We start from the raw sequence: 56,104 nt of genomic DNA on the forward strand, positions 1-56,104 counted from the left end.
CGGGGTCGATGGAACGGCGGACGAAGACCCTCGCTCTCCCACGGGCTTCAAGGCCCAAAGATGCTCCGGTCTCTCGTCCGCCACCGCACCTGCTGCAATAGCAGAGTCGGCAAGGGACAAGTTACAAGGATGCCGGCAGGCAGGTGAGGGGCGGCGCCCACCTCGGATAGGCAAAGGAACGGGAGGCAGACCTGAAACGATTGCTCACCATGTCCGGCATGCCTCTTGCGATCCGCGTCGACTTTGAACAGTCTGGGCAAGGCGCAACTTTGGGGGCAAGGCCATGCGCGGCGAAATTCTGCACTATGACGAGGACCAGGGTTTTGGTTTCCTAACCGGGGCCGACGGCAACCGCTACAGCTTCGCGCGCGAGGACATGCGCCGCGAGACCTCGCTGGCCAGGGGCGCTGCGGTCGAGTTCCAGCCGGATCGCGGCCAGGCGCGCAACGTCTACTCGGTCCGTCTACAGGCCTCGGCCTCCCCAGGCGCCACCGCCCCAGCCGCCGCGCCGCCGCAGCAAGCCGCGCTTAGGCCGGCGGCCGCACAGCATTTCGGCCGCGCGGCCGACGCGGGCCCAGCTCAGTCCACCGGTCTGTGGGACTATTTCTGGCGGGCGGTGACGCGAAACTATTTCAACTTCGCCGACCGCGCCCGCCGCAAGGAATTCTGGGCCTTCTGCCTGTTCTGGACCATCAGCGTCATCGCGGTCGTCGCCATCGGCCTCGCCGCCGACGCGGCAGTCGGCGATCTCGAGCCCGGACAGGAAATGCCGGCGATGACGGTCGGCCTTTGCGGCCTGTTCATCCTGGCGTCGATCCCGCCCTGGATCGGCCTGATCGTGCGCCGCCTGCACGACATCGGCCTGACCGGCTGGCTCGCCATCCTCTGCTTCATCCCGACGATCGGCGGCCTCGCGACGCTGGTCTTCGCGCTGATCCCGACGCAAACCCGCGAGAACCAGTGGGGCCCGGTGCCGCAGGGCGTCAGGATTTAGCGACCGTCTTCAGCGCCTCGCCCGACAACCGGAGAAAAATCTTCTGGCCGTGGCGCTCGGCACCGAGCTGCGTGTAGAAGCGCCGCGCGCCGTCGTTCCAGTCCTCGGTGGTCAGGTCGATGCGGCCGATGCCGTGGCTCAGGCAATGACCGGCGAGAAACGCGATCAGCGCGCGGCCGGCGCCCTGGTTGCGGGCGCCTTCGCGCACGAAAAGATCCTTCAGGAACATCAGCCGTTCGAGATCGATGCCGGGATGCGCGATCGCCACCGAAGCCAGGCCGGCAACCTCGCCGCCGGCGAAAGCCAGCGCGAAATGCGGGTAGGCCGGGCTTTCATCGGTAAGCCAGTGCCGCGCCGCAGCCAGCGCCCGGCCGTGGTCGAGCTGCGCCTGCCGGTAGTGCGCCGCCATCTCGCAAAGGATGGTGGCGAGCGCCGCCGCGTCTTCAGTCGTCGCCCAGCGGACGTCGACCGCCATGGGATCAGCCCAGGAACTTGGCGATGATGGCGTCGCCCATTTGCACCGTGCCGACCTCGGTCATGCCTTCGGACATGACGTCCTTGGTGCGCAGGCCGTCGTCGAGCACGGCGGCAATCGCCGCTTCGAGCTTGTCGGCTTCGGCCACCATGCCGAAGGAATAGCGCAGGCACATGGCGAAGGATGCGATCATGGCGATCGGGTTGGCGATGCCCTTGCCGGCGATGTCGGGCGCCGAGCCGTGCACCGGCTCGTAGAGCGCCTTGCGCTTCTTAGTCTTGACGTCGGGCGCGCCGAGCGAGGCCGACGGCAGCATGCCGATCGAGCCGGTGAGCATGGCGGCGATGTCGGAAAGCATGTCGCCGAACAGATTGTCGGTGACGATGACGTCGAACTGCTTCGGCCAGCGCACCAGCTGCATGCCGCCGGCGTCGGCCAGCATATGGTCGAGCTTGACGTCCGAATATTTCGCCGCGTGCGTCTGGCTGACCACCTCGTTCCACAGCACGCCGGATTTCATGACGTTGCGCTTTTCCATCGAGGTGACGTGGTTCTTGCGCGTGCGGGCCAGCTCGAAGGCGACGCCGGAGATGCGCTCGATCTCGAACGTGTCGTAGACCTGCGTGTCGATGCCGCGCTTCTGGCCGTTGCCGAGATCGATGATCTGCTTCGGCTCGCCGAAATAGACGCCGCCGGTGAGCTCGCGCACGATCAGGATGTCGAGGCCCTCAACCACCTCCTGCTTCAGCGAGGAGGACGCGGCAAGCGCCGGGTAGCAGATCGCCGGACGCAGATTGGCGAACAGCTCCATGTCCTTGCGCAGGCGCAAGAGTCCGGCCTCGGGGCGCACTTCGTAAGGCACCTTGTCCCATTTCGGCCCGCCGACGGCGCCGAACAGCACGGCATCCGCCGCCATCGCCTTTGCCATGTCGGCATCCGAGATCGCCGCGCCATGCGCGTCGTAGGCGCAGCCGCCGACCAGCCCCTCGTCGGTGACGAAGCCGCTGCCGAGTTTTTCGTTCATGGCCGCGATCAGCTTCTTCACCTCGGCCATGGCCTCGGGGCCGATGCCGTCGCCGGCGAGCAGGAGGAGATTTTTCGAAGCCATGGAGAACCGTCCCGATAGTGTTTGGAGAAACCGCGGCCTTGCTAAACGCCAAGTGGTCCGTACGCAAGGGGATGCAGAAGGCGCGACGCCCCTTGCACCTGCCGGCCCTGCAGGAACTGGGTTCCTCGCCCCCGCCAGAGGCGGGGGAGAGGTGGCCGAGAAGCGGTCGGAGAGGTCTTCGTAGGGTGCTGCCCCGCTCCGTCTCGGCTTCGCCGAGCCACCTCTCCCCACGTCTAGGGAATGCACGCATCTTCTGTGAGTGGCGTGACTGATCGGCCGAGCCTTGATTGCCTCGTGGTTCCCCCGTCGCTGCTTCGCAGCGCCACCTTTCCCCCCTCCGGAGGGAAAGGAAGGGAGCATTGCTGGACGAGCGTTGACGGCAAAAGGCTTGGCGTCTTTCCTCTACCCCGTCGATCGAGGGAGAGGTGGCTCGGCGAAGCCGAGACGGAGTGGGGGTCGACCAGCGCTACATTAGATAATCCATGCGCCAAGCTGCCATGCACGCTATCGCAAAAACCAGCCGCTTGGAAATGCGTGCATGCCATAGCCCACTGTGTGGGGCGAGAAACCCAAGCTGGAATAGCGGCGCGCCTACCGGTGCGAAAGGACATTCACCAGCCGGCCGAACGGGTCGCGCACAAAGAAGCGCCGCACGCCCCAGGGCTCGTCGGCCGGGCCGTATTCGATGGCGAAGCCGGCCTTGCGCATGGCCGCAAGCGCCTCGTCGACGTCGTCGACCTCGATCGACAGATCAGGCGCGTGCCGGAGCCGCCCTCGGTCATGAAGCTGATCTGCACCGTCATCGTCTCGGCCGAGCCGCTGGTGACGATCCAGCCCTGATCCATCAGCACATCGAGCCCGAGCACGTCCTTATAGAAATGCTGCGCAGCGGCGGTGTCTTGCGTAGCGATGTTGGCGACGATGCGCTTGACCTTCACCATCGGCTGATCCTCGCTTTGTGCAAGCTGGCGCCCCGGTCTGGCGCGACCTGCATCAGGCCGTGCGCCTGAGCGCGGTCACTTCGATCTCGATCTTCATCTCCGGCTTGTTGAGCTCGCAGACGATCATCGTCGCCGCCGGCCGGATTTCGCCGAACGCCTCGCCGAGGATCGGGAACACCACGTCAACATAGGCTTGGTCGGTGATGTAGTAATGCGCCCGCACCACATCGGCCATCTCGAAGCCGCCGTCGGCCAGGGCCTTGGCAATGGTGGCGAGGCAATTGCGCGTCTGCGCCTCGACCGTGTCGGGCATGGTCATGGTGGCATAGTCGTAGCCGGTGGTACCCGAGACGAAGCACCAGTCGCCCTGCACCACCGCGCGCGAATAGCCGGCGGTTTTCTCGAAGGGCGAGCCGGTGGAGATGAGTGTGCGCATGGAGAGCCTCGCAGTTGTTGCGGTTATCCTGAAGCAGACGGGCGATCCGGTCGTGAGCCAGGGAGCATCGATTGTCGGTGCAAAACTTTGATGCTGGCGGGCCAGCGCCCCCCTCTGGCCTGCCGGCCATCTCCCCCACTTGGGGGGAGATCAGATGTCGCCTTGGCTTTCGCCAACCACCAACGTTGCAAGGCGGGCGGGGCGCCGAAACAGCCAATCTCCCCCCTCGTGGGGGAGATGTCCGGCAGGACAGAGGGGGGCGCGAAGGATCGCGGCGAAGCAGAAGGCGCTCACGCGCCGTCTGGCAAGAACCTAATTCCCCGACCCCTGCGCGTCGTCATATGCTTTCTTGATATCCGCCGGCCAATCCTTCAGCGGCGGCCGAGCATCGGGCTCGCCATTGTCGCCGCGGCGGGCGAAATAGACCATGTGCTTGACCGGGTCGACCGCCATGAAGCCGTCATTGCCGCCGCAATCGTGCGGCACGCAGCCGGTGGCGTAGAAGGCGCCGGATGCGGTCTTTTCGGTGCCGCCGCCGACCAGCAGGCTGGTCGCCATGTCGGGCATGGTGTCGCCGAGCACCGCCTGCGCCGCCTTGTAGACGGCCTCGTTGTGGAAGGCGTCGATGATGTTGTCATATTTCGACGGGTCGACATCCTTCCAGTCGGTGCCGGATTCCGGCGTGTAGGTGAGGTTGCCGGAGGTGGTCAGCCCTTCGGTCGGCGACCATTGCAGCGCCGCTCTCGTCTCTCCCGGTAGCAGGAAGGGCACATAGTAGATGGCGCTGTCGGAGACCGCGGCCGGCGGCGCGCCGCATTCGTCCTGTTCGACGGTGGTGGTCTGGATCTCGCCGCCTTCCGGCTTCCAGGCGATGACGCTCGCCGGCCCGCATTGATTGCCGCCATCGCCGACATCGAACAGTGCGATCTTGACGCCGCCGACCTCGACAATCTTGTCGAAGAAGACGTCGTAATTGTCAGCGAGCTGCTTGCCGTCATAGGCCAGCACCTTCTCGCCATACTCCTCCTGCTGGGTGATGGTGAACTGGCCGCCCTCGAACGGGATCGGCGCCTGCTTGTCGTCGTCGGCCGGCGCCGCATCGGTGGTGCTCGACGCGCCCTGGTCGGCGGCGCCGCCGGACGCATCGTCGGCCGGCACCAGCACCGGGTCGGTCTGGGCATGCGCGCCCGCCATCGGCAGCAGGATCAGCGCCAGCGCGCAGGCGCCGGCCAGAAGCGAGCGTGTCATGACTGTCCCTCCGTTCAGCCGCAGCACGAACCCGGCCTGTCGTGGCCGGGCTTAAGCATTCAGATATTGACGATCAGGCCCAGGGGCGCTGCGCGGCGTTCTTCTGTTCGAACGAGGCGATGGCGCCGGCCTTCTCCATGGTCAGGCCGATGTCGTCCAGCCCATTGAGCAGGCAGTGACGCTTGAAGTCGTCGAGGTCGAACGTGACCACGCCGCCATCCGGCCCGCGGATTTCCTTGGCCTCGAGATCGACCGACAGCGTGGCGTTGGAGCCGCGCGAGGCGTCGTCCATCAGCTTGTCCAGGTCTTCCGGGCTGACGGTGATCGGCAGGATGCCGTTCTTGAAGCAGTTGTTGTAGAAGATGTCGGCGAACGAGGTCGAAATGACGCAGCGAATGCCGAAATCGAGCAGCGCCCACGGCGCGTGCTCGCGGCTCGAGCCGCAGCCGAAATTGTCGCCGGCGACCAGGATCTGCGCCTTGCGATAGGCCGGCTTGTTGAGCACGAAGTCGGGGTTCTCCGAGCCGTCTTCCTTGTAGCGCATCTCGGCGAACAGGCCGGTGCCGAGCCCGGTGCGCTTGATCGTCTTCAGATAATCCTTGGGGATGATCATGTCGGTGTCGATGTTGACGATCGGCATCGGCGCCGCGACGCCGGTCAGCTTGGTGAATTTGTCCATTGGCTTTTGCCCGTTTTTCGTTGCGGGGGATTTGCTGGCGCACGGTTTACACAAAGCCGGCGGCAAATGAAAGGCAACTGTTCGTGCGCGGATCGGCGGTCAAAAAAGACTTCGAAATCCTGGCCCCTTGGTGCAGTCTGGCGTCGATGACCGAACCATCCCGCGTCCTCTATGCCAGCGAGCCGGCGCTCGACGTCGCCGAGTTCCGCCGCGTGCTGGCGGAATCCGGCCTCGGCGAGACGCGCCCCGTCGACGACGAGGCCCGGCTGACGACCATGCTCGGCAACGCCAACCTGGTGCTGACGGCGCGCCTCGACACAGAGGGCAAGCCGCTGATCGGCGTCGCGCGCGGCGTCACCGACTTCGCCTGGGTCTGCTACATTTCCGAGCTTGCCGTTTCCCGATCCGCGCAAGGGCTCGGCGTCGGCAAGGGCCTGATGGACGAGGCGCGCCGCCAGCTCGGGCCATCGGTGGCGATCAGCCTGATCTCGATGCCGGACGCTGTCGGCTTCTACGAGCGCATCGGCATGACGCGCATGCCGGACGCCTTCTGGTTCTCCCGCAAGGGCTGATCCGGCTGGCGACCCTGAAGTCCTGCTTGAGACCGGCAAGGGTTCTGCCCACCCGCCGTCAAAGGGTTGAGCCCAAGCAAACGTCGTGATCCTTCGCGCCCCCCTCTGCCCTACCGGGCATCTCCCCCACATGGGGGGAGATCAGATGTCGCGCCGGCTTTCGCCAATCACCAACGTTGCAGGAATGGCACTCCCCCTCGTGGGGGAGATGTCCGGCAGGACAGAGGGGGGCGCTGTCCCGCCAGCGTCGAAGAGAAACTTCAACACTAAATCACATTCAACTCCCGGAACGCCCGCCCTTCGGCCACCCGGCTGTACCCGAACGCAGAGCAATCCACCGTTCGGTAGCCGCCATGCACGATCAGCTCGGAGAGCGCCTTGCCGACGGCCGGCGCCTGCTGCAGGCCGTGGCCGGAAAAACCGTTGGCGAAGAGGAAGTTCCCGACCTCCGGATGCGGCCCGATCACCGCGTTCTGGTCGAGCGTGTTGTAGTCGTAGTGGCCGACCCAGGCGCGCGTCGACTTGATCGCCTCGAAGGCGGGGATGCGGGTCGCCAGCGTCGGCCAGATCACCTCCTCGAACAGCGGCCAGTTGACGTCGAAATCCGCGGGATCGGGAGCATGATCGCCTTCCTCCGGTTCGGCGCCGCCGGTGAGGTAGACCGAGCCTTCCGGCCGCACATAGATGCCGCTGGGATCGACCAGCAGCGGCATGTCGACATATTTCTCGCGCGCCTCGAAGACGAAGACATTGCGCTTGCGCGGCTCGACCGGCAGCTCGAGCCCGGCAAAAGCCGCGACCTTGCCGGCATTCGGGCCGGCGGCATTGACGACGATACCGGCTGCAAGCGTCTCGCCATTGTCGAGGCTAACGCTGGTGGTGCGATTGCCCTGCCGCGCGATGCCGGTGACATCGGCGGTGATGAAATCGATCTTCTTGTCGCGCAGCGCCTTGCGGAACAGCATCAGCAACGCATGCGCGTCGAACCAGCCCTCGCCGGTCCGCCCATAGGCGCCGGCGGAAATGCCTTCGGCCGACAGCCAGGGGAAGCGGCGCGTCAGCTGCTCGGCGTCCTCCAGCAGAATGTCGGCGCCCTCGGCGATCTGCGCCGCATGATTGGCCTTCAGGATCGGCAGCCCGGCCTCGCCGGCCAGGATGAGATAGCCGCCCTCGCGGAAGCCGATATCGGCATCGGCGCCGAAAGTCTCCTTCAGCCGCCGGAACAGTTTCAGCGTGAATTGCGACAGGCGGATGTTTTCGGGAATGGAGAACTGCTGGCGGATCGAGGCCATGGAAAGCGTCGTCGCCGCATGGGAAAATTGCGGGTCGCGCTCGACCAGCGCGATCGAGCCGGAAAACCCTTCCTCGCGCAGATAGTAGGCGACCGAGGACCCGACGATGGCCCCGCCGATGATGACGATGTCGTAGCGCACTTTTTTCTCCGATCCGCCCAGTGGCATCCTTCACGCCACCGGCAGGCTGATCTCGAAGCGCGTGCCGCGCTCGCTGTCAACCAGCCTGATCGTGCCATCATGCGCTTTCAGGAGGGCCAGCACGATGCCCAGGCCCATGCCGGTGCCGCCGGTCTCGCGCCGCGTCGTGAAGAACGGCTCGAACACCTTGCCGCGGTTGCTCGGCGAAATGCCGGCGCCGTCATCGCTGACCACGATGGTTGCCCGTTCCGCCGCGCTCGCGGCGGAAATCGAGACCAGGCTGGCGCCATGCCGCCCCGAATTGTCGATCAGATTGGCCAGCACGATCGCCGCGTTCTCGGCCGAGATGCGCAGGCCGGTCCCGCCGCCGGCCTCGACGCGGACCGTCAGCCGGGTGTCCGCGGGCAGCAGCGCCAGCGCCGCATCGAGCGACGTGCTTTCGCCGCTGGGCGCGAGGTTTTCGACGCGCGCCAGCTCGAGCAGGCGGCGGACCAGCAGATTGAGCCGCCCGGCGTCGGTGACGATATTGTTGGAAAACCGCTTCCGCTCGGCCTCGTCCATCGCCTCGCCGGAATCGCGCAGCAGTTCCGCCGCGCCCTGGATCGCCGTCAGCGGCGATTTGAGCTCATGCGAGACATAGGTGGCGAAAGTCTGGATGCTGTCGGACCGCGCCTGCAGTTTTTGCGCCATGTCGAGGAAGGCGGCGGACAGCTCGGCCATCTCGCGCGTGCCGTGATGGTCGAGCGGTTTCATCGCTTCGCGGTCGCCGGCGGCGATGCGCTTGGTGCGCTCGATCAGCCCGTAGATCGGCCGGCTGACCGTGCGCAGGAAGACCAGCCCGATCAGCAGCGTGCCGCCGACAATCGCGATCGCCGCGAGCGTCACCTTGCCGCGCTCGCCATAGAGATGCTTGACTATGTTGTTCGGCGTCCGCGACAGGTAGACCACGCCGGCGATCCGGCCTTCGACCGCGACCGGCAAGGCGACGAAGACCCGCACCCTGGTGCCGCGGCTGACCGAATAGAGCGGCGGCGCCGGCTGGTTGGGGATCCTCAGCCTGAGCGCGCTGGCGTAGCGGCCGGCAAGTGCTGCGCGCACCTCCGCGACATCGGCCAGCGACTGCCCGATCTCCTCGCGCCCGGCGATGACCACGCCTCTTGGATCGAGCAGCCGGAAGCCGGCCAGCGTCGTCTTCTGCGTTTCCGCGAGGATGCCGGAAAGCCCCGCGCCGATTGCCGCGAAGGCCGGATCGGCGATTGCCGCGACCGGGGCGGGCCGCGTCGGCAGCACAGTGTCGGAGGCAAGGTCGAGGCGCGGCTCGAGCGGCTGGTACGGCTCGTTCGTGCTGGCGCTCCGCTCGGCGTCGACTGCCACCGGCGCGCCAAGCTTGTCCGGCGCGATCCCCGCCGCGCGAACATCCTCGGCATAGATGGCGGCCAGCACCGCACCTTGCGCGATCAGTTCCGCCTCGGTCTGGCGGATCAGCTGGTTCTCGTAGAGGCGGAAGAAGAACAGGCCGACCAGCGGCAGCGCCATCACCACGATCAGGATGGCGACCACCACCGTGGCCAGGCGCGGCCGCCATTTCTTGCCTGTCCACTCCCGGGAATTCAGCCGCCGCATCGGCCGAGCCGGAAGCCGACGCCGTGCACGGTCTCGATCGCGTCGGTGCAGCCGGCCGCCGCCAGCTTGGCGCGGATGTTGCGGATATGGCTGTCGACGGTGCGTTCCGAGACATGGATGTTGGCGGCATAGGCATTGGCCATCACCGCCTCGCGGGCAAGCACATGCGCGGGGCGCGCGAGGAACCCTTTCAGGATCGAGAATTCGATCGAGGTGAGCGCCAGCGGCTGGCCGTCGAAGCTGGCGCCGTGGCTGGACGGCGTCAGCACCAGCCGGCCATGCGCGAACTGCCGCTCGTCGGCCTCGGCCGCAACCGGGCGGGCGCGCCGCAGGATGACGTTGACGCGCGCGACCAGCTCGCGCGGGCTGAACGGCTTTGTCACGTAGTCGTCGCCGCCCATTTCGAGCCCGAGGATGCGGTCGATCTCTTCATCACGCGCCGACAGAAACAGCACCGGCACATCGGATGTCTGCCTGAGCCGCCGGCACACTTCCAGCCCATCCATCTCCGGCATGCCGATGTCGAGCACGACGAGGTCGGGCGCGCGGCGCTCGACCGCCTGCAGGGCGGCCGCGCCGTCGGCGACGCCTTGCGTCTTCATGCCCGCCTTTTCCAGCGCGAAGCAGATGATCTCGCGGATATGCGGATCGTCGTCGGCGACGAGGATTTGATGCGGCATCGATCAGCGGCCCGGCACGGAAGGTTGCGAAGGCTGAGGAACCACGAGCGGGCCTCTTTTGTCGAGAGTGCGGATGAGCCGCCAGTCGCGAAAGCTCCAGGCGCGCCAGTTTTTCTGTTCGGCGCGGTAAGCGGCCTCGTCCCCGGCGTGCGCGATGGCGAGGTCGCGCCGGCAGGGCTCATCGGTAGCGGGCGCGTTCGCCTGGTGCGCGAGGAACCGGTCGAGCGCTGGCAACGCGCCCGGGCCGAGCGAGCGCAGATACTGCGTGTCCAGCGGAACGCCTTGCCCGGTCATCTCGTAGGAATGGTCGACATTGTAGTTGGCGATCAGCGCGGCGAAGTTGACGTAGCAGCATGCATAGAGCGTCGCCGATAACGTCAGAAGATTGGCGGAGAGCAGCCATTCGCTGGATTTTCCGAGCGCGATGCGGGCGATGATCAGCGCCAGGCCCGCCGCCACCAGCCCCATCCAGACGAAGGCGGCAATGCGCAGATAGGTCAGCGCATAGATGCCGATATAGAGATCAAGCCTCATCATCGAGGAGATGACCAGTATGATGTTCTGCGCCACCCAGGCGTAGACCAGCCGGCGGATCAGCGGATCCCCGGAGGTTTCGCTGCCCGGCCTCAGCGCCGCCAGCACGAAGCCGGCGGCAAGCAGCGCGGTGACGATCAGCGGATAGGCGCCGCGATGCGCGTAAGCGGCATAGGTCAGCCCGTCCGGCAGCGCCGCCCTGCCCCACAGATAGGTGGCGTCGAGCCCGGTCTGCATCGCGAACAGGAGGTTGAACACCACCAGCGCGCGCAGGATCGCCGCCTTGCCGAAGAGGACGTCCTCGATTGCCGTCCTTGCCGGCACCGCCGGTTCCGCTCGGACAGGCCGCGCCGGCCGAGGCAGGCGGCGGAGGAAGCGCGGCAGGCGCGGGCGCAGGAAGGCCCAGACGCCGGCGAGCACGGCGAGCCAGAAGATCAGCCGCGGCAGCTGGATCAGGTTGAGGAGTGCAAAAAGGTCGATCAGCGAGAACCAGTATTCGATGACCGGATTGGCGGCGCCGAACAAGGCGAGGAAGACGAGGCCGAGGCCGAGCGGCATCGCCCATACGGCGATCGCCGCCAGCCGGATGCGCCGCCGGCCATGGCGCCGCGCCGCCTTGCGCCAGCGCAGGAAGTCGCCCACGAAGCGGAACGGCGCGGCGATGACGAAGGCCAAGAGCTGCCTGGCGATGCGGGCAACGCTGGAGCGCAGCCGCCCGGCGAGCGAAAGCGCGAACACCGCCATTGCCGCCAGCGCGACCGAGACCGAGAGCGGACTGACATTCTCGACCAGCGGCAGCAGCGCGCAGAGCAGGGCGGCCGGCCTGATCCAGAGCCAGCGGTCGTTGGAGGCGAGGGACAGGGGATTGAGGGCCGCAACCGCGGCGGCGAGCGCGATGCCGAACAGGAACCACGTGATGCCGGCCGGCTGGCCATAGAAGAAAAAGTCCGCCAGCGCGACCAGCAGGACGGCGACGCCGAAGCGCCGGCAGTAGCTCGGCGCCGGCGCGAGGAGATGTGTCATGAGCGGGTTTTCCTCGCTTTGGCCGGGGCGTGGCGCGGCGGCGATCTAGGGACGAATGGCAACAGCGTCGCGGTCGGCCGCGACTTCGGGGCGAGCCACCAGCCATCGCTGCGCAGCCGGTAAGGCAGGGACCAACGGGGATTTTCGCGTGTCTGCATGCGGCCTGTCTCGCAAGCAGGCGAGGAGAGAGCGGGGCGGATTGGAGGAGGTTTTCCGCAATTGCGTGCAGGTTTCGTGCAGGCCAATCACTTCAAATTGCGCTGGCCCCGCGCCCTTTCAGAACGTTGGCGCCGCCCCTCACCTGCCTGCCGCCATCTTCTCCCCGTTCACGGGGAGAAGGACGTCGTCACGCGGATCTTCGCCAATCACCCGCGTCGCAGGAAGCGTGCTGGGGCCGCGGCCAGCCCCTTCTCCCCGTCACTATACGGGGAGAAGTGCCCGGCAGGGCGATGAGGGGCGGCGCCGACTTCCGACGATTGGCTGCGCTGCACGGCTTGCCTCCATTGTCCACAGGCGGCATAGATCCCGGATGCAAACCTACCGCCCGCGCCGTTCGGTGCTCTACATCCCGGCCTCCAATGACAGGGCGCTGGCCAAGCTCGCGACGCTTGCCTGCGATGCCGTGATCATCGACCTGGAAGACGCCGTGCCGCCCGCCGATAAGGTCGCGGTCCGCGAAAAACTGGCGGGCATCCTGACCGAACGTCCAAACCGGCGCTGCGAGATGATCGTGCGCGTCAACGCGCTGGGAACCGAATGGGGCATCGACGACGTGCTGGCGGCGGCGAAAGGCGAGGCCGACGGCATCCTTTTGTCCAAGGTCGTCACGCCGCGCGAGGTGCTGGAGGCCGGCGACCTGCTCGACGATAATTTCGCGCCGGACACGGTGAAACTATGGGCGATGGTGGAGACGCCGAAGGCCCTGCTCAACATCGGCGCGCTTGCCGAACTCGGCCGCGACCCGGCCTCGCGGTTTACTTGTTTCGTTGCCGGAACGAACGATCTGGTCAAGGAGACCGGCGTCCTGGCAACGCCGGACCGGCGCTATCTCATGCCCTGGCTGATGCAGCTGGTGCTGGCCGCGCGTGCCGGCGGTCTCGATGTGCTCGACGGCGTCTTCAATGATTTTCGCGATGCCGATGGCTTTGCCCGTGAATGCGTGGAAGCAGCCGCCATGGGCTTCGACGGCAAGTCGCTGATCCATCCGGCGCAGATCGAGGCGGCGAACCGCGCCTTCGCGCCGGCGCCCGAGGCTCTTGCGCAGGCGCGCGCGGTGAAGGCGGCCTTCGGGCTTCCCGAAAATGCCGGCAAGGGCGTCATCGCGCTCGATGGCAAGATGGTCGAGCGGCTGCATCTCGCCCAGGCCGAGAAACTGCTGGCGAAGGCCGCCGCCATCGGCGCATGATGGTCCTAAACGAAATCACCCACCACAGAGACGAACCATGAAACTCTACCGCTTCCTGTCCGCTCCCGACGATTCCAGCTTCTGCCACAAGGTGACGGCGGCGCTGAACAAGGGCTGGCACCTGTTCGGCTCGCCGACCTACGCCTATGACAAGAAGACCAAGTCGATGCGCTGCGGTCAGGCCGTGGTGAAGGATGTCGAGGGCCACGACTACACGCCCGACACCAAGCTGAGCGATTGGTAGACGCGGAATTTCAGCTGGCACCCTTCCTCTCCCTCCGGAGGGGGGAGAGGTGGCGCTGCGAAGCAGCGACGGAGTGGGGGAAGCCGGTCCTCAAAATGCGGCGGCGCCGCCAATTCACCACAGCGCCTCAGTCGAGGCGAGACACCGCCCTGGCTTGAATAACAACGCCCGAGCCATGTCGACCCCCACTCCGTCGAGCTTCGCTCGACACCTCCTCCCCCGATCGACGGGGGAGAGGAAAGGCGCGATGCGATTTCGCGAAAAGGCTCTAGGCCGTCTGCTCCGCCGCTTCCTCGATCCGCTCCATGTCGTCGTCCGACAGGCCGAAATGGTGGCCGATCTCGTGGATCAGCACATGGGTGACGATGTCTCCCAGCGTCTCCTCGTTCTCGGCCCAGTAGTCGAGGATGGCGCGGCGGTAGAGCGTGATGCGGTTCGGGCCCTCGCCGGTCTGCGGGTTCCAGCGCTCGGCGATGCCGCGCCCCTCGAACAGGCCGAGCAGGTCGAACGGCGTTTCCAGCGACAGATCGTCCATGATCTCGTCGGTCGGGAAGTCGGCGATCTGGATGACGATCTCGCCGGTCAGCTTGCGGAAATCCTCCGGCAAATGAGCGTAAGTCTCCAGCGCCAGGAACTCCATTTCCTCCATCGACGGCGAAAGCTGGTCGTGCCAGGTGCGGGTCTTGTAGATGCGGGCCATTCTTTGTCCTTTGATCCCGGCATATAGGCTTTCGCGCCGGTCGAGGCAAATGATGCGGCAATTCCGTTGCATATCCTTTGCCGCTGCCGGGGAATCGGCTATCCGTCGGTTCCGGCCATGTATCAGGAGCTCCTCATGCCGGACCTTTCCACCCTTGGACTTTTCGCCATTGCCTGCCTCGCTTTGACCGCGACGCCGGGGCCGGACATGCTGTTGATCGCTTCCCGCAGCGCCAGCCAGGGGCGCGCGGCTGGCCTGGCGACCTATGTCGGCATCGCCGCCGGCACCTATTGCCATGCGCTGGCCGCTGCCTTCGGCCTGTCGCAACTGTTTCTTGCCGCGCCCATCGCTTACGACATCGTGCGTTACGCCGGCGCTGCCTATCTGGCCTATCTCGCCTGGAAAGCGTTCCGCTCCGACGGGGCAGCGCTTGCGCCGGTCGCCGGCCTTGCACGCCACTCGCAAGGACGCATCGTCCGGCAGGGGCTGTTGACCAATCTCCTCAACCCGAAGATGGCGCTGTTCGTGCTGGCGCTGTTCCCGCAGTTCGTGCAGCCGCAGGCCGGGTCCGTGGCGGGGCAGATACTGGTGCTGGCGACCGTGCTCAACCTGATCGGGCTGGTCGTCAACGGCCTGGTCATCCTGACCGCCAGCCGGATCGGCGCGGCATTGTCGAGACGGACGCGGTTTCAGCGGGCCCCGCAGCTGTTGCTGGGAACCGTCTTTGCCGGGCTTGCGGCCCGGCTGGCCTTCGGTGGCCAGCGCTAAAGCAATTCCAGGAAAACTGTGAAGCGGTTTTCCATCCGGATTGCGTCAAACGAAAGCGCACAATGACAGAGGAATAAATTCACAATGACTCTGCTTGACTCTTCCGGCACCCTCTGGAATCTATAGGAACATAACAGGAACAATGCTGCTGAAAGTTGACCGTCATGGCGATGACCGCCGTGGCGCGGGAGACTGTTTTTGCCCTGCGCCGCCAGATCGCGAAGATCGAGGGAACGCTGCCCGAGCGCCTGGCGGCGCCGGCCGGCGCGTCGCCTGATGACCGCGACATCGCCGATGTCACGGTGGTTCGGCGGGGCCTTGCCGTTGCCGCGCCGGATGCCTTCCTGCGCACCGGCGTCGAGCCGCTCGACGCCGCCCTCGGCGGCGGCCTGCCGAAGGCGGCGCTGAGCGAGATCCATGGCCTCGAGACCCGCGACGCCGGAGCCGTCGCCGGCTTTGCGCTGTCGCTTGCCGGCCTGATCCTGACGCGGCAGCCGGGACTGCCGGTGCTGTGGGTCGGCACCTCGGAAATCTTCCGCGAGGCCGGCTTCCCCTATGCCGGCGGACTTCGGAGCCTGTTCGGCATCGCGCCCGAGCAATTGCTGTTTTCCGAGACGCCGAGGCTGCTCGACGCGCTGTGGATCGCCGAGGAAGCCGCCCGCATGACGGCGCTCGCCGCCGTCATCCTCGAAATCCGCGGCAGCCCGCGGCCTCTCGACCTCACCGCGACGCGGCGTTTGCACGCCCGCGCCCAGGACGCCGGCCGGCCGGTGTTGCTGCTGCGCCAGGCTGGCGAGGCCGAGCCGACCGCCGCGCCCGTGCGCCTCATCGTGTCGGCCGCGCCCTCGGCAAGCCGCGCGACGATCGCCGGGCCGCTGGCCGGCTCGATCGGCCGTCCCGCCTTCACCGTCAACATCGGCAAGAGCCGCACCGCGCTCCCCGAACAATTCACACTGGAGTGGAACCCCGATGAACATGTTTTCGAGGAAAGAAGGACCCAGGAAGAACGGGCAACGAATCCTGTCGCTGTGGTTTCCGCATCTCGCCGCCGACCGCATCCTGCGCCAGCGTCTGGGGCGGTCCTGGCGTTCCCGGCCGTCGCAGCACCTGCCTCTGGTGATCAGCCACCGCGACATGAACGCCCAGCGCATCGCCGCCCTCGACGAGCGGGCTGAGGCGCTCAGGCTGAAGCGCGGCATGGGCATCGCCGACGCGCGCGCCATGCACCCGACGATCGACATCGTCGAGGCCGATCCAGAGGCCGACCGCCGCCTGCTCGAAGGCCTCGCCGACTGGTGCGACCGCTACACGCCTTTGGTGGCGATCGACGGCGCCGACGGCCTGTTCCTCGACGTCACTGGGTGCACCCATCTGTTCGGCGGCGAACGCGCCATGCAGGACGAGATCCTGTCGCGCTTCCTTGAGCAGGGGTTCGATGTCCGCGCCGGGCTCGCTGCGACCCCGGGCGCCGCCTGGGCGGCGGCGCATTTTCACGGCGACCGCATCGTCGCCGGCGGCGAGGAGGAGACGCTGCTGGCGCCCTTGCCGCTCTCGGCACTGCGCATCGAGCCGGAAACGCGCGCCAGCCTCGAAAGCGTCGGCCTGCGCACGGCGGGCGCGGTGATGGCGGCGCCCCGCGCCCCGCTTGCCCGCCGCTTCGGCGCCTCTTTGCTGCTGCGCCTCGACCAGGCGCTCGGCCGCCTCGACGAGGCGGTGTCGCCGCGCCTGCCGGTGGCGCCGCTTTCGGTCGAGCGCCACCTGGCCGAGCCGGTCGTGCTGACCGACGACATCGAGCGGCTAGTGAGCCGGCTGGCCACGGCGCTGAAGGGCGACCTCGAGCGGCGTGGCGAGGGCGCGAGGGCGCTCGCTCTGCTGCTCTTCCGCGTCGACGGCGCCGTCAGCCGCATCGCCGTCGGCACCTCGCGCCCGCTGCGCGAGCCATCGCTGATCCGCAGGCTGTTCCACGAGCGGCTTGCGGCACTCGAGCAGGACATCGACGCCGGCTACGGCTTCGACCTCGTACGCCTCTCGGTACTGTCGGCGGCGGCCTTCGACATGCAGCAGGCCGATCTCACCGGCGAGGCCAACGACGATGACGCCGATATCGCTTTATTCGCCGACCGCGTCCGCGCGCGGCTCGGCGAGGCCGCGGTGCTGCGGCCGGTTGCCGTCGAGAGCCATTTGCCGGAGCGCGCCGTCACTATTGTCCCCTTCTCCGAGGCGCCGCAAAGGCGCGCGCCGCTCAAGCGGCCGGAGCGCGCCGTTCCGCCGGTGACCATCTATCCGCCGGAACGGCCAATCCGCCTGTTCCGTTCGCCCGAGCCGATCGAGGTGCCGGCCACCGAGATGCCCGAGGGCCCGCCGATGAATTTCCGCTGGCGGCGCGCGCTCTACCGCGTCACCCGCGCCGAAGGGCCGGAACGCATCGCCGCGGAATGGTGGCGAAGGCTTCCCGGGGAGGAGGAAGCGCCGACCCGCGACTATTTCCGCATCGAGGACAGCGACGGCCGCCGCTACTGGCTCTACCGCCAGGGCCTCTACGATGCGTCGGAGGCGCCGCCGCGCTGGTTCATGCACGGGGTCTTCGCATGAACGGGCTCGCCGCCACCGCCTATGCCGAATTCGGCATCCAGTCGAACTTCTCCTTCCTGCGCGGCGCCTCCAAGCCGGAGGAACTGGTGGTCGCGGCGAAATACCTCGGCTTCGCCGCGATCGGGCTTGCCGACCGCAACACGGTGGCCGGCGTCGTGCGCGCCTGGCAGCAGGCCAGGGTGGAGACGCTTGCCTATCATCCCGGCTGCCGCCTGGTGTTCGGCGACGGCACGCCCGACATCCTCGCCTATCCGCGCGACCGCGCCGGCTGGGGGCATCTGTGCCGCATGCTGACGCAGGCCAATCTGCGCGACGAGAACGAGAAGGGGGCGACGCTGCTGAAGCTGAGCGACCTTCTCGAATGGGGGGATCTGATGTCGCTGGCGGTGCTGCCCGAACTGTCGTCGGATCCGGATGGCAATCTCGCAATGATTAGCCGGCTTAAGGATCGCTTTGGCGCGGCGCTGCGGCTCGCCGTGGCGCCGGACTATCGCGGCCATGACCGTTTCCGCGTCGAGCAGGCGGCGGCGATGGCAGACCGGCTGGGCGTGCCGCTGATGGCGACCAACGACGTCCTCTATCACAGCCCCGGTCGCCGCTCGCTGCAGGACGTGCTGACGGCGATCCGCCTCAACACGCCCGTTTCCCAGGTCGGGCTGGAGCTGGCGGCCAATGCCGAGCGCCATCTGAAGCCGCCGCAGGAAATGGCCAGGCTTTTCCGGCGCCACCCGCAAGCGCTGGCGGAGACGCTGCGCTTCGCCGGCGAGCTGACCTTCTCGCTCAGCGACCTCGAATACAATTATCCGGACGAGCCGACCGAATCCGGCCTGGGGCCGCAGGCCGAGCTCGAGCGCCTGGCCAAGGAAGGGGCCGCGACGCGCTATCCAGCCGGCGTCCCCGCCGCCGTGATGAAACGCATCGGGGAAGAGCTCGCCCTGATCGAGCGGCTGAACTATGCGCGCTACTTCCTCACCGTTTACGACATCGTCAAATATGCCCGCAGCCAGCATATCCTGTGCCAGGGGCGCGGCTCCGCCGCCAATTCCATCGTCTGCTTCTGCATCGGCATCACCGAGGTCGGCCCCGACCGGATCGACACGCTATTCGAGCGCTTCATCTCCGAGGAGCGTAACGAGCCGCCCGACATCGACGTCGACTTCGAGCATGAAAGGCGTGACGAAGTCATCGCCTATATCTACCAAAAATACAGCGCCAAGCGCACCGCGCTCGCCGCCGCCGTCATCAGCTATCGCGGCCGTTCGGCGCTGCGCGAGGTGGCCAAGGCCATGGGCCTGTCCGAGGATGTCCGCACCGCCTTGACCAGCTCGATCTGGGGCTGGTCGACCTCCGAGCTCGGCGAGAAGGAGGCAGCCGCCGGCGGTATCGACCGCACCGATCCGCTGGCCAGGCAGGTGATCGAGCACGCCAACGAGATCATGGGCTTTCCCCGGCATCTGTCCCAGCATGTCGGCGGCTTCGTCATCACCAGGGACCGGCTCGACGAGGTCGTCCCCATCGTCAAGACGGCGATGGACGAGCGCAAGATGGTCGAATGGGACAAGGACGACCTCGACGCGGTGAAGATCCTCAAGGTCGACGTGCTGGCACTCGGCATGCTGACCTGCCTGAAGCGCGCCTTCACACTTCTCACGCAGCATTATCCGGACGCCCGGGACGCCTATGGCCGGCCCTATGTGCTGGCTTCGCTTCCGGAGGAGGATCACCGTGTCTATGACATGATCTGCCGCGCCGACACGCTCGGCGTCTTCCAGATCGAGTCGCGTGCCCAGATGTCGATGCTGCCGCGCCTCAGGCCGCGCGCGTTCTATGACCTGGTCATCGAGGTGGCGATCGTGCGGCCGGGTCCGATCCAGGGCGACATGGTGCACCCCTATCTGCGCCGCCGGCAGGGCAAGGAACAGGCCGAATATCCCAAGCCGGAGCTGGAGCAGATCCTCGGCAAGACGCTGGGCGTGCCGTTGTTCCAGGAACAGGCGATGAAGATCGCCATCGTCGCCGGCGGCTTCCGGCCGGGCGAGGCCGACGAATTGCGCCGCGCCATGGCCACTTTCAAGCGCACCGGCACGATCGGCAACTACCGCCAGCGCATGATCGACGGCATGGTCGGCAAGGGCTACGAGCAGGCCTTCGCCGAGCGCTGCTTCAAGCAGATCGAAGGCTTTGGCGAATACGGCTTTCCCGAAAGCCATGCCGCCTCCTTCGCGCTGCTGGTCTACGCCTCCTGCTGGTTCAAGACCTTCTACCCGGATGTCTTCTGCGCCGCGATCCTGAATTCGCAGCCGATGGGTTTCTATCAGCCGGCGCAGCTCGTGCGCGACGCTCGCGACCATGGCGTCGAGGTGCGCGAGGTCGACATCAACTTCTCCGTCTGGGACTGCACGCTGGAGCAGACCGCCTTCGATGCCGGCCGCGTGCTTGCCCGCCATGCCGAGATGCGCGGCGTGATCGAAACCGGCCATGCCGTCCGCCTCGGCTTCCGCCAGATCAAGGGCCTGTCGGAGGAGCGCATGACGCTGTTCGTCGAGCGGCGCGGCGCCGGCTACGAGACCGTGCGCGACGTCTGGCTGCGCTCCGGCCTCGATGTCGGCGAGATCGAACGATTGGCCGAGGCCGACGCCTTCCGCTCGATCGGCCTCGACCGCCGCGCCGCGCTTTGGGCGGTGCGCGCGCTCGACGGCAAGAGCGCCGCCGAGAGATTGCCGCTGTTCGACCAGCCGACGGTCCGCCTGCGCGAGCTGGAGCCGGAGACCAGGCTGCCGACAATGCCGCTCGGCGAGCATGTCATCCACGACTACCGCTCGCTCGGCCTGTCCTTGAAGGCGCATCCGGTGGCCTTCCTGCGCGAGCGGCTCGACCGCGCCGGCGTCACCCCCAATGCGCGTCTCCCGTCCGTCAAGGACGGCAGGCGCGTCTCCGTCGCCGGCCTCGTGCTGGTGCGCCAGCGCCCCGGCAAGGGCAACGCGATCTTCCTGACGCTGGAGGACGAGAACTCCGTCGCCAATGTCATTTTCTGGGAAAGGACCTTCACCCGCTTCCGCCCGATCGTCATGGGCGCCCGCTTCGTGCGCGTCACCGGCAAGCTGCAGCAGGAATCAGGCGTCATCCACATCGTCGCCGAGAAGATCGAGGACCTGACGCCGTGGCTGACCATGCTTTTGGAGGAGATGACCCCGGCTCTGCCCGCCCCGCCGGACATCGCCGTGCTATCGGACAAGGCGGAAAGCGTCATGCCCAGGGGGCGGAATTTTCAGTAGGCGGCCTACGCCTTCGCTCGTTGCCACGGTGCAGGCCTTCAATGCCGGCGGGACAGCGCCCCCCTCTGTCCTGCCGGACATCTCCCCCACTTGGGGGGAGATCAGACGTCACCCTGGCTTTCGCCAATCGCCAGCGTTGCAGAATGAGCGGAGCGCCGATGCTGCCAATCTCCCCCCTCGAGGGGGAGATGGCCGGCAGGCCAGAGGGGGTCGGTTCGACCGGATGCGACCCTCTTTTCTAATCGCCGTACCCACTCACGCCGGCCCGCTCAGCCGCGGCGGCGACAGCAGGTCCTCGGCCGAAATCGTCCGCGCCTCCGAGGGCAGCATGATCGGGATGCCGTCGCGCACCGGATAGGCAAGTTTGGCCACGCGCGAGATCAGCTCGCCGCGCTCCGCATCCCAGGTCAGCGGACCCTTGGTCAGCGGGCACGCCAGCAGCTCCAGCAGCTTCGGATCGACACTGGCCTTCTGTCCGTCACGTGCTTCCGCAGCCATTGCACTTTTCCCTGTCCGACTGGGGCCTAAGGTGTGTTGAGATACTGGTCAGGCCGAGTCGAGAATGGTGGCTTCCGAGAACCGGGGCGGAGCGTACTTGAAGTACATGAGCACCGGAAGCGCAGGAAGCCGCCGTTTGCAGGCCGGCCTCACCTGAATATCGATACACCTACTGGAGGCTCGAGCCAAAATCCTCACCCTCGCGCGCCAGCGCCATCTCGGTGATGGCGATCAGCGTTTCGGCGCGCGTTTTCAGGTCCGCCGCCTCGAGCAGCGCCTGTTTCTCGGCCGGCCCATAGGGCGCCATCATCGACAGCGCGTTGACCAGCATGGCGTTCTCGGCGCGGCTGACGCTCTCCCAGTCGGCTTCGAGATCGTTGGCCTGCAGATAGGCGCGAAACGCCTTCAGCAGCGACGGCCGGTCGACCTCGGCGCCGGCGCGGTCTTCGTCGAGATCGGCGAGGAAGGGCGCGATCCGGCATTGCCGGAACGGCGTCTTGGTGGCAGCCTCATGCGTGATGCGGAAGCGGCAGACGCCTTGCAGCGAGATCAGGTAGCGGCCGTCGCCGCTCTCGGCCAGCGAGATGATGCGCCCGGCGCAGCCGACGCTGCACAGTTCCGGCTCGCCGTCGTCGCGCAGGGCGCCGTCGAGGCTGGGCTGGATGATGCCGATCAGCCGCGCGCCGCCGACCGCCTCGTCGACCATCTGCAGATAGCGCGGCTCGAAAATGTTGAGCGGCATGCGCCCGCCCGGCAACAGCAGCGCGCCGGCAAGCGGAAACACCGGGATCGTCGCCGGCAGATCGGCGCCACGCCGGTAATGCGCGTTTCCCGCCTGCAATCAGCCCTCCGATCGCCTGAAGCGTGTCAAAGCCGCGATCTCCTCCTCGCCGCCAAAGGCTACTCGTGCCTCCAAGCTGTGTCGAGATTCAGGTCAGGCCGGCCTCACCTGAAAAAATCAACGCAGCTTAATCTGGCGCATTCGCATCCGGCCGCAAGCCCATGCGGCAAAAACAGCCGGCGAACCGCCTCAGGAAAACAGCAGCGACGACAGTTTGCGCCGTGCGCCAAGCGTCGCCTCGTCGGTCATGCCCCAGGCTTCGAAGAATTTTAACAGCTGCGCCTTGGCGCCGTCGTCGTTCCAGCTCCGGTCGGCCTTGATGATCGCCAGCAGATTGTCGGCGGCTTGCGTCCGCTCGCCGCGGGCATTCTGGATCATCGCCAGGTCGAAGCGCGCCTGGTGGTCGCCGGGATTGGCGGCAAGGCGGCGCTCGAACTCGGCCGGATTGCCGAGCGAGGCGGCCTGCGCGGCGAGCGCGATCCTGGCGCGCAGCGCGGCAAGTGGCGGCGCGTCCTTCTTGTCTTCCGGCGCCCGCGCCAGAATGGCCTCGGCGCCTTCCGTGTCGCCGGCCTCGAACAGCAGTTCGCCGAGCCCGGCGATCGCCTCGATCGTTTCCGGCGCCTGCTCGAGAATGGCGTCGTAGATGTCGGCCGCGGTCTGCGCGTCACCGGCGCCGCGCGCTTCCGCCGCCGCCGCCAGCGCCTCCGCCACCTGGTTGCCGGCGCCGTTCTTGCCGCCGACCTTCTTGATGAACTCGGCGATCTGGCTTTCGGGAATGGCGCCCATGAAGCCGTCCACCGGCTGGCCGTTCTTGAAGGCGATGACCGCCGGGATCGACTGGATGCCGAGCTGGCCGGCGATCGAGGGGTGGTCGTCGATGTTCATCTTGACCAGCTTGACCGAGCCGCCGGCGGCCTTGACCGCCTTTTCGAGCTGCGGCGTCAATTGCTTGCAGGGCCCGCACCACGGCGCCCAGAAATCGACCAGCACCGGCTGGCGGCGCGATTCCTGGACGACGTCGGCGGCAAAGCTGGCCGTCGTCGTGTCCTTGATCAGGTCGGCCGGCGCCTCGCCGAGCGAGAGCTTGGGCTCGCCGCCGCCATATTGCACCGTCGTGGCATACTGGCCGCTACTGTTGCCGAATGGATTGTTGTCGCTCATGTCATTGCCCTTCCGGTCGCGCCGCCGGCCAGCGGGAGGCGCGACAATTCTTGCTGGAGGTCAGTTTTCGCCATCCATGTGGCGATCATGACGTGACTTTCAAGATAACAGCATCGTGTCCGGTTGCCTCGACGAATCTGACGAGATCGGCCGATGCGATCGAAGTTGTCGCCTCGTTGGTCAGCGGATGCGCGTTGATGACGGCATGGCTCATCAACTCCTGGTCGAGAAAGACCTTGACCCGCCGCTCGCCGTCGTTGATCAGCCCGAAGACGGTGACCGCGCCCGGAATGACGCCGAGCAGTTCCATCAGCATTTCCGGCTTGCCGAACGAGACGCGGCCGGCGGCGCCGATCAGATGATGGATCTGCTTGAGATCGACCTCCGCCTCCTCATCCACGGTGACGAGAAAGAAATTGTCCTTCTTGTCCTTGAGGAACAGGTTCTTGGTGTGGCCGCCGGCGATCTCGCCGCGCAGCGCCTGCGAATCGGCGACCGTGTAGAGCGGCGGATGGCGGATCGTCGACACGCCGATGCCGAGGTCGGCAAGAAAGGCATTGAGCTCGGCTTCGGTCTTCGGCATCGGTCCTCACTTCTGTCGCGCTTGGTCTCGGCTCCGGCTACGCCGTTTACGGCCAATCACCGCACCGAGACAAGACCGTCGCCGGGGCAAGCCGACGAATCCCCGCATCTGCCGCAACGGAGCTTCTAGCCCTGTCGAGCTAGGTGAAAAAGCCCGTCATTTCCCTGTTGCAATCGCCGCGCTCTTCAGCCATATAGGCCCGGCTTGCGGCCCAAAGCCGCGTGAGCGGGTGTAGCTCAGGGGTAGAGCACAACCTTGCCAAGGTTGGGGTCGAGCGTTCGAATCGCTTCACCCGCTCCAGTTTCCCTTAGGGGATCAAGCAAACGAAAAGCCGCGGTCCGCCGCGGCTTTTTCGCATTTTGGGCCCTTCAGAACAAGATTCCGTTGCGCGCCATTCCCCATACCGCGGCGACGCCATGAAGGATCCCGATGGGCAGCACAAGCAGCGGCCTGAAGCGGATCAGCGCAACATAGATCGTGAATTGGGCGCAGGCGCTGAGCAACCCGGGCAAGGCGCCAGCGTTTGCCATCATCAGCAGCATCACCCAGGGGACCACGATGAAACCCGGGACATTCGTCCCGTGCCCGGCGCCCATGGTGAAAATCGCGACGAGGAACCCGACAAGGCCGAGGCCGACCCCGGCCGCGATTATCTTCAGCATCGCGCTGGTTCCCACGATTTATGGCTCGGCTCATACCCCGGAGAATAGGGGAAAGTCGCGACGCAAAGGAAGCGCGTCGCCGTCCACTCCTGACGTCTGCCGCCTCTACCATGCCAACCGCGCCCGCGCCGTCCGCCAACACAGCGTGGAATCGCGGCGTCGAGCGGATGTCCGGCAGCACAGCGCCCTCGGGGCAGGCCGGCCACGCGCCGGTTTGGTCATCCATGGTCGGGGCAAAGCTGTCAGGACTGTTTATCTGATGCTATCAAGAATAAATGACCGTTACCTCCGACGAAACAACACCATCGCTGCAGTCAATTGATTGGGATGCGACTTTCTGCGAGGTCAATTCCTGGCGTGGCGCCTGTATGCACCATTTCTCGATGGTCGAAACGGCGGTGACCGAGACACTGCTTGCGTTGAGCGCCACGGCACAGGGCGGGATCGCAGTGCGCTTGCGTCACCTCATCGGGCAAAGGTTCGAAGACTTGGCGGCAGCGATCAGCCCCGGCGGCCCGTTTGAGGAGGCCGGCCGGCACGCCCTTGGTGAACTTTCACAGTATCGCGAAAAGCATGAGGCGTTCCGGACCTTGCTGTATCACGGGACAGTCAAGGTGACGGTCGAGCATAACGGCCGATGGATTCTACTCATTCGTTCGCTGTCGATCCGCTCGCGTCAGCCTGACCTCACCACACTGGCGTTAGAGCGGTCCGAAGCCGAAGCCAAACTGGCGGTCCTAAAACGAGACGGGCAGAAACTCGCGTCGAGCCTTGGCCAGCTTCGCAAAGTGGCGGCCACGACCAGCCGTTGACCAATACCCTGCCGGGCTAAGCCAGCCTCGCCCGCGTCGTCCTCGGCGTCGCCAGCAGCAGACTGGTCTCGCTCCCCGTTATCCCCGGGATCAGCCGGATCCGCCGCAGCACCGCGTCGAAATCGGTCAGCGACGCGGTGCCAAGCTCGACCACCAGGTCCCAACGGCCGTTGGTGGTGTGGATGGTCGACACCTCGGGAAAGCCTCCGAGCGCCCGGATCACCCGGTCGGCGGCATGGCCCTCGATCTCGATCATCATCACGCCGCGCGTGCGCTGGTCGACCGCGTCGGCACGCAGCACCACCGTGTAGCCGATGATCTCGCCCGACTTTTCCAGCCGCGCCATGCGCGATCGAACCGTCGCGCGCGACACGCCGAGGTCGACCGCGAGATCGGAGACGCTGCGCCGTGCATCGTGCCTCAGCAGCGTCACCAGCCTTTCGTCAAGCGCATCCATGATTGCCCATTTCGCTCAAATCATTTGCCCAATATGATAGATCGGCCTTCTCGAAATGCCAATTTCGCCTGTTCAAACCGCCACCGGATGATGGTTCATTCCTGCGATCAATCGCAAGGACGGATAAAATCATGCGCTGCAGGATCGTTGGCGCGCCGGTGCAGGACGGTGCGGGCAGGATGGGATGCGAAATGGGGCCGAGCGCGCTGCGCACGGCCGGGCTGGTCTCGGTGCTGTCGGAACTCGGCCACCAGGTCGAGGACTGGGGCGCGGTCGAGAAGGCCGAGGCGCGCGCGGTTGTCCACGGCAATCTTGCGCTGAAAGCGCTGCCGGAGATTTCCGCCTGGACGGCGGCGATCGCCGACACCGCCTACGCGGCGTCCCGCGAAGCGATGCCGATCTTCCTCGGCGGCGACCATTCGATCTCCGCCGGCACGGTATCCGGGGTCGCGCGCCGGGCGGCGGAACTCGGCCGGCCGCTCTTCGTGCTGTGGCTCGACGCGCATCCGGATTTCCATACGCTCGACACCACCACCAGCGGCAATCTGCACGGTGTGCCGCTCGCCTATGCGAGCGGGCAGGCCGGCTTCAAGGGCTATTTCCCGGATCTACCTGTGACCGTCGATCCTGCCCGCATCTGCGCGATGGGCCTGCGCAGCGTCGATCCGGCCGAGCGCCGCGCGCTGAACGAGGCGGGCGTCACCGTGCATGACATGCGCACCATCGACGAGCATGGCATTGCGCCCTTGCTGCGCGCCTTCCTGGCCAAGGTCGAGCAGGAAAACGGCCTGCTGCATGTCAGCCTCGATGTCGATTTCCTCGACCCGTCGATCGCCCCGGCCGTCGGCACCACCGTGCCCGGCGGCGCCACCTTCCGCGAGGCGCATCTGGTGATGGAGATGCTGTCCGACAGCGGCCTGGTCACCAGCCTCGACCTCGTCGAGCTCAACCCGTTCCTCGACGAGCGCGGCCGCACCGCCACGCTGATGGTCGACCTCACCGCCAGCCTGATGGGCCGCCGCATCATGGACCGCCCGACCCGCAGCCATTCCGGAAGCCTCTGATCATGACCCAGCCGTCCCGCCTTGCCATCGTCCCTTTCGTCAGCGTCGACCGCATGATGAAGCTGGTGCTCGCCATCGGCGTCGAGCGCTTCCTCACCGAGCTTGCCGCCTATGTCGAGGAGGATTTCCGCCGCTGGGAGCTGTTCGACAAGACGCCGCGCATCGCCTCGCACAGCCATGACGGCGTTATCGAGCTGATGCCGACCAGCGACGGCAAGATGTACGGCTTCAAATATGTCAACGGCCATCCGAAGAACATGCGCGAGGGCCGCCAGACGGTCACCGCCTTCGGCGTGCTCGCCGATGTCGGCTCCGGCTATCCGATGCTGCTGACCGAGATGACCATCCTGACGGCGCTGCGCACCGCCGCCACTTCCGCCGTCGCGGCCAAATACCTTGCGCCGAAAGGTTCGCGCGCCATGGCCATCATCGGTAACGGCGCCCAGTCCGAGTTCCAGGCCATCGCCTTCAAGGCGCTGCTCGGCATCGACAGGCTGCGCCTCTACGACATCGACCGTTCGGCTTCTGAAAAATGCGCCCGCAACCTCGCCGGCAAGGGTTTCGACATCACCATCTGCGCGACCGGCCAGGACGCGGTCGAAGGCGTCGACATCATCACCACGGTGACGGCGGACAAGCAGTACGCCACCATCCTCACCGACAACATGGTCGGCTCCGGCGTCCATATCAACGCCGTCGGCGGCGACTGCCCCGGCAAGACGGAGCTGCACCGCGACATCCTGCTGCGCTCCGACATCTTCGTCGAGTTCCCGCCGCAGACGCGCATCGAGGGCGAAATCCAGCAGCTCGACGCCGACCATCCGGTGACCGAGCTGTGGCAGGTGATGACCGGCAAGGCCAAAGGGCGCAAGGCGCCGGAGCAGATCACGCTGTTCGATTCCGTCGGCTTCGCCACGGAAGACTTTTCCGCGCTACGCTATGTCCGCGACCAGCTCCAGGCCACCGGCCTCTATGAGGAGCTCGACCTGCTCGCCGACCCCGACGAGCCGCGCGACCTGTTCGGCATGCTGCTCAGAGCAGGTTTGCAGCCGGCGGCTTGAGGGAATGAGCACGTATCTCCCCCCTTGAGGGGGAGATGGCCGGCAGGCCAGAGGGGGTCGGTTCGACTGGGCTCGGCCTGCTTGTGCAGATGGAGGTTGGCGCTTCATGCGCAGCGACCCCCTCTGTCGCCTTCGGCGACATCTCCCCCTCAAGGGGGGAGATTACGCACTACCCACGCAATGGCGCGCAGCTTTCCCTCTCGACCAGGACGGGCATCAGGATTTCGCGGCGCGAATGCGCGGCCGGCTCGGCGACGCGCTCCAGCAGCAGGCTGACCGCCCGCGTTCCGATCTTCTCCACCGGCTGCGCGATCGTCGTCAGCGGCGGCCAGGTGGTGACCGCATAGGGGATGTCGTCGAAGCCGATCATCGACATGTCGTCGGGAACCCGCAATCCGCACGAGCGCAGCGCCGTGACCGCGCCCATCGCCATCAGATCGTTGCAGGCGAACACCGCCGTGATGTCGGGCGCCTGCGTCAGCAGCCGCTCCATCGCCAGGCGGCCGCCGGCGAAATGGTAGTCGGAATCGACCACTGCTGAAGCCGGCAGGTCGACGCCTGCTTCCTGCAGCGCCCGGGTAAAGCCGCGCAGGCGCGCGGGGCTGGAGCTCGAATCGCGCGGGCCGCCGATGACGCCGATCCGCTTGTGCCCGAGGCCGACCAGATACTGGCCGGCGAGATAGCCGCCGTGATCGTGGTCGACCAGCACGGAATCGACATGGACGGAATGGATCTCGCGGTCGAGCAGCACCGCCGGCACGTCGGGCGCGAGGCGCGAAAACACCCCCGCATGGTCGGACGAGCCGGCGAAGATCAGCCCGTCGATCTGCTTGGCCATCAGCACCGACAGATAGCGCTCCTCCTTCTCGGCGCTGCCGTCGGAGTTGCACAGGATCACCGTATAGCCGGCGACGAAGCCGGCATCCTCGATCTGGCGCGCGACGCTGGCGAAGAACGGGTTGGAATTGTCGGGGAGCAGCAGGCCGATGGTCTTGGTCTCGCCGCGCCTGAGACTCCGCGCCAGCGAATTCGGGCTGTAGCGCAGGGCGGCGATCGCCGCGCGCACGCGCTCGGCCGTCTCCGGCTCGACATGGCGCGTGCGGTTCATCACATGCGAGACCGTTGCGACGGACACCCCCGCGTAACGCGCGACATCGGCGATCGTTGTCATGGCCCCTGGTCCCAGCGCTCCTACATTTCCCACGCAAGTCCGGACGGAAAACCTAGCGTATCTTGCGCAACAGCCTCTCCCTATATGCGTCTAGGATGACGGCGAGCACGATGACAAGCCCAATCACGATCGGCTTGAAATTGTCGCCGACGCCCAGAAGCTGCAGGCCGGTGCTCAGCACCTGCAAAATGCAGGCGCCGACCAGCGTGCCGATGATCGAGCCCTTGCCGCCGCTGAGGCTGGTGCCGCCGATGATGACCGCGGCGATCGCGTTGAGCTCGTAGCCGACGCCGGCGATCGGGCTGCCGATGTTGAGGCGCAACAGATAGACCATCGCCGCGATGCCGGCGGTCAGGCCGCTGATGGTGAAGGCCGCGACCTTGTAGAAATCCGGATTGTGGCCCGAGAGCCGCACCGCCTCGTCATTGGTGCCGACGGCGAAGATCATGCGGCCGAAGACGGTGAAGCGCAGCACGAACCAGCCGACCGCGATCACCAGCACCGCGACCAGGAAGATCGAGGGCAGGAAGCCGCCGATGATCAGATTGCCGAAATCGACGAAGCTCTGCGGCAGGCCGGTGATGGTCGAATTGTCGCTGACCACGCGCGCCGCGCCCGCGGCCATGTTGAGCATGCCGAGCGTGACGATGAAGGAGGGGATCTTCCAGCGCGTCGAGATCCAGCCGTTTAGCAGTCCGCAGGCGGCACCCGTCGCCATGCAGGCCAGCAGCGCCAGTGTGATCGCCACCGCCGGCGACAGGCTCTCGTTGATCATGATGGTGGCGCCCACCACCGTGCACAGCGCCAGCACCGAGCCGACCGACAGGTCGATGCCGCCGGTGAGGATGACGAAGGTCATGCCGGCCGCCAGCACCGTGTTGATGGCGATCTGCACGAAGATCTTCAGCGCGTTGCCAGGCGTCGCGAAATAGGGCGCGCTGGCCGAGAAGAACACGGTGATCAGCACCAGCGCCAGGAGCACGCCGGCATCGCGGATGAGGAAGCGCAGGAATTTCGCCCGGCCGGGGGAAACTGGCGCCGACACGGTTGCTTCGGACGTCTCGCTCATGGTCGCACATACTCCTGATAGGCGAGCGACAGGATGCGCTCCTGGTCGAATTCGGCGCGCGGCACCTCGCCGACAATTCTGTTTTTGGAAAAGACGACGATGCGGTGGCACATGCCCATCAGCTCGGGCAGGTCGGACGACACCATGATGATGCCCTTCTTAGCCGCCGCCAGCATCCACAAGAGCTGGTAGATCTCGCGCCGCGCGCCGATGTCGACGCCGCGTGTCGGCTCGTCGAGGATCAGCGTCGAGGTGCCGCGGAACAGCCATTTGGCCAACACCACCTTCTGCTGGTTGCCGCCGGACAGGTTGCGCACCGCCTGCTCGATCGAGCTTGCCTTGACGCGCAGCTGGCCGACCAGGTCGGTCGCCGCCACCGCCTCCGCCTTGCGGTTGACCAGCCCGTGGCGCGACACCTTGCCGAGATCGGTGATGGTGATGTTCTTGTCCACCGGCAGGTCGAGCAGCAGGCCCTGCCCCTTGCGGTCCTCGGTCAGCAGGCTCAAGCCATGCCGGACCGCGTCCTTGGGTGCCGTGATCGCCACCGGCTTGCCGTCGATGGCAACGACGCCGTCGAGTTTCGGATCGGCCCCGAACAGGGCGCGCATGGCTTCCGTCCGGCCGCTGCCGACCAGCCCCGCGACGCCGAGGATCTCGCCATGCCGCACATCGAAGGAAATCGCCGGTGTCGTGGCGTCGCGCTTCAGGTTCGCCACGCTGAGCGCGACCTCGCCCGGCACGATCGAAGTGTCGAAACCGTATTCGTCGGCGATGTCGCGGCCGATCATCATGCGCACCAGGTCGGGCACGGTGAGGCCGTGCAGGTCGCGGGTGGCGACCAGCCTGCCGTTGCGCAGGACCGTCACCCGGTCGCCGATCTCGAACACCTCGTGCAGGCGGTGCGAGATGTAGATGATGGTGACGCCTTTGGCCTTCAGCCGCTTGATGATGGCGAACAGGCGCTCGATCTCGGGCGGCGTCAGCGTCGCCGTCGGCTCGTCGAGCACCAGAAGCTTGCTGTCGTAGCTCAGCGCCTTGGCGATCTCGACCAGCTGCATCTGGGCAACGCCGAGCGCCTCGACGCGCGTCCGCGGATCGATGTCGAGCCCGACCTCCTTCAGCAGCGCCAGGGCGCGCCGGTTGAGCGCCTTGCCGTCGACGATGCCGAAACGGCGGCGCGGCAGGCTTTCCAGCATCAGATTCTCGGCGATGCTGAGATAGGGGAGCAGGTTTAGCTCCTGATGCACGATGCGGATGCCGGTCTGATGCGCGTCATGCGGCGTCTTGGGCTGGTAGGGCTGGCCGTTGAAGGCGATCGCGCCGCTGTCCGGCTGGTGGATGCCGGCGAGCAGCTTGATCAGCGTCGACTTGCCGGCGCCGTTCTCGCCGAGCACGATATGGGTTTCGCCGCGCGCGATCGACAGCGAGACGTCGCTCAGCGCGACGGCGCCGGGAAAGATCTTCCCGACCCCTTGAAGGGAAAGAATCGCGTCATCCATGCAGCAAAATCCTGGATTGCGCCGTTCGGCCGCCAAGGCGGCGTCGGCGCGCCGTCACCGCCGCCGGAATTGCCGGCGGCGGTGACGAGGTAAGCGCAGCGATGGCACCAGCCATTAAATGCCCGGTGCCTCTTCGCCTGCCTCAGCCGGTGACCAGCTTGATGTCGGTCTTGACCCAGCCGGTGAACTTCTCGCCGGCGAGCTCGCGCAGGCCGTAGTCGATGCCGAGCGCGGCCATCTGCGCGCCATACTGCTCGACGGTGGCCAGCATCTTGCCTTCCTTCAGCAGCGGCCCGACCGCCGGGATGTTGTCGAAGCCGACCACCTTGATCTGGCCGGACTTGCCGGCCGCGTCGATCGCCTTGACGACGCCGAGCGCCATCGAATCATTGGCCGCCATCACGCCCTGGATGTCGGGGTGCTGGGTCATGAAGTTGGTCATCAGCGTATTGGCTTCCTCGGTCTCCCAATGCGCGGTCTTCGAATCGAGCAGGTCGAGGCCGTGTTCCTTCACCGCATCGTCGAAGCCGAGCTTGCGTTTCTTGGCGTTGTCGGCCTCGGGATTGCCCTCGAGGATGACGACCTTGCCGCCTTTGCCCAGCGCCTTGCCGAGCGCATCGCCGGCGAGCTTGGCGCCGGCGCGGTTGTCCGGACCGAAGAAGGCGAGGTCGATGCCGGCCTTCTTCTTGGCCTCGGTATCGAGCGAGACGTCGATGTTGATGACCTTGATGCCAGCCTTCAGCGCCTTGGCGATCGGCGTCACCATGGCCTTCGAATCGGCCGGCGCGACGACGATGACGTTGAAGTTCTGGGTGATGAAGTTCTCGATGGCGTCGACCTGCGCGGCAAAGTCGCGCTCGTCCTTCATGCCGACGGCGGCGAAATCGAACTTGTCCTTGTTCTTGGCCGCGTACTCTTCGGCGCCGGCCTGCATCTGCTTGAAGAACTCGTTAGCGAGCGACTTCATGACCAGGCCGACCTTCGGCTTGTCGGCGGCGAACGCCGGCCCGACCGGCAGCGCCAGGGCGCCGGCCGCCAATGCGCTGGTCTTGAGGAACTGACGGCGCGAGAACTGGCCTAGATCGAGACCCGACGCGTTTTGATCCTTGCTCATGCTTTCCTCCACTTGATTGATCCGTAATCGGTTACGTAACCGATTACGCAGCAAGGTTTAGTGTGCAACTTTGACCGATGTCAATATCAGCATGGAGGCTTGAGGCATCTCTTGCCAGCCGCCCCCGTAGCTAGGGGCGGCATCTAGGGCGCGCCTATGCGGCGGCAAGCGGTCGGGCGACAGGCGGCTCGCTCAGCGAACCCACATCGCGTCCGGCACCACCACGAGCTTGCCGACGAAATCCTTGGCGATGAAATCGGCCTGGGCGCGGTGGAAGTCCGACAGCCTGTAGACGCCGCCGACCAGCGGCTTGATCTTCCTGTCCTCGATGTAGCGCACGATGCGGCGGAAGTCGGCTCGCGTGCCCTGGCTGGAGCCGTTGAGTTGCAACTGCTTCAGATACATCGTCCTGAGGTCGAGCTGCACCACCGGCCCTGCGATGGCGCCCGCCGTCGTGTAGCGCCCCTCCGGCCGAAGAATGCGCAGCAAATCGTTGAAGATCGCGCCACCGACCAGGTCGGCGACGACATCGATGGGTTGCCCGCCTGTCGCCTCGGTGACGGCGGCCGGCAGATCCGCGACGCCGCGCGTGATCACCTTCTCGGCGCCGATATCGAGCACCGCCTGCTCCTTGCCCTTGCCGACAATGGCATAGGGGATGGCGCCGCGCGCCCGCGCCAGCTGCACGATGCCGGAGCCGACGCCGCCCGAAGCGCCGGTGACCAGCACCCGCTCCCCGGCCTTCAAAGCCGCGCGCTCCAGCATCTGCTCGCCGGTGAGATAGGCGCAGCAGAAGGTGGCGAGCTCGACGTCGCTCATATCGGTGTCGACGACATGCGCGTTCTCGGCCGGCAGGGTCTGATACTCGGCGTACCCGCCATCGCGGCCGTGGCCCATATAGTCGATGTCGGCCAGCGAATCGTCGTCGCGGTTGTAGATGGAAAAGTCGACCATCACCCGCTCGCCGATGCGGTCGGCAGACACGCCGTCGCCGACGGCGGCGATCGTTCCCACCGTGTCGGTGCCCTGGATGCGCGGGAAGACAAGCGTGTTGCCTTGCCGGCGCCAGGTCGACACCGCCGCCGCGTCCTCTTCCGTGCCATAGGCGCCCTGGCGCACCCAGACATCGGTGTTGTTCATGCCGCAGGCGCTGACCTTGACCAGCACTTCGCCGGCGGCCGGCGCGGGCACCTTCACATCGGTGCGGTAGACGAGCTTTTCCGGACCGCCATGGCCGGTGAGCTGCACGGCGGCCATGGTGGCTGGAATGGGGGGATGGGATGTCATGAATGTTGGCTCCAACTCAATATAGGTTGGCGCTGCCCCTCACCCTACCCTCTCCCCGTGAAGGATGGGGAGAGGGGGGCTCCAGCGTCGAAGCTTCTCCCTTCTCCCCGTCACTATACGGGGAGAAGGTGCCGGCAGGCGGATGAGGGGCGGCGCCGACGGTCAAATTAGAGTCCGGCGAACACGCTGTTCACCGCGTCCGCCGTCTTCGCCACCACCGTGTCGGCTTCCTCGCGCGTCAGGCAGAGCGGCGGTGCGAAGCCGAGGATGTCGCCCTGCGGCATGGCGCGGCCGAGGACGCCGCTGGCCGCGAGCGCCGCGGCGATCTGCGGCCCCACCTTCAGCGCCGGATCGAAGAACACGCGGTCGTCGCGATCCTTGACGAACTCGACCGCCGCCAGCATGCCGTCGCCGCGCACCTCGCCGACATGTCTGTGGCCGCCGACGGCCCTGGCCAGCTCGGCGCGGAAATAGGCGCCGGTCTCGCCGGCGTTCGTGACCAGGTCCATCTCGTCGATCAGTTCAAGGTTGGCCACACCCGCGGCAACGCAGATCGGATGCGCCGAATAGGTCCAGCCATGGCCGAGCGAGCCGAGCTTGTCGGCGCCGTTGACCAGCACCTGCCAGACCTTGTCGGAGACGATGACGCCGGAAAGCGGCGCATAGGCCGAGGTCAGCCCCTTGGCGATGGTGATCAGGTCCGGCTTGATGCCGTAATGGTCGGAGCCGAACATGGTGCCGAGACGGCCGAAGCCGGTCACCACCTCGTCGGCGACGAGCAGCACATCGTACTTCCTCAGCACGCCTTGGATCTTTTCCCAATAGCCGGCCGGCGGCGGCACGATGCCGCCGGTGCCCAGGATCGGCTCGCCGATGAAGGCGGCGACCGTGTCCGGCCCTTCGGCGAGGATCATCTCTTCCAGCCTGTCGGCGCAATATTGCGAGAACTGCTCCTCGCTCTGCGAGCGGTCGGCGCGGCGGAAATAGTACGGCGCCTCGGTGTGCAGGATCGGCGCGCGCGGCAGGTCGAAGGCGTTGTGGAACAGGTCGAGCCCGGTCAGCGAGCCCGTCATCACGCCGGAGCCGTGATAGCCGCGCCAGCGCGAGATGATCTTCTTCTTCTCCGGCCGGCCGAGCACGTTGTTGTAGTACCAGATCAGCTTGATGTTGGTCTCGTTGGCGTCCGAGCCGGAGAGCCCGAAATAGACCCTCGACATGCCCTCGGGCGCACGGTCGACGATCATCTTGGCGAGCGTGATCGAGGCCTCGGTGCCGTGCCCGACATAGGCGTGGTAGTAGGCGAGGTTCTTCGCCTGCTCGGCGATCGCATCCGATATCTTCTGGCGGCCGTAACCGACATTGACGCAATAGAGGCCGGCGAAGGCGTCGATGCTCTTCCTGCCGGTATTGTCCCAGACGGTGACGCCCTCACCGCCGGCCATGACGCGCGCCGGCGACTCGCCCCGCGCATGGGTGCCCATATGCGTCGAGGGATGGAAGAAGTGGTCGCGATCCCAGGCGGCAAGTTCGTTGGACTGTTCAAGCATTTTTTGACTCCTTGAGAAAGATCGCCTTGCGCGGCCCAAGGTGCGTCGAGATTCAGGTCAGGCCGAGTCGAAAATGGTGGATTCCGAGAACCGGAGCGGAGCGTACTTTTGGTACGTGAGCACCGGAAGCGCAGGAAGCCGCCATTTGCAGGCCGGCATCACCTGAATATCGACGCGCCTTAAGCCACGTCCAGGCAAAGATATTTGAGGTCTGTAAAAGCTTCGAGCCCGTGGCGCGAACCTTCGCGGCCGATCCCGGATTGCTTGACGCCGCCGAACGGGATCGGCGCGCCGGTGATCTTCACCCGGTTGATGGCGACCATGCCGTAGTCCAGCGCGCGGCCCATGCGCGCCTGCCGGGCGCCATTTTCGGTCACGACATAGGCGACCAGGCCGTATTCGGTGGCGTTGGCGCGGGCGACAACCTCCGCCTCGTCGTCGAACGGCGTCACCGCCGCGACCGGGCCGAACGTCTCCTCGCGCATGATCAGCGCTTCGTCGGGCACATCGACGAGCAGCGTCGGCTGATAGAACAGCGGCCCGGCGGCATGGCGCCCGCCGCCGGCCAGGCAGCGCGCACCGCGGGCGAGCGCGTCGGCGACCTGCTCCTCCACCTTCTGCACGGCGCGCTCGTGCATCAGCGGCCCGATATCGGCATCGCCGGAAAGCCCATTGCCGGTTTTCAGCCCATCGATGCGGCGGGCAAAGGCGGCGCAGAACCGCTCGTAGACCGGCCGCTGCACATAGATTCGGTTGGCGGCGAGGCAATCCTGGCCTGAGGTGGCGAATTTGGCGTCGAGCGCAATCGTCACGGCCCTGTCGATGTCGGCATCGTCGAACACGATCAGCGGCGCATGGCCGCCGAGCTCCATCACCAGCCGCTTCATCGTCGGCGCGCTGTGCGCCGCGATCAGCCGGCCGACTTCGGTCGAGCCGGTGAAGCTCATGGCGCGGACGCGGGCATCCGCGCACATCCGTCCGACGATCGTGCGCGCATCGCCGGTGACGACGTTGAACACGCCGGCGGGCAGCCCGGCGCGCTCGCCGAGCTCGGCCAGCGCCAGCGCCGAGAGCGGCGTTTCCGAGGATGGATGCGCGACGATGGTGCAGCCGGCGGCAAGCGCCGCCGCCGCCTTGCGGGTCAGCATCGCCGAGGGAAAATTCCACGGCGTGACGACGCCGACGACCCCGAGCGGCTCGCGCCGCACGGTCATCTCGGCATTCGGCAGATGGCTGCTGACGCTCTCGGCGTTGAGGCGTTTGGCTTCCTCGGCGTACCATTCGATGAACGACGCGGCGTAGTCGATCTCGCCGAGCGATTCCTTGAGCGGCTTGCCCTGCTCCAGCGTCATCAACAGCGCCAGATCCTCTTTGGCGGCGACGATCAGCTCGAACCATTTTCGCAAAATCTTCGAGCGCTCCTGCGGCAGCAGCGCCCGCCACGCCGGAAAGGCGCGGGACGCGGCATCGATCGCCTTCGTGGTCTGCCCTGCATCGAGCGCGGCAACGAAGGCGATCGCTGAGCCGGTCGCCGGATCGGTGACCGCGAAACTTTCCGCCGCCTCGCTCGCCGTCCAGTGGCTGTCGACATAGGCGAGCGCCCGCAGCAGCCGGCGGTCGGAAAGGCCGTCGAGGGCTTCATGGCGGTTCGTGCGGGCAAGATGCGCGGACATCGATCAGGTCTCCCGGTGCCGAGGCGATACGGAGAGACTAGCCGCGCGGTCGAGACAGAGAGGCTGTTTCGGCAGCCGCAGGTAGAGAGATTGTCTCTAATGACCCTTGGGCGCAGATGATCTCTCTAGCGCGACGGCCGGCGGTCAGCCCGAACCGTGAAAACTGGCCGAGCCTCCTCCGCTTCGTCACCCTGGGGCGAAGCAGCGGACGTTCGGCCAATCTCCAAGCTGATCGCGAGACCGACTCAACCTTGCCCCGGCAGCAGATCCGCCACCGGCAGCACCGTCTCCTCCTTCACCGTCTTGGTGACGATGTAGGTGAAGTAGCGGTCGATGCCGATCTCGCGCTCGAGCAGGCTGTCGACCAGCCGCTGATAGGCGTCGATGTCGCGCGCCATCACCTTCAGCACATAGTCGACGCCGCCGCCGACCGACCAGCAGGCGACGATCTCGCGGATGTCGCGGATGACGCGCTCGAAACGGTCGAAATCGGCCTGGCGGTGGCTGGCCAGCGTCACCTCCACCAGCACGGTCGCCACCGGCGCCACCGCTCGCATGGCGACCGAGGCATGATAGCCCGAGACGATGCCCGCCTTCTCCAGCTTGCGCAGCCGCATCCAGCACGGCGTCGGCGACAGGCCGACCTTGTCGGCCAGCGCCAGCTTGGTGATGCGCCCGTCGCGCTGGATCGCGTCGAGGATCTTCAGGTCGATCGGGTCGAGTTTCACCGCGGTCATGGGCGTCCACTTTTTGCTTGCCGCCACCATGGGGGCGCATGATTTCGATTGTCAATTGCACTGATTTCGATCTCTAATAAGTCATGACATTGTGGCAGCCAGATCCCAGCCTCATCCGCCGCCCGGCCTACCAGTCGCTGGCCGACCAGTTCGCCCGCGCCATCCATGACGGGCGGCTCGCCAATGGCGCCCGGCTGCCGACGCACCGCAGGCTCGCCGAGGACTTGAATTTGTCGGTGCAGACGGTGAGCCGCGCCTATGAGGAACTGATCCGCCGCTGCCTGATTTCCGGCGAGATCGGCCGCGGCAGCTTCGTCCAGACGCAGCGCCGCGAGGAGGATCCGCCTTACATTCCCGAGCGCCTGGGCGAGGTCATCGACCTCTCGATCCTGAAGCCGGTCTGCGAACCGATGCATCTGGAGCGGCTGAAGCAGGCGCTGGGCTGGCTGGCCGAAAACCTCCCGTCGAGCTCGGCGCTGTCCTTCCGCCCGAACATGGTGTTTCCGCGCCACCGCGCCGTGGCGGTCGAATGGCTGCGGCTTTGCGGCCTCGACGCCTCGCCGCAGAACATCAGCCTGACCAACGGTGCCACCGCCGGCATGACGGTGGCGCTGATGAGCGTGGCGCCGCCCGGCTCGACGGTCGCTACCGAGGCCATCGGCCACCACACGCTGGTGCCGCTCGCCCGCTATCTCGGCTTCAACCTCGAAGGCCTGCCGATCGACGAGAACGGCCTGATCCCACAGTCGCTCGACGAGGCCTGCCGGGACTCCGACATCCGCGCCGTCTTCGTGCAGCCCTCGGTGATCAACCCGACGGCGACGCTGATGGATGCCAGGCGGCGCGAGGAGATCGCGGCCGTGGCGCGCAAGCACGACATCGCCATCATCGAGAACGACGTGCTCGGCCCGCTGGTCGAGGACCGGCCGCCGCCGGTCGCCGCCTTCGCGCCGGAGCGCACGCTCTACGTCACCTCCTTCACCAAGATCACCGTGCCCGGCCTGCGCATCGGCTACCTCGCCGCGCCCGACCGCTATGTCGCGGCGGTGGCCAACCGCCACCTCGTCTCGAACTGGATGGCGACGCCGATGGTGGCCGAGATCGCCACGCGCTGGGTCACCGACGGCACGGCGATGGAGCTGGTCCGCTGGCAGCGCGCCGCGCTGAGGCGGCGCCAGGACATCGCCGCGGAGGTGCTGACCGGCATCGACTACCGCGTCCACCGCGACGGCTTGCACCTGTGGCTCGAGCTTCCCGGCGACCGCGCCGAGGAGAGTTTCGTGTCGCAGGCCCGCCTGCGCGGCGTGGCGATCGCGCCCGGCAGCTCCTTCCGCATCGCCGAGGCACCCTGGCATCCCGCGGTGCGCATTTCGCTGGGTTCGACCGCCGAGGCGGAACTGCGCGCCGGCTTGAGCGTTGTCGCCAAGCTCCTGCTTGGCGATCCGGAGCATCTCCTGCTCGCCATCTGATGCACAAGCGGAGTTCAGATTGCCCTGAAATTGTGCCGCGTCGGAAATATTGTCATGATATTATTTTCCTAATTGACATGATTTAGCGCGTTCCGCATCGTTAAGGGCATAGGCTTCTCCAGAACGGGGAAATTGATTGCCCACGCCCATCATCAAGGTCGACGCCATTTCCAAAAGCTTCGGCGCCTTCAAGGTGCTGGACGGCCTGTCGATGCAGGTCATGCCCGGCGAGAAGCTGGCGCTGATCGGCCCGTCCGGCTCCGGCAAGACGACGATCCTGCGCATCCTGATGACGCTGGAGAAGATCGACGGCGGCCACATCCAGGTCGATGGCGAGCATCTCTACCACATGGAGCGCAACGGCCAGCTCCTGCCCGCCGACGAGCGCCATCTGGCGAAAATGCGCCAGAAGATCGGCATGGTCTTCCAGCTGTTCAATCTGTTTCCGCACAAATGCGTCATGGACAACGTCACGCTGGCGCCGATGCTGACCAAGGGCGTGGCGCGCGCCGCGGCCGAAAAGCGGGCGATGGAACTGCTCGACATGGTCGGCATGGCCGACAAGGCCAAGGCGATGCCGGCCCAGCTTTCCGGCGGCCAGAAGCAGCGTGTCGCGATCGCCCGGGCACTCGCTTTGTCGCCGAAGATCATGCTGTTCGACGAGGTCACCTCGGCGCTCGACCCGGAGCTGGTCGAGGAGGTGCTCAACGTCATGCGCAAGCTCGCCGCCGAGACCGACATGACGATGCTGCTCGTCACCCACGAGATGGGCTTCGCCCACGATTTCGCCGATCGCGTGCTGTTCTTCGACCGCGGCCGCATCGTCGAGGAAGGCAAGCCCGACGAGATTTTCCGCCACCCCAAACAGGAGCGCACGCAAGGCTTCCTGAAGAAGATCATCGCGGCCGGACACCGCGTCTAAGGAGCGACGAAGTCGTCCCGCGGGCGACGAAATCGTCCCGCGGGCGACGAAGCCCGAAGCGGCGAGACCATCCTAGACGGGCGACGCAGTCGTCCGAAACAACGCAAACCAGGACAACAACAAGGAGTTGGGAACAATGAAGAAACTTGCCATTCTGGCCGGCGTCGCCGGCCTCGCGGTGACCACGATGCTGCTTGCCTCCGGCGCGCGCTCGGCCGACGACGCCAAGCTCGAGCAATTGAAGGGGCAGGGCTTCGCCCGCGTCGCCATCGCCAACGAGCCGCCCTACACGGCGGTCGCCGCCGACGGCAAGGTCTCGGGCGCCGCGCCCGACGTGGCGCGCGAGATCTTCAAGCGCCTGGGTGTCAATGACATCGTCGCCTCGATCTCCGAATACGGCGCCATGATCCCCGGCCTGCAGGCCGGCCGCTTCGACGTCGTCACCGCCGGCCTGTTCATGAAGCCGGAGCGCTGCGCCGCGGTCGCCTATTCCGAGCCGGTGCTGTGCGACGCCGAGGCGATGCTGGTCAAGAAGGGCAATCCGAAGGGTTTCAAGAGCTATGAGGACGTCGCCAAGGATAGCTCCGCCACCATCGGCGCGCCGGGCGGCGGCACCGAGGAGAAGCTGGCGCTCAATGCCGGCGTGCCGCGCGATCGCGTCATCGTCGTGCCGGACGGTCAGAGCGGCCTGAAGATGCTGCAGGATGGCCGCATCGACGCCTATTCGCTGCCCGTTCTGTCGATCAACGACCTGGTCAAGAAGGCCAACGATCCGAATCTCGAAGTCATCGCCCCGGTGATGGGCGCGCCGGTCTATTGCGACGGCGCCGCCTTCAAGAAGGGCGACGAGGCGCTGCGCGATGCCTACGATGTCGAGCTCGCCAAGCTGAAGAAGTCCGGCGAGTTCGCCAAGATCATCGAGCCCTACGGCTTCTCGGCGGCCGCCGCGATGTCGACGACGCGCGAAAAGCTCTGCGCAGCGAAGTAGGGCGCTTTCTTCCTTCTCCCCGTTCACGGGGAGAAGGTGTCACGAAGTGACGGATGAGGGGCAGCGGCAAGATATCAGAAGGCGGCTCCGCCCCTCATCTGCCTGCCGGCATCTTCTCCCCGTAGAACGGGGAGAAGAAAGCTAACCGCCAACGTTGGAACCCAGATGACCCAGTGGTCCGGCTATCTCGGCCTGATATTGCAGGGAGCGCTTGTCACCATCGAGCTGACGCTGATGGGGTCGGTGCTGGCGCTGATCATGGCCTTCCTGGCCGGCATGGGGCGGCTGTCGCGCTTCTTCATCGTGCGCGCGCTGGCCACCGCCTATATCGAGTTCTTCCGCGGCACCTCGATCTTCGTGCAGCTGTTCTGGGCCTACTTCGTGCTGCCCCTTGCCGGCATTTCGCTGACGCCGCTGCAGGCCGGCGTGCTGGCGCTGGGCCTGAATGTCGGCGCCTATGCGGCGGAAGTTGTGCGCGGCGCCATCCAGTCGATCGGCCGCGAGCAGTACGAGGCCTGCATCGCGCTCAATCTCGGCCGCTGGCAAGGCATGCGCCATGTCATCCTGCCGCAGGCGCTGCTGGTCATGCTGCCGACCTTCGGCAACAACGCCATCGAGCTGCTCAAGGCGACCTCGGTGGTCTCGCTGATCTCGCTCGCCGATCTCACCTTCCAGGCGCAGGTGGTGCGCTCGCAGACCGGCAACACGCTGATGCCATTCACCACCATCCTGGTCATCTATTTCGTGCTTGCGCTGGTCATCTCCTGGGGCGTGCGCTCGCTGGAACGCCGCATGGCTCGCGGCATCGACGGAGTGCGCGTCTGATGGACTGGGATTGGAATTTCGTCAGGGAGATCCTGCCGACGCTGATCCAGGGGGTGAAGATCACCATCCTGGCGACGCTGCTCGGCTCGGTGCTGGCGGCGATCGTCGGCCTGGCCATCGCGCTGGCGCGGCGCTCGGAGAACCGGGCCGTGTCGCGCACCGTCGGCTTCCTCGCCGAATTCATCCGCGGCACGCCGCTGCTGGTGCAGCTCTATTTCATCTTCTACGTGCTGCCCGACTTCGGCATCCTGTTGCCGCCGCTGGTGGCCGGCGTCATCGGGCTCGGCCTGCACTACGGCACCTACACGGCGGAGGTCTACCGCGCCGGCATCGACAACGTGCCGCGTGGCCAGTGGGAAGCCGCCAAGGCCTGCAATCTCGGCGCCGGCCAGACCTGGACGCACATCATCCTGCCGCAGGCGATCCCGCCGATGATCCCGGCCTTGGCCAATTACTTCATCGCCATGTTCAAGGAGACGCCGCTGCTCTCGGCGATCACCGTTCTGGAGCTGATGAACCAGGCCAAGAGCGTCGCCAACACCTATTACCGCTACGTCGAGCCGATGACGCTGGTCGGCGCCTTCTTCCTGATCATCAGCCTTTTCTCGGTCGTGCTGCTGCGCTGGCTGGAACACCGCTACGGCAAGATCGAAAGGTAGTATTGATGCAACCGCTGCCCGAAATCAGGCTGTTGCCGACAAGGCCGGCCCTCGATGCGCGCCCGATGGAAAAGCGCGTCGGCCTGATCATCCTTGCCACCGACCACACCAGCGAGCCCGATTTCCGCCGAATGGTGGCGAGCGAGCGGATCGGCGTCTATGTCGCCCGCATCCCCTACAAGAACCCGACCACGCCGGAGAATCTGCGCAGGATGCAGCCTGAGCTTGAGGCCGCCGCCGCGCTCATCCTGCCGGACGAGCCGCTCGACGCCATCTGCTATTCCTGCACCTCGGCCTCGGTGGTGATCGGCGACGCCGAGATCGAGGCGGCGATCCAGGCCGCCAGGCCCGGCGTTGCCGTGGTGACGCCGCCCATGGCCGGTGTGCGCGGGTTGAAGTCGCTGGGCGCGAGACGGATCAGCATCCTCACCCCCTACACGGTCGAGACCAGCCGGCCGATGGCGGCCTATTTCGCCGAGCGCGGCTTCGAGATCGTGAGCTTCACTTGCCTCGGCTTCGAGGACGACCGCGAGATGGCGCGCATCCCGCCGGCCGCGCTTGTCGAACTGGCCGGCAAGGCAACCGATGCCGAGGCTGATGCGCTATTCGTGTCCTGCACCGCGCTGCGCTCGGCGCTCGCGGTCGCCGGCATGGAACAGGCGATCGGCCGCCCGGTCGTCACCAGCAACCAGGCCACCGCCTGGAATTGCCTCAGGCTGTGCGGCGACGACACGGCGCGGCCTCAGTTCGGCCGGCTGATGACGAAGTCGCTGAGCCAATCATGACGAGCGCCACCACCCTCGCCGACATCCGCGCCGCCCGCGAGCGAATCGCCGACAAGGTCGAGCGCACGCCGACCGTGCAGTCGCCAAGCCTTACGGATCGCGTCGGCCAACCCATCCACCTCAAGCTCGAGCACCATCAGACCACTGGCGCCTTCAAATTACGTGGCGCCTCGAACGCGATCGCTTCGCTAAGCCCTGAGGATAAGACGCGCGGCGTGGTCGCCGCCTCCACCGGCAATCACGGCCGCGCGCTGGCGCACGCGGCGCGGCTCGACGGCATCCGCGCCGTGATCTGCATGTCGCGGCTGGTGCCCGAGAACAAGCTCGACGCGATCCGTCGGCTCGGCGCCGAGATCCGCATCGTCGGCAACAGCCAGGACGATGCGCAGAAGGAGGTCGAGAAACTGGTCGGCGAACAGGGCCTGGTCATGCTGCCGCCCTTCGACCACCCCGACATCATTGCCGGCCAGGGCACGCTCGGTCTGGAGATCATCGAGCAGGTGCCGGACGCAGCAAGCGTGCTGGTGCCGCTGTCCGGCGGCGGGCTGGCTGCCGGCGTCGCCGCCGCCGTCAAGGGTGTCCGCCCGAACACCAAGGTCATCGGCATCTCCATGGCGCGGGGCGCCGCGATGAAGGCGAGCCTCGATGCCGGCCGGCCAGTCGAGGTGGAGGAACTGCCGACGCTGGCGGATTCGCTCGGCGGTGGCATCGGCCTCGACAACCGGCTGACCTTTGGCATGTGCCGCGACCTGCTCGACGATGTTATCCTGCTTTCCGAGGGCGAGATCGCCGCCGGCATCCGTCATGCCTATGAAGAGGAGCGCGAGATCGTCGAGGGCGCCGGCGCGGTCGGCATCGCCGCGCTGCTTGCCGGCAAGGTCAAGACGGCCGGGCCTGCCGTGCTCATCCTGTCCGGCCGCAACATCGACATGGCGCTGCACAGAAGAATCGTCTGCGGCGAGGCGCCATCAACCGTGGAGCGTGCCGCATGAGCCGGATGATGATCCTCACCGAGGCCGAGCTGCGCCAGATCGTTGCGCTGGACCTCGATGCCGTGGCCTGCGTCGAGAACGCCTTTCGCGCGCTGGCCACGCTGCCGGTGGCGATGCCGCCGATCCTGCGCCTCGACATTCCCGAGCATCACGGCGAGGTCGACGTAAAATCCGCCTATGTGCCTGGCATCGACGGCTTCGCCGTCAAGATCAGCTCCGGCTTCTTCGACAATCCGAAGCTCGGCCTGCCCAGCGGCGGCGGCATGATGGTGCTGCTCTCGGCCAAGACCGGACAGGTCGAGGCGCTGTTGCTCGACAATGGCTATCTGACCGACATCCGCACCGCCGCTGCCGGCGCGGTCGCCGCCAGGCACCTGTCGCGGCCGGACTCCGCCGTCGCCGCGATCTTCGGCGCCGGCCTCCAGGCCGGACTGCAGCTCGAGGCGCTGCGCCTGGTGCGGCCGATCGGGGAAGCCCGCATCTGGGCGCGCGATGCCGCCAAGGCAGACGCCACCGCCGCCCGCTTGCGCGAGAAGCTCGGCATCATGGTGCGCGCCGAGCCGGACGCGGCGAAGGCGGCCGCCGGCGCCGACGTCATCGTCACCACGACGCCGTCGACCGAACCGCTGATCAAGGCCGGCTTCGTCGTGGCCGGCCAGCACATCACCGCCATGGGCTCGGATGCCGAGCACAAGAACGAGATCGCGCCGGCGATCCTGCGCATGGCCGATCTCTATGTCGCCGACAGCGCCCGGCAAACCAGGCGGCTCGGCGAACTGCATCATGCCATCGCGACCGGGGTGATGACGGCCGACGCCGACGTTGCCGAACTCGGCCAGATCATCGCCGGCGACAAGCACGGCCGGCGCTCGGACAGCGACATCACCATCGCCGACCTCACCGGCACCGGCGTGCAGGACACGGCCATCGCCACGCTTGCCCGCGATCGCGCGCGGGCGGCAGGTGCCGGCACCATTTTCGAAACCTGAATACCGGCCAGAGCGTGATCCGGAAAAGTGGCAACCGGTTTTCCGAAAAGATCACGCTCAAACAAGAACAAACGACGAGCCGGATTCAACGAAGTTGAAACAGGCTCAAGGCCCAACAAACGAGGACCAAGAACAATGCAGCCGAATTTGAAATTCACGCGCGGCGAATATGCGGAGCGCCTCGCCAAGACCCGGAGGGCAATGGCGGCCAAGGGGGTCGATCTGCTGATCGTCAGCGACCCCTCCAACATGGCCTGGCTGACCGGCTATGACGGCTGGTCGTTCTATGTCCATCAGGCGGTCATCGTGCCGCCTTCAGGCGAGCCGGTCTGGTACGGCCGCGGCCAGGACGCCAACGGCGCCAAGCGCACCGCCTATCTCGCCCATGACAACATCATCGGCTACGCCGACCACTACGTGCAGTCGACCGAGCGCCACCCGATGGACTTCTTGTCCAGCGTGCTTTCCGATCGCGGCTGGGGCAAGCTCGCCATCGGCGTCGAAATGGACAATTACTGGTTCTCGGCCGCCGCCTTCGCCGCGCTGCAGAAGCACCTGCCCAACGCCCGGTTCGTCGACGCCACCGCGCTGGTCAACTGGCAGCGGGCGGTGAAGAGCCCGACCGAGATCGACTACATGCGCAAGGCCGCCCGCATCGTCGAGGCCATGCACCAGCGCATCGTCGACAAAATAGAGGTCGGCATGCGCAAATGCGATCTGGTCGCCGAGATCTACGATGCCGGCACGCGCGGCGTCGATGGGATCGGCGGCGACTATCCGGCGATCGTGCCGCTGCTGCCGTCGGGCGCCGACGCCTCGGCGCCGCATCTGACCTGGGACGACCGGCCGATGAAGGCGGGCGAGGGCACCTTCTTCGAGATCGCCGGCTGCTACAACCGCTACCATTGTCCGCTGTCGCGCACCGTCTTCCTCGGCAAGCCGACGCAGGCCTTCCTCGACGCCGAGAAGGCGACGCTGGAAGGCATGGAGGCAGGCCTTGCCGCCGCCAGACCCGGCAACACATGCGAGGACATCGCCAACGCCTTCTTCGCCGTCTTGAAGAAATACGGCATCGTCAAGGACAACCGCACCGGCTATCCGATCGGCATCTCCTATCCGCCGGACTGGGGCGAGCGCACCATGAGCCTGCGCCCCGGCGACCGCACCGAGCTGAAACCCGGCATGACCTTCCACTTCATGACCGGCCTCTGGCTGGAGACGATGGGGCTGGAGATCACCGAATCCATTCTCATCACCGAGACCGGCGTAGAGTGCCTGGCCAATGTGCCGCGCAAGCTGGTCGCGAAGGATTGATCGCGATGGCGGCCTTGCGTCCTTCACCGATCGTCCCGACCGTCGATTTCGACAAGGACGGCGTCCAGCACGGTTTCCTGCGCCTGCCCTACAGCCGCGACGATTCGGCCTGGGGCTCGGTGATGATCCCGATCTGCGTCATCCGCAACGGCAACGGCCCGACGGCGCTGCTCACCGGCGGCAACCATGGCGACGAGTACGAGGGGCCGCTGGCGCTCTACGACCTTGCCCGCACGCTCGATCCCAAGGAGGTCACCGGCACGGTCATCATCGTGCCGGCGATGAACTACCCGGCCTTCCGCGCCGGCACCCGCACCTCGCCGATCGACAAGGGCAATCTCAACCGCAGCTTCCCCGGTCGTCCGGACGGCACGGTGACGGAAAAGATAGCCGACTATTTCCAGCGTGAGCTCCTGCCGCGCACCGACATCGCGCTCGACTTCCACTCCGGCGGCAGGACGCTCGACTTCGTGCCGTTCTGCGCCGCCCACATAAGGCCGGACAAGGACCTGGAAGCGAAGGGCTTCGACGCGGTCGAGGCGTTCTCGGCGCCGTGGTCGATGAAAATGCTGGAGATCGACGCCGTCGGCATGTTCGACACCGCCGCCGAGGAGATGGGCAAGCTGTTCATCACCACCGAGCTCGGCGGCGGCGGCACCTCCCGCGCCGAGACGGTGCGCATCGCTCGCCGCGGCGTGCGCAACGTGCTCAAGCATGCCGGCATCGTCGCCGGTGCGGTCGAGTTGGCAAAGACCCGCTGGCTCGACATGCCTTCCGGCGACTGCTTCGCCTTCGCCGAGGACGACGGCATGATCGAGACGATGGTCGATCTCGGCGAGCCCGTCGAGGAGGGACAGGTCGTCGCCCGTATTCATGGCATCGGCCGCACCGGCGTCGCGCCGCAGGAGATCGGGGCGAAAATGTCGGGCCTGCTCGCGGCGCGGCATTTTCCAGGCCTGGTCAAGGCCGGCGACTGCGTTTCGGTGGTGGCGGTCGAGGTGGGGTGACGCGACGCGCGCACCCATGAAGTGATCCTCGGCTATTTGACGCCGGCCCGGCGGAAGTCGGAGGGCGACATGCCGGCAAGCTTGCGGAACGACTTGTTGAAGGCGCTGAGCGAGCCGAAGCCCGAATCCATGGCGACGCGCAGCACGTTGGCGTCCTCATGCATCAAGAGCGCCTGCGCATAGCTCAGCCGCAGCAGGTTGACATACTCGTTGAGCGTCATCCCGGTCGACTTCTTGAAGATGCTCATGGCGTATTTCGGGTGGATGTCGACGACAGCCGCTATGTCGATGCAGTCGATCTCATAGAGGAAATTCTCGGCGATGAAGTCGCACATGCGCCCGACATTGCGCGAGGACTGCTGGTCGAAGGGGCTGCCCGCCGAATGTGCGGCGGGAACCCTCGAAACAAGCCGGTAGGGTTCGAACCGCACCCGCTCCAGCCGAAGCAGCAGCTCGTTCACCGCGTGCTCGGCTTTGGCCGCGTCGCCCGAGCGGGCGTAGCTGTTCCAGCGCTCGAAATTGTGGTTGTCGGCCTGGTCGGTGGCCGACGTCACCAGCGTGGCGCCCGTCATCAGCCGGTGCCGGACATCGGTGGGCAGATGCAGCCGGAAGAAATGCACCAGCGGCAAATGCGCCCCGGCATAGACGGCATCGTCACTGAGATCGTCCATCTGGTGCGGCAGGCCGCCCCAGAACAGGCACATCTCGCCGGCCGACAGCGAGATCTCGTGATCGTTCATCAAATAGTGCACGGTGCCGCGCACGATGAAATTGACTTCCACCTGCGCGTGCCAATGCGGCTTGAGCATAACCAGCGGCTGTGTGTGGAACATCTGCAGCATTAGCGGCATGCCTTCCACGCTGCTGGCGCCAGGCTGGTAGAACGGCCGTTCCGGCATCTTACTTTCCGCCAATTTTCTTTTCCCTTTGTCCGGGACAAGCCTTCCGCGCTGCATAATCTAGCCACGCTCACTGTGAGAGAGCAAATGAAATGGGAGGAGTTCAATGCGCACCACACTGACCTGCGCCGCGCTCGCGCTTGCCCTGGGCTCCGGCCCGGCCATGGCGCAATCCGGCGAAATCACGATCTGGAGCTGGAACATCGCGGCTTCGTCGCTGAAGGCCACCGTCGCCGGCTTCAACAAGAAATACCCCGACATCAAGGTGACCGTCGAGGATCTCGGCAACCAGCCGACCTATGACAAGTCGATTGCCGGCTGCGCCGCCGGCGGCGTTGGTCTGCCGGACATCGTCTCGATCGAGAATGGCGAGGCCGAGAACTACTGGAGCCAGTTCCCCGACTGCTTCGTCGACCTGCATACGCTGGGCTACACCGCCGAGGACCAGAAGAAATTCCCCGATTTCAAGCGCACCGAGCTCGAGGTCGGCGAGAAGGCCTATGCGATGCCTTGGGATTCCGGCCCGGTCGCCTCCTTCTACCGCCGCGACTTCTACGAGAAGGCCGGTGTCGACCCCGCCTCGATCAAGACCTGGGACGATTTCATCGCCGCCGGCAAGAAGATCCAGGCCGCCAATCCCGGCGTCACCATGACCAACGCCGATTTCAACGGCGACACCGAATTCTTCCGCATGATCGCCAACGAGCAGGGCTGCGGCTATTTCGCCGAGGACGGCCAGTCGATCACGGTCAACCAGCCCAAATGCGTCGACACGCTGACCAAGATCAAGGAGATGAAGGACGCCGGCATCATGGCCTCGGCCGACTGGGGCACCAAGATCACCAACAACACCGCCGGCGCCGTCGCCACCCAGGTCTATGGCGGCTGGTATGAGGGCACCATCCGAACCGAATCGGCCGGCGAAAACGGCAAGTGGGGCGTCTATCCGATGCCGAGCCTGACCGCCGACGGCCCGCGCGCCGCCAATCTCGGCGGCTCGTCGCTGGCCATCACCTCGGCCTCGAAGAACAAGGAAGCGGCCTACGCCTATCTGAAATACACGCTGGAGACCAATGAAGGCCAGATCACCATGCTGAAGGATTTCGGCCTGGTGCCGTCGCTGATCTCGGCGCTCGACGACCCCTATGTCTCGCAGGGCCTGCCTTACTGGGGCGGCCAGGCGGTGTGGAAGGATATCCTGGCCACCCTGCCCAAGGTCGTGCCGAGCCGCGGCACGCAGTTCCAGAGCGATGCCGAGCTCATCATGCGCGCCGTGCAGACCAAATATCTGGGCGGCGGCTATCCGGACGCCAAGGCGGCGCTCGACGACGCCGCCAACCAGATCGCCTCGGCGACTGGGTTGCCGGTGAAGTGAAGGCAGAGATGCTGGTGGGCCAGATATAGGGCACCTTGCCGGACTGTTGGCGCTGCCCCTCGCCTGCCTGCCGGCATCCTCTCCCCGTATAGTGACGGGGAGAGGGACGCTGCCGCCAGCGATTTCGCCAATCGCCAGCGTTGCAAAGCAGGATGCCAAGGCCGCGGCTAGCCCCTTCTCCCCGTCAATATACGGGGAGAAGGTCCCGGCAGGGGGATGAGGGGCGGCGCTGACCTGGCCAAATCATGCTGCCCCCACCGGCCGCATCCATATCAACACTGCCCGCCACAACAGGCGGCAACCGATTGAAGGAGGAAACGATGCGCCATCAGAACGCCACGGCCTATCGTTTCCTCACGCCCTATCTGCTGATCTTTTCCATCTTCTGGGTCTGGCCGATCATCAGCTCGTTCCTGATCTCCTTCCAGGCGACGCGCACCGTGCCCTGGCGCTTCGCGCCGACCTTCAACTGGGGCCGGCTGATCGGCGACCCGGCCTTCTACAACGCGCTGAAGAACACGCTGCTCATCCTCGTCATCCAGGTGCCGGTGATGATCTCGCTGGCCATCGTCATGGCGGTGCTGTTGAACTCGCCGCTGCTGAAAGTCCGCGGCCTCTACCGCTTTGCTTTCTTCGCCCCGGTGGTGGTCGGCGAGGTTGCCTATTCGGCGGTGTTCCGGCTGATGTTCAATCTGAACTTCGGCATCATCAACAAGCTCTTGAACAGCGTCGGCCTGCCCAGCGTCGACTGGTTCTCCAACGTCACGCCGGCCATGGCGCTGATCATGATCGCGGTGACCTGGCGCTGGGCCGGCTACAACGCCATCATCCTGCTCGCCGGCCTGCAGTCCATCCCGGACGATGTCTATGAGGCGGCCACGCTCGACCGCGTCAGCAAGGTCAAGCAGTTCTTCTACATCACCCTGCCGCTGTTGAAGCCGATCATCGTCTTCTGCGCCGTGCTGTCGATCATCGGCACCATGCAGCTGTTCACCGAGCCGTTCCTGATCACCGAACGCGGCGGCCCCGGCGGTGGCACCGAGACGCTCGGCCTGCTGCTCTACCGCCAGGGCTTCCGCTCGCTCAATTTCGGCTACGCCTCGGCCGTCGCCTACACCATGGCGGGGCTGGCGATAGCCATCACCCTGGTGCAGCTCTGGCTGACGAGGGACCCGAAATGACCTCGCGCTCGCAAAGCCGGCTCGGCCGCGCAATCGCGCTGCATCTCTTCCTGACGCCGCTGGCGGTGATCTGGCTGTTTCCGCTGTGGATGATGGTGGTGTTCTCGACCATGCCCGACAACGGCATCTTCAGCCCCGGCATCGAGCTTCTGCCGCACGACAATTTCGTCGACAATTTCAACAATCTGCAGCGCGACACCAATTTCGTCGGCGCCATCGGCATCTCGGTTTCGGTGGCGGTGACCTACACCTTCCTGTCGGTGCTGCTCACCTCGATGGCCGGCTGGGCGCTGGCGCGCTATCAGTTCGTCGGCAAGGGCGCGGTGGTGGCGATCATTCTCGGCACCATCACGCTGCCCTATTCGGTGGTGCTGATCCCGCAGTTCATCATGGTGGCGCGCGACTTCCAGCTCGCCAACACCTGGATCGCGCTGATCGTGCCGCCGCTGTTCAATTCGCTCGGCGTGCTTTTCATGCGGCAGGCCTTCTCGATGATGCCGGCCGATCTGTTCGACGCCGCCCGCGTCGAGGGCGTCAAGGAGTGGCGCATCTTCCTGTTCGTCGCGCTGCCTTTGGCACGGCCGATGCTGGCCGCGCTGGCCATCATCCTCTTCCTCGCCTCGTGGAACAATTATCTCTGGCCGCTGCTGATCAACAGCCAGCCCGGTTCGATGACCGCGCCGGTGGCGCTCGGCACGCTGATCGGCCTGACCAAGGTCTCCTGGGGCGGCATCATGGCCGGCGCCGTCATGCTGACCGTGCCGATGCTCGTCGTCTTCGTGCTCCTGCAGCGTCATTTCATTGCCGGCATCGCCGCCGGCGCGGTCAAGTAGGAAAGGCGATATGGCAGCGGTCACACTCACCAATGTCGTGAAGCGCTTCGGCGGCTTCGGCGTCGTCCATGGCGCCAACATCGACATCGCCGATGGCGAGTTCGTCGTCTTCGTCGGCCCGTCCGGCTGCGGCAAGTCCACGCTGCTGCGCATGATCGCCGGGCTGGAGGACATCAGCGCCGGCGAGATCGCCATCGGCGGCAAGGTGGTGAACGATGTCGAGGCGGCCGAACGCGGCATCGCCATGGTGTTCCAGTCCTACGCGCTCTACCCGCACATGACGGTGGAGCAGAACCTGAGCTTCGGCCTGCGCATGAACGGCAACCCGAAGGCCGACACCGAGCGGCGGGTGAGGCGCGCCGCCGAGATTCTCCGCATCGACGAGCTGATGCACCGGCGACCGAAGCAATTGTCGGGCGGCCAGCGCCAGCGCGTCGCCATCGGCCGCGCCATCGTGCGCGAGCCGCAAGTGTTCCTGTTCGACGAGCCGCTCAGCAATCTCGATGCCGAGCTGCGCGTCCAGATGCGGGTCGAGATCTCCAGGCTGCACAAGGAGCTCGGCGTCACCATGATCTATGTGACGCACGACCAGACCGAGGCGATGACGCTGGCCGACCGGATCGTCGTGCTCAAGGCCGGCAATGTCGAACAGATCGGCGCGCCGCTCGATCTCTATGACGACCCGGCCAACCGCTTCGTTGCCGGCTTCATCGGCTCGCCGAAGATGAATTTCATGCCGGCGAAGGTGGTCGAGACCGGGCAGGGCGCGGCGACGGTCGAGCTCGTCAACCACGCCGGCGCGCGGCTGAGCAAGCCGCTCCAGAGCGCGCCTCCGGCTGTCGGCGCCGAGGTCGTGCTAGGGGTCAGGCCGGAACACTTCTTCGATGCCGGCAAAGGCGATTGCGACATCGCCGTCAAGGCCGATGTCGCCGAGCATCTCGGATCGGTGAGCTACGTCTACGCCGGTGCCGGAGACGACGAACTGATTATCGAGCGCGAGGCATCCAGGCAGCGGGCGAGCGGCGACCATCTGACGGTGGCGATCAAAGCCGACAAGGCGCTGCTCTTCGACACCAAGGGCGCGCGGATACGCTAGAGCAATTCCAATGGTCCATTCTTGCCCGATCGCGGATGCGTGGCGGCGACCCCAGGAGATTTGACATGACATCCAGACCGCAAAAGATTCGTTGGGGCATTCTCGGGCCCGGCAGCATCGCCAAATCCTTTGCCGGCGGCGTGGCGCAGTCGCACACCGGCGAACTGGTAGCGCTCGGCGCCCGCAACTCCGGCAAGCCGGGCCTCGCCGAGACCTTCCCCGGCGCGCGCATCCTCGACGGCTATGAGGCGCTGCTCGCCGACGACGGCGTCGACGCCGTCTATATCTCGATCCCGCATCCCGGCCATGCCGAATGGGCGATCAAGGCCGCTGAAGCCGGCAAGCACGTGCTGTGCGAAAAGCCGCTGGCGCTCACCGCTTTCGAGGCCGACGCCATGATCCATGCCGCGCGCAAGGCCGGCACTTTCCTCGGCGAAGCCTTCATGTACCGGCTGCACCCGCAGACGTTGAAGCTGGTCGAATTGATCAAGTCGGGCGTCATCGGCGAAGTCCGCATGATCAAATCGAGCTTCGGCTTCGCCATGCCGGGCTTCATGCCGGAGCACCGGCTCTATGCTAACGACCTCGCCGGCGGCGGCATCCTCGATGTCGGCGGCTATCCTGTGTCGATGGCGCGGCTGCTTGCAGGCGCTGCGATCGGGCAACCCTTCGCCGAGCCCGACAAGGTTGTGGGCGCTGCCCATCTCGGCCAGTCCGGCGTCGACGAATGGGCCTCGGCGCTGCTGCAGTTTGCCGACGGCATCGTCGCCGAGGTTTCCTGCAGCATCTCGCTCAACCAGGACAATGTGCTGCGCATTCTTGGCACCAAGGGCCAGATCGAGGTGCCTGACTTCTGGTTCGCCGGTGGCAACCGCGACGTCGGGCCGGGCAGGATCGACCTGATCCGGCCCGACGGGAGCCGCGAGACCATCAGCGTCAACGAGACCCGCCATGTTTATTCCTTCGAGGTCGACGGCGCCGGCGAGGCGATCCTGGCCGGTCGGCAGGAATTCGCCTGGCCGGGCATGTCCTGGGCCGACAGCCTCGGCACGCTGCGCGCGCTCGACAAATGGCGCGCCGCGGTCGGGCTGGAGTACGAGATCGAAAAGCCGGCTAAGCGCGCCAACACCCTCTCCGGCCGGCCGCTGCGCAAGGATGGCAAGGCGATTGCCAAGCGCGCCATTCCCGGCCTGCCGAAGCCGGCGTCCGTGGTGGCGCTCGGCTTCGAGGACTTCCGGACGTTCTCCTCGGGCTCGATCCTGCTCGACGCCTTCTTCGAGGCCGGCGGCAATCTGTTCGACACCGGCTATGTCTATGGCGCCGGCTACACCGAGACGCTGCTCGGACAATGGCTGCGGAGCCGCGGCGTGCGCGAACAGTCGGTTGTCATCGGCAAGGGTGCGCATTCGCCGCTCTGCTATCCCGACGTCATCGGCAAGCAGCTCGCCCAGTCGCTCGACCGGCTGCAGACCGACCATGTCGACATCTATTTCATGCACCGCGACAACCCGGATGTGCCGGTCGGCGAGTTCGTCGACGCCATGGACGCCGAGGCCAAGGCCGGCCGCATCCGCGGCCCGTTCGGCGGCTCGAACTGGACCATGGAGCGCATGGACGAGGCGATCGCCTATGCCGAGCGCACCGGCAAGCAGAGGCCCGGCGCGCTTTCCAACAATTTCTCGCTGGCCGAGATGCTGGAGCCGATCTGGGCCGGCTGCGTCACCTCGTCCACCGACGACTGGAAGGCCTGGCTGACCGCCAGGCAGATGCCGAATTTCGCCTGGTCGAGCCAGGGCCGCGGCTTCTTCACCGACCGCGCCGGGAGAGACAAGCAGGACAATGAGGAGCTGGTCAGGGTCTGGTACTCCGAAAAGAATTTCGGCCGCCGCGACCGCGCCATCGAGCTCGCCAACCGCCTCGGCAAGAGCCCGATCCATGTCGCGCTCGCCTATGTGCTGGCGCAGCCCTTCCCGTCGGTGCCGCTGATCGGCCCGCGCACGCTTGACGAGCTGGAGGACAGTCTCAGGGCGCTGGATATCAAGCTGTCGGCGGAAGATGTCGCCTGGCTGGACAACGGGCCGGAGCGGCGCAGGGCTTAGGCTGCTTGGGGCGTTGAAAAGGAAGCGCAGCGTTCCTTCGCCCCCCTCTCTGCCCTGCCGGGCATCTCCCCTCAAGGGGGGAGATTGGCAGCTTCGATCCCGGCGCCTTTTCTGCCACATCGGCGATTGGCGAAAGCCGGCGTGACATCTGATCTCCCCCCTTGAGGGGGAGATGTCGCCGAAGGCGACAGAGGGGGTCGGTCCGACCGGGCGCGGCCTGTTCCTTTCCTCTCCCTCCGGAGGGGGGAGAGGTGGCGCTGCGAAGCAGCGACGGAGTGGGGGAAGCCGGTCCTCGAATGCGCTGCCGCTGACAATTCACCGCAGGCTTGAAATAGCAACGGCCGTGCAGGTCGACCCCCACTCCGTCGAGCTTCGCTCGACACCTCTCCCCCGATCGACGGGGGAGAGGAAAGGTGCCGTTCACTCGCCTGCCGGCAGTTTCACCGATCGATCCGCGTCGACAGAATGATCGACGACGACGTCCGCTCGACCCCGTCCATAGCGCCGATCTGGTCGAGCAGCGCGTCGAGATCGCGGATCGACGGCGCGTCGACGATGACGATCATGTCGAAATTGCCGCTGACCGAATGCAGCGTCCTGACCGGCGGCAGCGCCGCCAAGGCGCGCACCACCTTGTCGGCGAGCTTGGGCGTGACGGTAAGCAGCACATGCGCCCTGACCAGCCCTTGCTCATAGTCGGGCGAC

52 protein-coding genes, 1 tRNA gene and 1 pseudogene (1 of these 54 cut by a window edge) are annotated in these 56,104 nt (G+C 66.2%); 27 read left to right on the forward strand and 27 right to left on the reverse strand.

What is annotated here, in order from left to right; genetic code table 11:
• Positions 1–283: 283 nt before the first annotated feature.
• A complete protein-coding gene (locus EN857_RS29225) occupies positions 284–994 on the forward strand; it encodes a DUF805 domain-containing protein (RefSeq protein ID WP_135859449.1) in 711 nt (236 codons plus the stop codon).
• On the opposite strand, the gene EN857_RS29230 is transcribed toward EN857_RS29225, so the two are convergent.
• The 6 genes and pseudogenes from EN857_RS29230 to leuD all read right to left on the reverse strand — a co-directional run bounded on the left by EN857_RS29230 (position 984) and on the right by leuD (position 5,881).
• The gene (locus EN857_RS29230; RefSeq protein ID WP_135859450.1) at positions 984–1,469 is read right to left on the reverse strand and encodes a GNAT family N-acetyltransferase; all 486 of its coding nucleotides are present in this window, start codon (positions 1,467–1,469) and stop codon (positions 984–986) included. The two genes, EN857_RS29225 and EN857_RS29230, sit on opposite strands and share 11 nt — an antisense overlap.
• Before the next feature lie 4 nt (positions 1,470–1,473).
• Positions 1,474–2,577: a 3-isopropylmalate dehydrogenase gene (gene leuB / locus EN857_RS29235; protein WP_127285509.1), complete on the reverse strand. Its 1,104-nt coding sequence runs from the start codon at positions 2,575–2,577 to the stop codon at positions 1,474–1,476.
• 591 nt (positions 2,578–3,168) lie between these two features.
• Positions 3,169–3,515, reverse strand: a pseudogene (locus EN857_RS29240) (VOC family protein).
• A gap of 55 nt (positions 3,516–3,570) precedes the next feature.
• Positions 3,571–3,954 (reverse strand): RidA family protein, encoded by a 384-nt coding sequence (locus EN857_RS29245; protein WP_127285508.1) that lies wholly within the window; start codon positions 3,952–3,954, stop codon positions 3,571–3,573.
• Between the two features lie 312 nt (positions 3,955–4,266).
• On the reverse strand, positions 4,267–5,202 hold the full coding sequence (locus EN857_RS29255; protein ID WP_127308908.1) for a hypothetical protein: 936 nt from the start codon (positions 5,200–5,202) through the stop codon (positions 4,267–4,269).
• A 73-nt stretch (positions 5,203–5,275) separates the two neighbouring features.
• On the reverse strand, positions 5,276–5,881 hold the full coding sequence (gene leuD, locus EN857_RS29260; RefSeq protein ID WP_127285506.1) for a 3-isopropylmalate dehydratase small subunit: 606 nt from the start codon (positions 5,879–5,881) through the stop codon (positions 5,276–5,278).
• Between the two features lie 146 nt (positions 5,882–6,027).
• Here leuD and EN857_RS29265 point away from each other — a divergent pair, with 146 nt between their 5' ends.
• Positions 6,028–6,453, forward strand: coding sequence for a GNAT family N-acetyltransferase (locus EN857_RS29265; protein WP_135859451.1), 426 nt, complete (start codon positions 6,028–6,030; stop codon positions 6,451–6,453).
• Between the two features lie 266 nt (positions 6,454–6,719).
• Here EN857_RS29265 and EN857_RS29270 read toward each other — a convergent pair whose 3' ends face one another.
• From EN857_RS29270 to EN857_RS29285, 4 genes are read right to left on the reverse strand one after another with little or no spacing between them, the layout of a single operon-like run.
• A complete protein-coding gene (locus tag EN857_RS29270; protein ID WP_135859452.1) occupies positions 6,720–7,886 on the reverse strand; it encodes an FAD-binding oxidoreductase in 1,167 nt (388 codons plus the stop codon).
• Between the two features lie 30 nt (positions 7,887–7,916).
• On the reverse strand, positions 7,917–9,509 hold the full coding sequence (locus tag EN857_RS29275) for an ATP-binding protein (RefSeq protein WP_135859453.1): 1,593 nt from the start codon (positions 9,507–9,509) through the stop codon (positions 7,917–7,919).
• Positions 9,497–10,189: a response regulator transcription factor gene (locus EN857_RS29280; protein ID WP_135859454.1), complete on the reverse strand. Its 693-nt coding sequence runs from the start codon at positions 10,187–10,189 to the stop codon at positions 9,497–9,499. The genes EN857_RS29275 and EN857_RS29280 overlap by 13 nt, the downstream gene beginning before the upstream one ends.
• A gap of 3 nt (positions 10,190–10,192) precedes the next feature.
• Positions 10,193–11,746 (reverse strand): DUF4173 domain-containing protein, encoded by a 1,554-nt coding sequence (locus EN857_RS29285; RefSeq protein ID WP_135859455.1) that lies wholly within the window; start codon positions 11,744–11,746, stop codon positions 10,193–10,195.
• 529 nt (positions 11,747–12,275) lie between these two features.
• On the opposite strand from EN857_RS29285, the gene EN857_RS29295 reads away from it, so the two are divergent.
• On the forward strand, positions 12,276–13,151 hold the full coding sequence (locus EN857_RS29295) for a CoA ester lyase (protein ID WP_127394169.1): 876 nt from the start codon (positions 12,276–12,278) through the stop codon (positions 13,149–13,151).
• Between the two features lie 37 nt (positions 13,152–13,188).
• The gene (locus EN857_RS29300; protein ID WP_127286464.1) at positions 13,189–13,395 is read left to right on the forward strand and encodes a DUF1737 domain-containing protein; all 207 of its coding nucleotides are present in this window, start codon (positions 13,189–13,191) and stop codon (positions 13,393–13,395) included.
• Between the two features lie 268 nt (positions 13,396–13,663).
• On the opposite strand, the gene EN857_RS29305 is transcribed toward EN857_RS29300, so the two are convergent.
• Complete coding sequence (locus EN857_RS29305) at positions 13,664–14,095, reverse strand: metallopeptidase family protein (RefSeq protein ID WP_127286465.1); 432 nt, start codon at positions 14,093–14,095, stop codon at positions 13,664–13,666.
• A 135-nt stretch (positions 14,096–14,230) separates the two neighbouring features.
• Between EN857_RS29305 and EN857_RS29310 the strand changes: the two genes are divergently transcribed.
• From EN857_RS29310 to EN857_RS29325, 4 genes are all read left to right on the forward strand, one after another.
• Entirely contained in the window at positions 14,231–14,863 is a 633-nt protein-coding gene (locus tag EN857_RS29310) for a LysE family translocator (RefSeq protein WP_135859456.1), read from the forward strand.
• A gap of 164 nt (positions 14,864–15,027) precedes the next feature.
• Positions 15,028–16,038, forward strand: coding sequence for a hypothetical protein (locus EN857_RS35890; RefSeq protein WP_135859457.1), 1,011 nt, complete (start codon positions 15,028–15,030; stop codon positions 16,036–16,038).
• Positions 15,980–17,455 (forward strand): DUF6504 family protein, encoded by a 1,476-nt coding sequence (locus EN857_RS29320; RefSeq protein WP_135859458.1) that lies wholly within the window; start codon positions 15,980–15,982, stop codon positions 17,453–17,455. Before EN857_RS35890 ends, EN857_RS29320 begins: the two co-directional genes overlap by 59 nt.
• On the forward strand, positions 17,452–20,730 hold the full coding sequence (locus EN857_RS29325) for an error-prone DNA polymerase (protein ID WP_135859459.1): 3,279 nt from the start codon (positions 17,452–17,454) through the stop codon (positions 20,728–20,730). Before EN857_RS29320 ends, EN857_RS29325 begins: the two co-directional genes overlap by 4 nt.
• 255 nt (positions 20,731–20,985) lie before the next feature.
• Here the strand turns inward: EN857_RS29325 and EN857_RS29335 are convergent, their stop codons facing one another.
• The 4 genes from EN857_RS29335 to EN857_RS29350 all read right to left on the reverse strand — a co-directional run bounded on the left by EN857_RS29335 (position 20,986) and on the right by EN857_RS29350 (position 23,813).
• Positions 20,986–21,228: a Trm112 family protein gene (locus EN857_RS29335; RefSeq protein ID WP_135859461.1), complete on the reverse strand. Its 243-nt coding sequence runs from the start codon at positions 21,226–21,228 to the stop codon at positions 20,986–20,988.
• Between the two features lie 169 nt (positions 21,229–21,397).
• Positions 21,398–22,069, reverse strand: a complete 672-nt coding sequence (locus tag EN857_RS29340; RefSeq protein WP_127309153.1) for an LON peptidase substrate-binding domain-containing protein — start codon at positions 22,067–22,069, stop codon at positions 21,398–21,400.
• Positions 22,070–22,258: 189 nt separating this feature from the next.
• Positions 22,259–23,230 (reverse strand): thioredoxin, encoded by a 972-nt coding sequence (gene trxA, locus EN857_RS29345; RefSeq protein WP_135859462.1) that lies wholly within the window; start codon positions 23,228–23,230, stop codon positions 22,259–22,261.
• 85 nt (positions 23,231–23,315) lie between these two features.
• On the reverse strand, positions 23,316–23,813 hold the full coding sequence (locus EN857_RS29350) for a prolyl-tRNA synthetase associated domain-containing protein (RefSeq protein ID WP_135859463.1): 498 nt from the start codon (positions 23,811–23,813) through the stop codon (positions 23,316–23,318).
• A 225-nt stretch (positions 23,814–24,038) separates the two neighbouring features.
• Between EN857_RS29350 and EN857_RS29355 the strand changes: the two genes are divergently transcribed.
• Positions 24,039–24,113 (forward strand) — tRNA-Gly (locus EN857_RS29355).
• A gap of 68 nt (positions 24,114–24,181) precedes the next feature.
• On the opposite strand, the gene EN857_RS29360 is transcribed toward EN857_RS29355, so the two are convergent.
• Positions 24,182–24,490 (reverse strand): hypothetical protein, encoded by a 309-nt coding sequence (locus EN857_RS29360; protein WP_135859464.1) that lies wholly within the window; start codon positions 24,488–24,490, stop codon positions 24,182–24,184.
• 260 nt (positions 24,491–24,750) lie between these two features.
• Between EN857_RS29360 and EN857_RS29365 the strand changes: the two genes are divergently transcribed.
• The gene (locus EN857_RS29365) at positions 24,751–25,287 is read left to right on the forward strand and encodes a hypothetical protein (RefSeq protein WP_135859465.1); all 537 of its coding nucleotides are present in this window, start codon (positions 24,751–24,753) and stop codon (positions 25,285–25,287) included.
• A gap of 16 nt (positions 25,288–25,303) precedes the next feature.
• Here the strand turns inward: EN857_RS29365 and EN857_RS29370 are convergent, their stop codons facing one another.
• Positions 25,304–25,744 (reverse strand): Lrp/AsnC family transcriptional regulator, encoded by a 441-nt coding sequence (locus EN857_RS29370; RefSeq protein WP_135859466.1) that lies wholly within the window; start codon positions 25,742–25,744, stop codon positions 25,304–25,306.
• A gap of 131 nt (positions 25,745–25,875) precedes the next feature.
• Here EN857_RS29370 and rocF point away from each other — a divergent pair, with 131 nt between their 5' ends.
• The gene (gene rocF / locus EN857_RS29375; RefSeq protein ID WP_127284789.1) at positions 25,876–26,808 is read left to right on the forward strand and encodes an arginase; all 933 of its coding nucleotides are present in this window, start codon (positions 25,876–25,878) and stop codon (positions 26,806–26,808) included.
• A gap of 2 nt (positions 26,809–26,810) precedes the next feature.
• Entirely contained in the window at positions 26,811–27,869 is a 1,059-nt protein-coding gene (locus EN857_RS29380) for an ornithine cyclodeaminase (RefSeq protein WP_127284790.1), read from the forward strand.
• A 169-nt stretch (positions 27,870–28,038) separates the two neighbouring features.
• Here EN857_RS29380 and EN857_RS29385 read toward each other — a convergent pair whose 3' ends face one another.
• The 8 genes from EN857_RS29385 to EN857_RS29420 form a co-directional block, all read right to left on the reverse strand.
• A complete protein-coding gene (locus EN857_RS29385) occupies positions 28,039–29,040 on the reverse strand; it encodes a substrate-binding domain-containing protein (RefSeq protein ID WP_135859467.1) in 1,002 nt (333 codons plus the stop codon).
• A 52-nt stretch (positions 29,041–29,092) separates the two neighbouring features.
• On the reverse strand, positions 29,093–30,109 hold the full coding sequence (locus tag EN857_RS29390; RefSeq protein ID WP_127284792.1) for an ABC transporter permease: 1,017 nt from the start codon (positions 30,107–30,109) through the stop codon (positions 29,093–29,095).
• Positions 30,106–31,608, reverse strand: coding sequence for a sugar ABC transporter ATP-binding protein (locus EN857_RS29395; RefSeq protein WP_135859468.1), 1,503 nt, complete (start codon positions 31,606–31,608; stop codon positions 30,106–30,108). Before EN857_RS29395 ends, EN857_RS29390 begins: the two co-directional genes overlap by 4 nt.
• A 142-nt stretch (positions 31,609–31,750) precedes the next feature.
• Complete coding sequence (locus EN857_RS29400) at positions 31,751–32,722, reverse strand: sugar ABC transporter substrate-binding protein (protein WP_135859469.1); 972 nt, start codon at positions 32,720–32,722, stop codon at positions 31,751–31,753.
• 192 nt (positions 32,723–32,914) lie between these two features.
• The gene (locus EN857_RS29405) at positions 32,915–34,009 is read right to left on the reverse strand and encodes an alcohol dehydrogenase family protein (protein ID WP_135859470.1); all 1,095 of its coding nucleotides are present in this window, start codon (positions 34,007–34,009) and stop codon (positions 32,915–32,917) included.
• A gap of 167 nt (positions 34,010–34,176) precedes the next feature.
• Positions 34,177–35,556 (reverse strand): aspartate aminotransferase family protein, encoded by a 1,380-nt coding sequence (locus tag EN857_RS29410; protein ID WP_135859471.1) that lies wholly within the window; start codon positions 35,554–35,556, stop codon positions 34,177–34,179.
• Between the two features lie 179 nt (positions 35,557–35,735).
• On the reverse strand, positions 35,736–37,229 hold the full coding sequence (locus tag EN857_RS29415) for an NAD-dependent succinate-semialdehyde dehydrogenase (RefSeq protein WP_135859472.1): 1,494 nt from the start codon (positions 37,227–37,229) through the stop codon (positions 35,736–35,738).
• A 245-nt stretch (positions 37,230–37,474) separates the two neighbouring features.
• A complete protein-coding gene (locus EN857_RS29420) occupies positions 37,475–37,966 on the reverse strand; it encodes an Lrp/AsnC family transcriptional regulator (protein WP_127309144.1) in 492 nt (163 codons plus the stop codon).
• A gap of 83 nt (positions 37,967–38,049) precedes the next feature.
• Between EN857_RS29420 and EN857_RS29425 the strand changes: the two genes are divergently transcribed.
• The 10 genes from EN857_RS29425 to doeB all read left to right on the forward strand — a co-directional run bounded on the left by EN857_RS29425 (position 38,050) and on the right by doeB (position 47,916).
• On the forward strand, positions 38,050–39,435 hold the full coding sequence (locus EN857_RS29425) for a PLP-dependent aminotransferase family protein (RefSeq protein WP_135859473.1): 1,386 nt from the start codon (positions 38,050–38,052) through the stop codon (positions 39,433–39,435).
• Positions 39,436–39,571: 136 nt separating this feature from the next.
• Positions 39,572–40,357, forward strand: coding sequence for an ectoine/hydroxyectoine ABC transporter ATP-binding protein EhuA (gene ehuA, locus EN857_RS29430; protein ID WP_135859474.1), 786 nt, complete (start codon positions 39,572–39,574; stop codon positions 40,355–40,357).
• A 136-nt stretch (positions 40,358–40,493) separates the two neighbouring features.
• A complete protein-coding gene (gene ehuB, locus EN857_RS29435) occupies positions 40,494–41,345 on the forward strand; it encodes an ectoine/hydroxyectoine ABC transporter substrate-binding protein EhuB (RefSeq protein WP_127309142.1) in 852 nt (283 codons plus the stop codon).
• Between the two features lie 165 nt (positions 41,346–41,510).
• Positions 41,511–42,170, forward strand: a complete 660-nt coding sequence (gene ehuC, locus EN857_RS29440; protein WP_127392353.1) for an ectoine/hydroxyectoine ABC transporter permease subunit EhuC — start codon at positions 41,511–41,513, stop codon at positions 42,168–42,170.
• A complete protein-coding gene (gene ehuD, locus EN857_RS29445) occupies positions 42,170–42,829 on the forward strand; it encodes an ectoine/hydroxyectoine ABC transporter permease subunit EhuD (RefSeq protein ID WP_127286487.1) in 660 nt (219 codons plus the stop codon). Before ehuC ends, ehuD begins: the two co-directional genes overlap by 1 nt.
• Positions 42,830–42,834: 5 nt before the next feature.
• A complete protein-coding gene (eutA, locus tag EN857_RS29450; RefSeq protein ID WP_135859475.1) occupies positions 42,835–43,614 on the forward strand; it encodes an ectoine utilization protein EutA in 780 nt (259 codons plus the stop codon).
• Complete coding sequence (gene eutB / locus EN857_RS29455) at positions 43,611–44,606, forward strand: hydroxyectoine utilization dehydratase EutB (RefSeq protein ID WP_187331510.1); 996 nt, start codon at positions 43,611–43,613, stop codon at positions 44,604–44,606. The genes eutA and eutB overlap by 4 nt, the downstream gene beginning before the upstream one ends.
• The gene (locus EN857_RS29460; RefSeq protein ID WP_135859476.1) at positions 44,603–45,595 is read left to right on the forward strand and encodes a cyclodeaminase; all 993 of its coding nucleotides are present in this window, start codon (positions 44,603–44,605) and stop codon (positions 45,593–45,595) included. The genes eutB and EN857_RS29460 overlap by 4 nt, the downstream gene beginning before the upstream one ends.
• A gap of 135 nt (positions 45,596–45,730) precedes the next feature.
• On the forward strand, positions 45,731–46,909 hold the full coding sequence (gene doeA, locus EN857_RS29465) for an ectoine hydrolase DoeA (protein ID WP_135859477.1): 1,179 nt from the start codon (positions 45,731–45,733) through the stop codon (positions 46,907–46,909).
• A gap of 5 nt (positions 46,910–46,914) precedes the next feature.
• Positions 46,915–47,916, forward strand: coding sequence for a N(2)-acetyl-L-2,4-diaminobutanoate deacetylase DoeB (doeB, locus tag EN857_RS29470; RefSeq protein WP_135859478.1), 1,002 nt, complete (start codon positions 46,915–46,917; stop codon positions 47,914–47,916).
• Positions 47,917–47,948: 32 nt separating this feature from the next.
• Here the strand turns inward: doeB and EN857_RS29475 are convergent, their stop codons facing one another.
• The gene (locus EN857_RS29475) at positions 47,949–48,815 is read right to left on the reverse strand and encodes a helix-turn-helix domain-containing protein (RefSeq protein WP_135859552.1); all 867 of its coding nucleotides are present in this window, start codon (positions 48,813–48,815) and stop codon (positions 47,949–47,951) included.
• 106 nt (positions 48,816–48,921) lie between these two features.
• On the opposite strand from EN857_RS29475, the gene EN857_RS29480 reads away from it, so the two are divergent.
• From EN857_RS29480 to EN857_RS29500, 5 genes are all read left to right on the forward strand, one after another.
• Positions 48,922–50,190 carry an ABC transporter substrate-binding protein gene (locus EN857_RS29480; protein WP_135859479.1) on the forward strand — a complete coding sequence of 423 codons (1,269 nt, stop codon included), beginning with the start codon at positions 48,922–48,924 and terminating at the stop codon, positions 50,188–50,190.
• 320 nt (positions 50,191–50,510) lie between these two features.
• Complete coding sequence (locus EN857_RS29485) at positions 50,511–51,371, forward strand: sugar ABC transporter permease (protein ID WP_126057345.1); 861 nt, start codon at positions 50,511–50,513, stop codon at positions 51,369–51,371.
• Positions 51,368–52,204 (forward strand): carbohydrate ABC transporter permease, encoded by an 837-nt coding sequence (locus EN857_RS29490; protein ID WP_127286634.1) that lies wholly within the window; start codon positions 51,368–51,370, stop codon positions 52,202–52,204. The genes EN857_RS29485 and EN857_RS29490 overlap by 4 nt, the downstream gene beginning before the upstream one ends.
• Before the next feature lie 10 nt (positions 52,205–52,214).
• On the forward strand, positions 52,215–53,300 hold the full coding sequence (gene ugpC / locus EN857_RS29495; RefSeq protein WP_135859480.1) for a sn-glycerol-3-phosphate ABC transporter ATP-binding protein UgpC: 1,086 nt from the start codon (positions 52,215–52,217) through the stop codon (positions 53,298–53,300).
• Between the two features lie 65 nt (positions 53,301–53,365).
• The gene (locus tag EN857_RS29500) at positions 53,366–55,399 is read left to right on the forward strand and encodes an aldo/keto reductase (RefSeq protein WP_135859481.1); all 2,034 of its coding nucleotides are present in this window, start codon (positions 53,366–53,368) and stop codon (positions 55,397–55,399) included.
• Positions 55,400–55,839: 440 nt separating this feature from the next.
• Here EN857_RS29500 and EN857_RS29510 read toward each other — a convergent pair whose 3' ends face one another.
• A protein-coding gene (locus EN857_RS29510; RefSeq protein ID WP_127392189.1) for an Lrp/AsnC family transcriptional regulator crosses the window boundary here: on the reverse strand, positions 55,840–56,104 show its 3' portion. Its footprint extends 164 nt past the window's final position; 265 of the gene's 429 nt are visible here — the last part of the coding sequence; its start codon lies beyond the right edge, outside the window; it ends in the stop codon at positions 55,840–55,842.

The sequence above is a fragment of the Mesorhizobium sp. M4B.F.Ca.ET.214.01.1.1 genome, from assembly GCF_004791545.1.
Taxonomy (GTDB): domain Bacteria; phylum Pseudomonadota; class Alphaproteobacteria; order Rhizobiales; family Rhizobiaceae; genus Mesorhizobium; species Mesorhizobium abyssinicae.

Coding starts and splice junctions, on each gene's coding strand:
- EN857_RS29225 (WP_135859449.1), top strand. CDS start 284: ATGCGCGGCGAAATTCTGCACTATGACGAGGACCAGGGTTTTGGTTTC.
- EN857_RS29230 (WP_135859450.1), bottom strand. CDS start 1,469: ATGGCGGTCGACGTCCGCTGGGCGACGACTGAAGACGCGGCGGCGCTC.
- leuB (WP_127285509.1), bottom strand. CDS start 2,577: ATGGCTTCGAAAAATCTCCTCCTGCTCGCCGGCGACGGCATCGGCCCC.
- EN857_RS29245 (WP_127285508.1), bottom strand. CDS start 3,954: ATGCGCACACTCATCTCCACCGGCTCGCCCTTCGAGAAAACCGCCGGC.
- EN857_RS29255 (WP_127308908.1), bottom strand. CDS start 5,202: ATGACACGCTCGCTTCTGGCCGGCGCCTGCGCGCTGGCGCTGATCCTG.
- leuD (WP_127285506.1), bottom strand. CDS start 5,881: ATGGACAAATTCACCAAGCTGACCGGCGTCGCGGCGCCGATGCCGATC.
- EN857_RS29265 (WP_135859451.1), top strand. CDS start 6,028: ATGACCGAACCATCCCGCGTCCTCTATGCCAGCGAGCCGGCGCTCGAC.
- EN857_RS29275 (WP_135859453.1), bottom strand. CDS start 9,509: ATGCGGCGGCTGAATTCCCGGGAGTGGACAGGCAAGAAATGGCGGCCG.
- EN857_RS29280 (WP_135859454.1), bottom strand. CDS start 10,189: ATGCCGCATCAAATCCTCGTCGCCGACGACGATCCGCATATCCGCGAG.
- EN857_RS29285 (WP_135859455.1), bottom strand. CDS start 11,746: ATGACACATCTCCTCGCGCCGGCGCCGAGCTACTGCCGGCGCTTCGGC.
- EN857_RS29295 (WP_127394169.1), top strand. CDS start 12,276: ATGCAAACCTACCGCCCGCGCCGTTCGGTGCTCTACATCCCGGCCTCC.
- EN857_RS29300 (WP_127286464.1), top strand. CDS start 13,189: ATGAAACTCTACCGCTTCCTGTCCGCTCCCGACGATTCCAGCTTCTGC.
- EN857_RS29305 (WP_127286465.1), bottom strand. CDS start 14,095: ATGGCCCGCATCTACAAGACCCGCACCTGGCACGACCAGCTTTCGCCG.
- EN857_RS29310 (WP_135859456.1), top strand. CDS start 14,231: ATGCCGGACCTTTCCACCCTTGGACTTTTCGCCATTGCCTGCCTCGCT.
- EN857_RS35890 (WP_135859457.1), top strand. CDS start 15,028: ATGGCGATGACCGCCGTGGCGCGGGAGACTGTTTTTGCCCTGCGCCGC.
- EN857_RS29325 (WP_135859459.1), top strand. CDS start 17,452: ATGAACGGGCTCGCCGCCACCGCCTATGCCGAATTCGGCATCCAGTCG.
- EN857_RS29335 (WP_135859461.1), bottom strand. CDS start 21,228: ATGGCTGCGGAAGCACGTGACGGACAGAAGGCCAGTGTCGATCCGAAG.
- trxA (WP_135859462.1), bottom strand. CDS start 23,230: ATGAGCGACAACAATCCATTCGGCAACAGTAGCGGCCAGTATGCCACG.
- EN857_RS29350 (WP_135859463.1), bottom strand. CDS start 23,813: ATGCCGAAGACCGAAGCCGAGCTCAATGCCTTTCTTGCCGACCTCGGC.
- EN857_RS29365 (WP_135859465.1), top strand. CDS start 24,751: ATGACCGTTACCTCCGACGAAACAACACCATCGCTGCAGTCAATTGAT.
- EN857_RS29370 (WP_135859466.1), bottom strand. CDS start 25,744: ATGGATGCGCTTGACGAAAGGCTGGTGACGCTGCTGAGGCACGATGCA.
- rocF (WP_127284789.1), top strand. CDS start 25,876: ATGCGCTGCAGGATCGTTGGCGCGCCGGTGCAGGACGGTGCGGGCAGG.
- EN857_RS29380 (WP_127284790.1), top strand. CDS start 26,811: ATGACCCAGCCGTCCCGCCTTGCCATCGTCCCTTTCGTCAGCGTCGAC.
- EN857_RS29385 (WP_135859467.1), bottom strand. CDS start 29,040: ATGACAACGATCGCCGATGTCGCGCGTTACGCGGGGGTGTCCGTCGCA.
- EN857_RS29390 (WP_127284792.1), bottom strand. CDS start 30,109: ATGAGCGAGACGTCCGAAGCAACCGTGTCGGCGCCAGTTTCCCCCGGC.
- EN857_RS29395 (WP_135859468.1), bottom strand. CDS start 31,608: ATGGATGACGCGATTCTTTCCCTTCAAGGGGTCGGGAAGATCTTTCCC.
- EN857_RS29400 (WP_135859469.1), bottom strand. CDS start 32,722: ATGAGCAAGGATCAAAACGCGTCGGGTCTCGATCTAGGCCAGTTCTCG.
- EN857_RS29405 (WP_135859470.1), bottom strand. CDS start 34,009: ATGACATCCCATCCCCCCATTCCAGCCACCATGGCCGCCGTGCAGCTC.
- EN857_RS29410 (WP_135859471.1), bottom strand. CDS start 35,556: ATGCTTGAACAGTCCAACGAACTTGCCGCCTGGGATCGCGACCACTTC.
- EN857_RS29415 (WP_135859472.1), bottom strand. CDS start 37,229: ATGTCCGCGCATCTTGCCCGCACGAACCGCCATGAAGCCCTCGACGGC.
- EN857_RS29420 (WP_127309144.1), bottom strand. CDS start 37,966: ATGACCGCGGTGAAACTCGACCCGATCGACCTGAAGATCCTCGACGCG.
- EN857_RS29425 (WP_135859473.1), top strand. CDS start 38,050: ATGACATTGTGGCAGCCAGATCCCAGCCTCATCCGCCGCCCGGCCTAC.
- ehuB (WP_127309142.1), top strand. CDS start 40,494: ATGAAGAAACTTGCCATTCTGGCCGGCGTCGCCGGCCTCGCGGTGACC.
- ehuC (WP_127392353.1), top strand. CDS start 41,511: ATGACCCAGTGGTCCGGCTATCTCGGCCTGATATTGCAGGGAGCGCTT.
- ehuD (WP_127286487.1), top strand. CDS start 42,170: ATGGACTGGGATTGGAATTTCGTCAGGGAGATCCTGCCGACGCTGATC.
- eutA (WP_135859475.1), top strand. CDS start 42,835: ATGCAACCGCTGCCCGAAATCAGGCTGTTGCCGACAAGGCCGGCCCTC.
- eutB (WP_187331510.1), top strand. CDS start 43,611: ATGACGAGCGCCACCACCCTCGCCGACATCCGCGCCGCCCGCGAGCGA.
- EN857_RS29460 (WP_135859476.1), top strand. CDS start 44,603: ATGAGCCGGATGATGATCCTCACCGAGGCCGAGCTGCGCCAGATCGTT.
- doeA (WP_135859477.1), top strand. CDS start 45,731: ATGCAGCCGAATTTGAAATTCACGCGCGGCGAATATGCGGAGCGCCTC.
- doeB (WP_135859478.1), top strand. CDS start 46,915: ATGGCGGCCTTGCGTCCTTCACCGATCGTCCCGACCGTCGATTTCGAC.
- EN857_RS29475 (WP_135859552.1), bottom strand. CDS start 48,815: ATGCCGGAACGGCCGTTCTACCAGCCTGGCGCCAGCAGCGTGGAAGGC.
- EN857_RS29480 (WP_135859479.1), top strand. CDS start 48,922: ATGCGCACCACACTGACCTGCGCCGCGCTCGCGCTTGCCCTGGGCTCC.
- EN857_RS29485 (WP_126057345.1), top strand. CDS start 50,511: ATGCGCCATCAGAACGCCACGGCCTATCGTTTCCTCACGCCCTATCTG.
- EN857_RS29490 (WP_127286634.1), top strand. CDS start 51,368: ATGACCTCGCGCTCGCAAAGCCGGCTCGGCCGCGCAATCGCGCTGCAT.
- ugpC (WP_135859480.1), top strand. CDS start 52,215: ATGGCAGCGGTCACACTCACCAATGTCGTGAAGCGCTTCGGCGGCTTC.
- EN857_RS29500 (WP_135859481.1), top strand. CDS start 53,366: ATGACATCCAGACCGCAAAAGATTCGTTGGGGCATTCTCGGGCCCGGC.